Here is a 54,036-nt window from a genome sequence, read left to right as displayed (position 1 = left end):
CTCGGCCTGGCCCACGGAACACGTTGACCCACTGATCCGCACCTGGACGGCGGCCGGCGCCCGCCTCGCGATCACCACCAACAATTCCGCCGAAGCGGCCCGCCGTTACATCGCGAGCCGCGGCCTGTCCGGCTGCTTCGAACCGCACATCTACGGCCGCACCCGGAACCTGGCCCTCCTCAAACCGGACCCGTACTGCCTGACCCGCGCCATGTCGGCGATGGGCGCGGCGCCCGGGACGACCTTGATGATCGGCGACGCGGTGACGGACCTGGACGCCGCACGGCAGGCGGGTGTCGCGTTCCTGGGCTACGCGCGTCGTTCCCGCAAGGAGCGCGCACTGCGGGAGGCGGGGGCCCAGCAGGTGACCGCGACCCTGGAGCCGATCATCGACATTCTGCGGGGCCGCGGCTGACCTGCGGTTCCCTCGCCCGCTACGGCAAACCGGGTGGAGTTGGCAGCCAACTGCCGTAGAGTTGTGCGAACTTGGTCGGGGGGTGAGGGGAGATCGTCGTGGCGAACGCGAGCGCGGAGAACGCCCCCAGACCCACCGCAGAGGAGATCGCCGACACCCTGCGGAAGCGGATCTACGACGGTGAGCTCAGATCGGGCGCACGCCTGCCGACGCAGGCCGCGCTCACCCGTGAGTTCGACGTGGAGCGGGGAACGGTCCGCAACGCGCTGCAACTGCTGCGCTCGGACGGCCTCTTGACGAACACGGGCAAGGGCAGCCCGCCCACGGTGTCCCGCCCCGAGCGGCCGCCCCTGCCGGGCGCGCAGACGGCCCGCAGCATCCTGGGCCCACGCCTGGTGGCGGCCTTCGAGGCCCCGCACGTCTACGTAGACGTGGCCAGCCTCACCGGAGAGACCCTGGTGACGGCCCTCGGGGAGCCGCTGCGGAAGGTGTACGAAGGGGCGCTGCGACCGGAGTCCGTACGGGTCCGGATGGTGGTGCCCAGGCTGGGCGAGGACGTCGACTACCCCGCGCCGTCGGCGGGCTGGGGTCACGACGACAAACTCGACGAGGCGGTCAGGCGCCGCGGCCGCATCCAGTGGACCTCGCAGCGCATGGTGCTGGACAACGCCTTCATGGGCCTGCGCGCCCACGGCATCGACGCGAGCTTCGAGTACCGCTTCGTCTCCGGCGTACCGACCCGGAAGGTGTACCTCCTCAACCGGCAGGAGGTACTGGTCGGCCACTACGTCCCGGACCGCTTCGAGCGGGAGATCGACGACAACGAGGGCGGGGACACGGTGGAACTCGTGGACGTGGAGGGGTTCGAGACGGGGATGCTCGCCTTCTCCCGCACCACCGGCCAGGACCAGGCCGCCTTCGTCGACGGCGAACAGGCGATGTTCGACGGCCTCTGGGAGCACGTGGCGCGACGCCGTCAGACCTGAGTGAGGGCGAGGAATGCCAGCCCGGCCCCGGTCAGTGCCCAGGCCCTCGACCTCCGCTCGGCCGACAGGAACAGGGTGAGGGCGGCGAGGGCCACGAGGCCGGGGCCCCCGTACCTGGACTGGACGAACTGCTCCAGGCCGTAGCCGAGCACGGTCGCGAGCAACTGCGGTATCGGATTCACGGATCCCCACCCTTCAACTGCCATACCAACCAGTCCAATTGGACTGCTGGACTTGGATTGGTCTTCCCCGGCCGGGCAGATCGTTAATCAACCCCGGGAAATAGCAGGGAAGTTGACTGAATCTGGGTTGTCGTTGGGCTGGCGGCGGTACGTTCCTTCCATGGCGAGCGGTTGGACTGGTGGTGTTGGCGGCACAGCGGTGTTCCGTGTCGTGGAGGAGCTGCGCACCCGTATGGCCGGGGGCTTCTATCCGCTCGGTTCCCCGCTGCCGTCCCAGCGGGCGCTGGCCGACGAATTCGAGGTCGCGCGGGACACGGTGCAGCGGGCCCTTGGCCAGTTGCGCGATGAGGGCTGGGTCGAGTCGAAACGGGGCAGTGGCACTCGCGTCGTACGGGCGCAGGAGGCCCAGTCGTACACCGCGCGGGCCGCGATAGAGGGCCGGGTCACGCTGCGTGGATTCTTCGACGAGGCGTTCGCGAATCCCGAGGTCGTGCTCGACGTGTACACGCTGACGTCGGAGTCCCTCGACATGCAGGTGAAAGGCCAGATCGAGCGGATCAGGCTTGGCGAAGTGGAGCCCCGGAGCATCGCCATCCGGATGCTGCTGCCCGACGAGTCGCTGGATCTGCCGTATCCGCGAGCCGTGGACGACCCGGACGGTCAGCTGACCGCCGCATTGAAGGAACGGTTGCTGGGGATCACGCGGCGGCACAGCTCGTCGATGCAGGCGGAGCTGCGGCAGCTGGAGGCCGAGGGGCTCGTGGAGGCCACGAGCATCGAGATCCGGCACGTGATGCTCACGCCGACGTCGAAGCTGTACCTGGTCGGCGGCGAGCAGGCGCTGCACGGCCCGTACGAGGTCATCGAGCGGCCGATCGTCCTCGACGACGAGGTGACGGTCCAGGCGGTCGACGTGCTCGGCCTCGGCGCCCAGCTCACGCACTACGTCAAGGACGGCAACCCTGACTCGCGGGGGTCGGTCTTCATGAAGAGCTGGCAGTCGTGGTTCGACTCGGTGTGGGAGCACTTGGCGTACTGAAGGCGAACTGAGCCAACCGGAGTTCGAACGCCTTACCCCTGTGCGTGTGTGTTTACACCCCTGATACCGCTCAGTCTGCTCACTCCGGTCGTGAGAGTCCCGCGCGGGGTCTACTGTGTGGCCCTGTTACGGCCCGTTGCATGAGTATTCAGGAGCGGCCTGTGGGCGCAGTCTGGCGCCGAGTCGTGGGGCGCGCGCAGCGCAGTGGTGAGCAGATCAGTGGTCACCACAACCTCAACCACGTAGTGCGATTGACCGCCGAGGAAGCCCGGTCCCTCTGCCGGCCGCTCGGCTCCCGAGTGATGGTCCGACAGCGCAGGGACGATGTGGCCCCTGTGGTGATCAGGACCTGGCTCGACGAGCGGGGGGTCCTGGAGGCGTTGAGCGGACACGGCGGGCCCGTGCCGCAGCGCCTGGCACAGTTCGAGGACGTGGCCATCCACAGCTACCTGGAGGGCACGCCGCTCTCCAGCATCTGCCGGAACGGGAAGCCCGTCGACCCGCTGCTGATCCAGGCCTTCGCGGAACTGCTCGCGGGTATGGCGAGCGTGCCCGAGGTCTCCCTGCCGTCCCGCCCCGAGCACTGGCCGAAGGACGGCGACAGCAGGGGATTCCTGCGCATGCTGATGACGCAGGCCGAAGAACAGATCCGCCGGTCCAACTGGCCGGATTTTGGTGGGCTGTTCGTAGCACTCGGCGTGCCGGAGAACGCGCTGAGGCTGCACAAGCTGTGGGCGCCGAAACTGACGCCCCGCCCGTTCCAGCTCCTCCACGGGGACCTGCACCGGGGGAACGTCATCGTCACGCACGACGGCGATCCGCTGTTGCTGTTGGTGGACTGGGAGCTCGCGACGTACGGGGACCCCCTGCACGACCTTGCCGTGCACCTGGTGCGCATGCAGTACCCCGAAGAACAGCGGAACGAGGTGATCGACCAGTGGCACAAGGCGATGTGGTCCGTCCGCCCCGAGGCGGTCGCGGGACTCGAATCCGATCTGAGGGACTACATCGACTTCGAGCACGCCCAGTCCGTGTACCCGGACGTGATCCGGGCGGTCGACTCCCTCGGCGAGAGCTTCAGTCAGAGTGACCTGGAGCGGGCGGTCAGCGAAGTGCACCGCGCGCTGTCCGTGGCCCAACGTCCGCTGAGACTGCGCAATGTGCTGGAGCCGTCCGCGATCGAACCGCTGCTCTACCGGTGGCGGGTGGCGAGGGGCGGACGGCACCGCGGCAAGGTCTTCTCCAAGTCCATCCACTGGGAGCCGGACACACGGCTGACCCTGCCGGACGACTTCGGCGTGGAGGATGTCGAGGAGGCTCTGTGGGCGGAGGGGGTCGCTCCGGCCTCGCACGTCTTCAAGGGGACGGCCCACCTGGGCACGTTCGTCGACGTACGGGGATTCGGCCGGGTCATGGTGCGCCGAAAGGTGGGTGCGGCCACTCCGATCGAGCCCAGGTTCCTCAAGGAGCACGAAGTGCTCCGGGCGATCGAGGAGTCGGGCGCGGAGGTCAGCGTTCCCAGGGTGCTGGCGCTCGGGACGAGCGACTTGAAGGACCAGTTCACGATCCAGTCGTACGCGGGTCACCACCGCGCCCGGGGCGGGCCCCAGCATCCGGAGCACGGTCTGCTGCCCGGCGAGGTGATCGACCTGGTCGACCAGCTGTGCCGGCTCGCGCAGGCCGATCTCCAAGTGCAGAGTCAGGACATGGACGGGCTCAGCTTCTACCCCTGGATGTGCCGTCAACTATGTTGTCTAGTCAGCGAGTTGGCGCCGGAGTCGAAGAAGCTGGCAGCCCTGCTCGGGCTTCCGGGCGAGGACGAGTTGAGTAAGCAGTTGCTGGGGCACCGCGTGGAATGGCGCACATATGGGCTCCTGCACGGCGACCTGAACCCCTGGAACCTGGTCCGGCGCGAGGGGCGGATCGGCCTCACGCTCATCGACTGGGAGATGGCCATGGTGGGGGACCCGCTGTACGACCTGGTGCGGCACATCCACCTGACGCCGACCACGCGAGAGGTCCGGGACCGGATGTACGCGCGCTGGGCCAAGCGACTGCCGGCGAAGTTCACCCAAGGCTGGCAGGACGACGTCCCCGTCTACCAGGGTCTCGAAGTGGTCCGCTCCGCCTACGTCGACCTGGACCGCCTGGTCACCGGCTCCGGTCTCGACGCCCCGAATGTGAAGCGGGCCGTGGGCTCGTACACGACGACGCTCCGCAAGGCCCTGGCCTGGCTGAAAATGCCCTCGGGATCGCCACGTGCGTCCAACCCGTACCTTGCCCTGGCCCTGCCACACGCGGACCATGAGGTGAGGTAGCGGGTCGTCGGGGGAGGACTGCGCATGTCGAGTGGCCGGGGCAGTGGTGCGGGGGACGGCACGGGTGGCAGAGGAGGGGTCGGCCGGGCGCTGCGCAGGTTCCAGCAGCGTGTCGAGCCACCAGTCGTACGGATCCTGCTCCTGGTCGTCTTCGTCACCGGGCTGACCGCTCAGTTCGTCACCCCGCTCGGGGACGCTCTGGAAGGCAAGGCGTACCTCGGCGGCGCCCTGCTCAGCCTCGTCGCCTTCATCCTGTACGACGCGCTCAAGGAGCTCACCGCCGCCAGCAGGCTGCCCGCCCGGATGGAGGCGAACTCCCGGAACCTGGGCAACTTCGTGGCCGACGCCTTCGAGTCCCGGCGCGTGGAGATCAGCTTCTTCGGCTACACGGGAGAGACGCTCTTCAACGAGCTGTACCACCGGCTCGAACGGCTGCAGGACGCACCGGGGCCCACAAGGCAGGTCACGGTGCGCCTGATCGTTCCGGACTTCTCCCAGCCCATGAACGTACCGGCCAGAGTCGGAGCGGACGGGGTGGCGCAGGACGCACCGGAGTTCCGCCGCCGGATCGAGCGCAAGTGTCAGGAGTACGACCAGATACTCGCGGGCCTCGCGGCCGGTCTGACCCGGCTGGGGCACGTCGAGGTGGACTGCGAGTACCGGGTCGTCTCCGGGCCGCCGCTGCACAAGCTCTGCGTCTTCAACCGCAAGCGCGTCCTGCACGGCCTCTACGACCTTTCTTCCCGGATGTCGATCGAGGGGCCCGAGTACTACGACCCGAAGGGGTACGACACCGACCTCACGGTCCTGGCCGCCGAGCGCCGGCCGGAGGACGAACCGGCCGTCGGCCAGTGGGTCAAGCACTTCGACGACCTGTGGGAGCTGGTGGCGCAGGTGCCGGAGTGGCGGCGGCGGGCGGCGGCCTGAGCGGAGGGACGTACCCTCCTCCCCATGACCGCCCGCGCCCCCGGCCTCCGCGAACGCAAGAAGCAGCGCACCCGGCAGACCCTCTCCGAGACCGCTGTCCGGCTCTTCATGGAGAAGGGGTACGACAACGTGTCGGTGGCCGAGGTCGCGGCCGCGGCCGAGGTGTCGAAGCCGACGCTGTTCCGGTACTTCCCTTCCAAAGAGGACCTGGTGCTGCACCAGTTCGCGGACCACGAGGACGAGGCGGCGCGCGTGGTCGCGGGGCGGGGCGAGGGCGAGTCGCCGCTGGCCGCGCTGCGGCGGCATTTCCTGGACGGGCTGCGGCGCCGCGACCCGGTCACCGGCCTGTGCGATCACCCGGCGGTACTCGCGTATCAGCGGCTGCTGTACGGGACGCCGCAGCTGGTGGCGCGGCTTTACGGATACCAGGAGCGGTCCGAGCGGGCGCTCGCACAGGCGCTCGGCGGGACGGCGGTGCAGGCGCGGATCGCGGCCGGGCAGATCGTCGCCACGCAGCGGATCCTCGCGGAGGAGAACGTGCGGAGGATCGTGGCCGGCGAGGCGGCCGACGAGCTGGAGGCGACGGCAGTGAGCACCGCCGAGCTGGGCTTCCAGCAGCTGGGGGAAGGAATCGGGCGGCATTTCGGGTGACAGGCAAGGGCGCCGCCGTACTGTTTCCGTGTCGGGTGGAACACTTTTGCAAGCGGGTGCTTGCAAAAGTTAGCGTGGGTGCGGCACCATGCACGTATGGCATCGCTCAACGTCGGAAGTCTCGGCGAATATCTGCGCGAGCAGCGTCGCAACGCGCAGTTGTCGCTCCGTCAGCTCGCCGACGCCGCCGGAGTGTCCAATCCGTACCTGAGTCAGATCGAGCGCGGGCTGCGCAAGCCGAGCGCGGAGGTTCTGCAGCAGGTGGCCAAGGCACTGCGGATCTCGGCGGAGACGTTGTACGTGCACGCCGGCATTCTCGACGCCGAGCGGGAGCGGACCGAGGTGGAGACGCGCGCCGTCATCCTCGCCGACCCCTCGCTCAATGAGCGTCAGAAGCAGGTGCTGTTGCAGATCTACGACGCCTTCAGGCACGAGAACGGCAGCGGCGCGGACGACGAGCACGGCGGCGACGAGCACGACCAGGGCGATGCCGAGCCCTCAAGCAGCAGTTGATGTGATCCGGGAGGACCACGCCATGGCCATCAAGGACGACCTGCGCAAGACCCTCACCGACCCGACCCCGCTCTACTTCGCCGCCGGCACCGCCGAGTTGGCGTACCAGCAGGCCAAGAAGGTGCCGGGGATCGTCGAGCAGCTGCGGAGCGAGGCGCCCGCCCGCTTCGACTCCGTGCGGCAGACCGACCCGAAGGACGTGCAGGAGAAGGCGACCACCCGCGCCAAGGAGGCCCAGGCCACCCTCACGGCGAAGGTGAACGAGCTGGTCGCGGGCCTCGACACCGACCTGAAGAAGTTCGGCGAGAGCGCCCAGGAGTTCGCGCTGCGCGGCGTCGGCTACGCGGCCGAGGCCGCCGTCAAGGCGCGCGAGACGTACGAGAAGGTCGCCGAGCACGGCGAGGAGGCCGTGAAGTCGTGGCGCGGTGAGGCCGCCGACGAGATCGTCGAGCTCGCCGAGGCCGTCGAGCCCGACCCCGAGCCGGAGGCCAAGGAGGCCGACGTCAAGGAGGCGCCGGGCGCCGACGCGGACAAGCCGGGTCCCGCCAAGAAGACCGCGGCCAAGAAGACCACCGCGACGAAGAAGACGGCCCCCGCGGCCAAGAAGACCGGCTCCGGCTCCACGCCGCCTGCCAAGTAGCGGCTACGCCGACGGGCCGGGCACTTGCTGAGTGTCCGGCCCGTTGTGCGGGTACCGTGGCGGGCAGGTCCTTCAAGAACTGTTCAAGAAGACGATTCTGGTGGTGGCGTTGTGCTGATGCAGGGGTTCGCCAATGTGATGTGGCTGCTGAGCATGGCGTTGATCATCTTCAGTGGCTTCGCGTTCGTCGACGCCGCCATCCGGCGCGAGGACGCCTACCGCGCGGCCGACAAGAAGACCAAGCCGTTCTGGCTGATCATCCTCGGGATCGCGTTCGTCGTGAACCTGCTGTTCCCGATCATGTCGTTCCTGCCGATCATCGGGCTCATCGCGACCATCGTGTACATGGTGGACGTGCGGCCCGCCGTCAAGCAGATCAGCGGTGGCGGCGGGGGCTCCAAGGGCCGCGGCTCCAGCAGCGACGGACCGTACGGTCCGTACAACGGCGGCCGCTGACCGACCCGTTCGGCCCGGCCCCGGCACCCGGCACCAGCACCCGGCCGCCGCACCGCGGCCTCCGCCGGCTCCTCACCGGTCCAGCAGCAGTACCGCCACGTCGTCCGTCAGATCGCCCCCGTTGAGATCGCGCACCTCGTTCATCGCGGCCTCGAGCAGCCCCTCGCCGGTCAGGCCCTGCGCCCGCCGGCGGCGGATCATCTCCACCATCCCGTCCTGGCCGAGCCGCTGCCTGCCCTGGCCGATCCGGCCCTCGATCAGGCCGTCCGTGTAGAGCATCAGGCTCCACGAAGGCCCCAACTCCACCTGCATGCGCGGCCACCGCGCCTTCGGCAGCAGCCCGAGGGCCGGGCCGTTGTTCTCGTACGGGAGCAGGACCGCGGGGCGGCCGGGGGTCGCTATCAGCGGTGCCGGGTGGCCCGCCAGACACAGGCCCGCGCGCCGGCCGTCCGGCGAGATGTCGACCGTGCACAGCGTCGCGAAGATCTCCTCGTCCGCGCGCTCGTGCTCCAGGACCTGCTGGAGGGTGGAGAGCAGTTCGTCGCCGCACAGGCCGGCGAACGTCAACGCCCGCCAGGCGATCCGCAGTTCGACGCCGAGCGCCGCCTCGTCGGGGCCGTGCCCGCAGACGTCGCCGATCATCGCGTGGACGGTGCCGTCGGGCGTGCGCACCGTGTCGTAGAAGTCGCCGCCGAGCAGCGCGCGTGAGCGGCCGGGGCGGTAGCGGGCGGCGAAGCGCAGCGGCGAACCGTCGAGCAGCGGCTTCGGCAGCAGGCCGCGCTCCAGACGGGCGTTCTCCTGCGCGCGGAGCCGGGACTCGGTGAGCCCCTGCTGCGCGATGTCGGCACGCTTGCGCTCGACCGCGTAACGGATGGCCCGGCCGAGCAGCCGGGAGTCCAGCTCGTCGCGGAGCAGGTAGTCCTGCGCGCCCACGCGGACCGCCTCCGCGCCGCGCTCGGCGTCGCCCGACGTGGTCAGGGCGAGCACGGCCCGGCGCGGGGCCAGCCGCAGCAGGTGCCGCAGCGTCCGCAGCTCGTCGTGGTGTTCCGGCTCCGCCCTGTCCGGCTTCGAGACGGGCAGCGCGAGGTCCAGCAGGACACAGCTGACGTCGTCGGTGAGCAGCCGCTCGGCCTCGGTGAGGTTGCGCGCGGTGCGCACCCGGATCGGCTTGCCCGCCGCGTCGGGCACCTCGGGAATGCTGAGGGAGCCCGCCGGGTCGTCCTCGATGACCAGGATCGTCAGGCCGGTGGCGTCACGGTCGGCGGGTGCCGACGCGTGAGCGGCGTCGTCGGACGGCGTCTCCTGGTCGCGCTCGGCGCTCTGCGCGTCGTTCTGTACGGCGTTGGCGTTGGCGTCGGGACGGTCGGTGGTCGGCCGCTCGTCCTGCGGGTCGTACGTGTCGGTCGTGGTGCGCGCGTCCTGAGCCTGACCACTTTCCACGGCCGGGATGGCTCTCTGCCGCGGTACGGGTACGGGCATCGCTTCGGTTTCCTTCCCTCCCCCCGAGGGCACGGCGGGACGAAGGTCCTCGGCCCACCGACGGGGACCTTAGCGTTAGCCGACGCCCGAACGGAATGGTGAGCGGCGAAGGGCCGGAGTCATATGCCGCTCCCCGCACCGGAATTGGGTGGGTTCCGTCCCTGGTCGGGCGGGTCGAAGATGACGAAGGTCACGCCGGGGCGCCGGAACCGCGGTGTCCCGCGTGGGGTAGGTCACGTGGGACACGTCACCCGTCCGGGCCCATGTCCGACATTCGGCCCTCCGGCGATCCGGCCCTCCGGGCTTCAGGCCACCCGGGCCTCAGGCGTCGGGCCTGACCACCCCGAGCATCGCCATGGAGCCCGCGCCCGCGACCGTCACATTCCGCCCCGGACGGGGCGCGTGGATGATCGCGCCCTTGCCTATGTACATCCCGACATGGCTCGCGTCGTCGTGGTAAATGATCAGGTCGCCGGGCCGCATGTCCTTGATGGCGATGTGCTTCAGCTGCTTCCACTGCTCCTGCGACGTGCGCGGAATCGGCTGCTTCGCCGACGCCCACGCCTGCGAGGTCAGGCCCGAGCAGTCGAACGACTTCGGGCCCTCGGCGCCCCACACATACGGCTTGCCCAACTGCTCCGACGCATAGCGCACGGCCTTCTTGCCGGCCGCCGACGCCTTGCCGTCGATCTCCTTCAGGACGCCCGAGGAGAGCCATTCCGTCTGCGCCTTCTGCTCGGCCGCCTCCTCCAGCTGCCGCAGCTGCTCGCGCTCCTTCTTGGCGAGCTTGTCCTCGATCTTCCGCGCCGTCTTGATCTGCTTCTCGATCCGCTGCTTCGCGGCGGCCTTCTTCTTGCGCCCCTCGTCCAGCGCCTTCCACTTGGCCGAGGCGGCGTCCGCGTACGCCTCCAGGTCGTCCTGGGTCCTGGTGAGGCGGGACATCAGGTTCCGCGTGGCCTGCTGCCCCTGGTAGGCGCGCCCCGCGTTGTCGAGGAAGCGGCTCGGGTCGCCGGCGAGCATGAACTGCGTCTCCTGGGAGATCCCGCCGTTGCGGTACTGCTCCCGGGCCGCCGCGCCCGCCCGGCCCTTGAGGCCGTCGAGCTCCTGCTGGCCCGCGGCGATCTTCCGGGCCAGCTTCACGATCTGGTCGGACTGGTCGGCCGCCTTCTCCTCCGCCGCGTTGTACTCGTCGGTGGCGACCGCGGCCTGGTGGTACAGCTTGTCGATCTTCTTGCGGATCGACTCAAGCTCCTTGACTCCGGGGGAATTCGACGGTGATCCGGGGGAACTCGACGGTGATGGGGAGGGGGACGGCTCCGCGTACGCCAGTCCCGCCGGCGTCAGTACGGTCACGGCGCACACGAACGCCAGGGCCGCCACCGTCGTCGTGCTCCGCTTGCTCATCCGCTTCCGCCCCCACAGCCGAGACAAACCTGATGGACCGTCAGTAAGTCGAGCGCTCCGGGGATGGTGCCATGCGCGCCCCGAATCCGACAGACCCCGGCGCGGTACGGCAACTGCCCCGCACCGTTCGACGAACGAGGCCCCGAGATCGTTCCCTCGACTTCCGCCGCGTCTCAGCCGCCCGTCGAAACCCGCCGCGGCGCCAACGCCCCCCACGTCACGGTCACTTCACCCTGCCGCCAGCGCCCCGGCCTGTCCACCACCGGCCAGTCCGCCGAGAGCTCCCGCACCGCCCGGATCCAGCGCTGCCGCGCACCGTACGAGGCGTAGGGCGCGGCCGACGCCCACGCCCGGTCGAAATCGCGCAGGAAGGCGTGCACCGGCTCACCGGGGACATTGCGGTGGATCAACGCCTTGGGCAGGCGTTCGGCCAGGTCGGACGGGGTGTCCAGAGAGCCGAGCCGGGTCGCGAACGTCACGGTGCGCGGGCCTTCGGGGCCGAGCGCGACCCACACGTGCCGGCGCCCGATCTCGTCGCAGGTGCCCTCCACGAGGAGGCCGTCCGGCGCGAGTCGCGCGCACAGCCGCTGCCACACCGCGGCGACCTGCTCCTCGTCGTACTGCCGCAGCACGTTCGCGGCGCGGATCAGGAGCGGGGGAGTGCTCAGCGGCACCTCGAAGCCGCCGTGCCGGAACGTGAGCCCCTCGCGTTCGTACGGCTTCGCGGCGGCGACCCGCGCCGGTTCGATCTCGATGCCCACCACGCGCGCGTGCGGCGCCGCCCCGCGCAGCCGGGTCAGCAGTTCCACCGCGGTCCAGGGCGCCGCGCCGTAGCCGAGGTCGACCGCCACCGGGTCGTCGGCGCGACGCAGCGCGGGGCCGTGCACGGCCGCGATCCAGCGGTCCATGCGGCGCAGCCGATTGGGGTTGGTAGTGCCTCGCGTCACGGTTCCCACGGGGCGGGAGGAGGGGCGCGGGCTCATGCGTAAGAGGGTATGCGCTGCGCCCGGCGCGGCTTTGGTTGAGACCCGCACGGTAATGATTCGGCAAAGTGGAAATGGAGCGGCCGACTCCGGCGTTGCCGCCTTGGAAGGGGGCCTGTGCCCTCCGGTCGTCGTGCCCGCAGTAAGCCCACCAAGGAGGGCCCGCCACGTGAGCCAGTACGTGACCAGGTTCCGCCGCTCCGGGGCTGCTCCGGCCCTGCTGCGGTTCCCCGGTGCGCATCGCCGCCCCCGCCGCGTCGCGATGCTCAGCGTGCACACCTCGCCCCTCCACCAGCCCGGAACGGGCGACGCGGGCGGCATGAACGTCTACATAGTGGAGCTCGCCAAGCGGCTCGCGGCCATCAACATAGAGGTCGAGATCTTCACCCGCGCCACCTCCGGAGGCCTGCCGCCCGAGGTCGAGCTCGCGCCGGGCGTCCTCGTACGACATGTGGACGCGGGCCCCTACGAAGGTCTTGCCAAGGAGGACCTGCCCGCCCAGCTCTGTGCCTTCACACACGGAGTCATGCAGGCGTGGGCGGGCCACCGCCCCGGCTATTACGACCTCGTCCACTCGCACTACTGGCTGTCCGGGCAGGTCGGCTGGCTGGCCGCCGAGCGCTGGGGCGCGCCCCTCGTGCACGCCATGCACACCATGGCCAAGGTCAAGAACGCGTCGCTCGCCGAGGGCGACACCCCCGAGCCGGCCGCCCGCGTCATCGGCGAGACCCAGATCGTGCGCGCCGCCGACCGCCTCATCGCGAACACGGCGGAGGAGGCCGACGAGCTGGTCCGCCACTACGAGGCGGACCCCGGGAACGTCGCCGTGGTGCACCCCGGCGTGAACCTGGACCGCTTCCGCCCCGCCGACGGCAGGGCCGCCGCCCGAGCCCGCCTCGGCCTGCCCCAGGACGCCCTGATCCCCCTCTTCGCAGGCCGCATCCAGCCCCTGAAGGCACCCGACATCCTCCTGAAGGCCGTCGCCGTCCTCCTCGACGAGCGCCCCGAACTCCGCTCCCGCATCGTCGTCCCGGTGGTCGGCGGCCCCAGCGGCAGCGGACTCGCCAAGCCGGCGGCGCTCCAGAAGCTCGCCGCGCGCCTCGGCGTCGCGGACGTGGTCCGCTTCCAGCCGCCGGTCGGCCAGGAGGCGCTCGCGGACTGGTTCCGCGCCGCGTCCGTCCTCGTCATGCCGTCCTACAACGAGTCCTTCGGACTCGTCGCCATAGAGGCCCAGGCCGCGGGTACACCGGTGATCGCCGCGTCCGTGGGCGGCCTCCCCGTAGCCGTGCGCCACGACAAGACCGGCTTCCTGGTCGACGGCCACGAACCCGCCCACTACGCGCGCGTACTCCGCGAGTTCGCCGACCACCCCCACCTGGTCGACACGATGGGCGACGCGGCCGCCCGCCACGCCCTCTCCTTCGGCTGGGACACGGCGGCCTCCGCCACGGCGGACGTCTACACGGCAGCGATGCAGGCGAGGCGCCGTCACGTACCCTCGCACCATGGCTGACCAGCGACAGGCACACGACGTCATCGAGTCCACGCTGAAGGACGCCGAGCTGGAGTGGGAGAGTCCGGAGGCGGGCTCGTACGTCGTGAAGCTGCCCGGCACCCGCAAGCTCTCGACGACGCTGTCCCTGCGCGTCGGCCGGCACAGCCTCTCGCTCAACGCCTTTGTGATCCGGCACCCGGACGAGAACGAGACCGGGGTGCACCGGTGGCTCCTGGAGCGCAATCTCCGCCTGTACGGCGTGAGTTACGCGGTCGATCAGCTCGGCGACATCTACCTCACCGGGAAGCTCCCGCTAGCCGCCGTCACCCCCGACGAACTGGACCGTCTCCTCGGCTCGGTCCTGGAGGCGGCGGACGGTTCCTTCAACACGCTCCTCGAACTCGGCTTCGCGAGCGCGATCCGCAAGGAGTACGAGTGGCGGGTGTCGCGCGGCGAGTCGACGCGCAACCTGGACGCGTTCACGCATCTGACGCGGCGCCCCGCCAAGTAGGCACTCCGGTGGGCCGGTTGAGCGCTGCTTGAGCGCTGCTTGAGTGTTAGTTGAGCGCTAGTTGAGCGCCACCATCCGGACCACCGTCACGGTCAGCACCGAACCGGAGACGTAATAGAGGACTATCGCCCCGCCGACCGTCGCCTCGCGGCGGTCGCGCTCTCCGGAGACCGTGGTGGAGCCGTGGCCGTAGGGGTCGTGGGAGAGGGTGCGGGCCATCTCGTCGCGGAAGGCGTCCGGGTTCGCCATCTTGGCGAGGGTGTCGTCGGCGGGCGGTGCGTAGGCGACGCGGCAGGCGGCGCGCCTGCGTCTGCGGCTCACGCCGGGCCCCGCCTCTCCGCCTCGTCGCGGGCGAGCCTGGCCAGGATCGCGTCGGCCTCGGGGTCCGGAACCGCCTCCAGCATCCAGTGCCGCATGACGGCGTGGATCTCGCCGACGCCCGCCGCGTTGATCGCCTTGTCGAACTCGTGGCGACGGTTCGGGTCGAGCGCGGCGCGGATCGCCGGGATGCTGTTGGGGACGTCGACCTCTACGCCGCCCACCAGCGTTCTGGGCGGTTCGTCAGTTCTGGAGGAGGTCCTTGGGGGTTCGGCCATGTACGGTCACGTACCCGCCGAACTGCCCGGTCAAGCCGGGCTGTTCTCCGCCGCCACGGGAGCCGCCACGGGAGCCGCCGCGACCGGTGCCTCGGCCGGTGCCGAGGGCTCCGTGTCCGACAGTCCCCGCATCAACACCCAGTAGCCGATCGCCGTCACCGTGCCGAGGGCCGCGCACCCCGCCCACAGCCATCCGGCGCCCGCCGAATCGATCACCCAGCCGCCCGCGAGCGGGGCCACGAGGGCCGCCGCCGACCACGACATGGTGTAGACGCCCTGGTAGCGGCCGCGCCCTTCGGCGGGGGAGAGCCGGGCCACGAGCCCCGACTGCGTAGGCGCGTTGATCATCTCGCCGAGCGTCCACACCACGACCGTGAGCGCGTACGCGACGAGCGATCCGGCGATGGCGGTGAGCGCGAAGCCGTACCCGATGAGGAGCGAGGAGACGGTCAACAGCCGCCCGGGATCACGCCGTTCGATGTACCGGGTGAGCGGGATCTGCAGCGCGACGATCACGACACCGTTCACGGCGGCGACGAGCCCGACGTCCGAACTGCTGAGCCCGTTCTCGCCCATGACGATCGGCAGCCCGACCGAACTCTGCGTGAACACGACGGCGACCAGGAACGAAAGCCCCACCATCAGCATGAATCGGCCGTCGCGCAGCACGGTCCCCATGGTGACCACCGGGCTCGACGGCGCGCCGGGCACCACCGTGCTCGTCGGCCGCGACTCCTTCACCTTCACGAAGACGACGCAGGCGCAGGCGAGCGTCATGGCCGCCTCGACGAGAAACCCGAACGTATAGCTCTGCGCGACGAGGAAGCCGGCGTACGCGGAGGAGACCGCGAAGCCCAGGTTGATCGCCCAGTAGTTGAGCGAGAACGCCCGCACCCGGTCCTCCGGGCGCACGATGTCGGCCATCATCGCCTGGATCGCGGGCCGCGAGGCGTTCGACGCGAGGCCGAGGGCGAAGCCGGTGACCGCGATCCACGCCGGGTCGCGTACGAAGGCGAGCGCGGCGACCGTCGCCGAGGTGGCGAGCTGCGCGCCGAGCAGCGTCGGCCGCCGCCCGAGCCGGTCGGCGAGCACCCCGCCGAGTACGGACGCGATGACACCGCCGAGCCCGATCAGCGAGGCGACGAGCCCGGCGTACGCGGCCGAGAACCCGCGCGAGGCGGTCAGGTACAGCGCGAGGAACGTAAGAACGAAGTTCCCGAGCCGGTTGACGAGGGTGCTGGTCCACAGCCACCAGAATTCGCGCGGCAGTCCGGAGACGGACTCCTGGGCGGCACGTCTGAGCGAGGCGACTGACATGGGTGCATCCCCCGAGGCCGATGTAAGTGGTGCTGAAGGTTTACGTAACTTACGCGTCGGGTAGTGGTATCGGCCACTCAATTGACGGGGACCGTCAATCGGCGGGCGCCGGACGGGTCGATTAGGCTCGGCCCCATGGCCGACGCACCGTACAAGCTGATCCTCCTCCGCCACGGCGAGAGCGAGTGGAACGCGAAGAACCTGTTCACCGGTTGGGTGGACGTCAACCTCAACGAGAAGGGCGAGAAGGAGGCGGTCCGCGGCGGTGAGCTGCTCAAGGACGCCGGCCTGCTCCCCGACGTGGTCCACACGTCGCTCCAGAAGCGCGCGATCCGCACGGCCCAGCTCGCGCTGGAGTCCGCGGACCGCCACTGGATCCCGGTCCACCGCAGCTGGCGCCTGAACGAGCGCCACTACGGCGCCCTCCAGGGCAAGGACAAGGCGCAGACCCTCGCCGAGTTCGGCGAGGAGCAGTTCATGCTGTGGCGCCGCTCGTACGACACCCCGCCGCCGCCGCTGGACCGCGACGCGGAGTACTCCCAGTTCGAGGACCCCCGCTACGCGACGCTCCCGCCGGAGCTGCGCCCGCAGACGGAGTGCCTCAAGGACGTCGTCACGCGCATGCTGCCGTACTGGTTCGACGGCATCGTCCCGGACCTGCTCACCGGGAAGACGGTCCTGGTCGCGGCCCACGGCAACTCGCTGCGCGCCCTGGTCAAGCACCTCGACGGCATCTCCGACGCCGACATCGCGGGCCTGAACATCCCGACCGGCATCCCGCTCGCCTACGAGCTGGACGCGGACTTCAAGCCGGTCAAGACGGGCGGCACGTACCTGGACCCCGACGCGGCCAAGGCGGCCATCGAGGCGGTCAAGAACCAGGGCAAGAAGAAGTAGTTTTCGCGATCATGCCTCCCACCTGCGCAAACGGCGCGGATGGGAGGCATTTTTTGGCCGCGGACTGGCCGCCGGGATGCGGCGTCGGTACGCCGACGAGCCGTCCACGCTCAGGACTACCTCGCGCACCTGCGCGACCTGGGCAACGCGAAGCCCGGTTTCCTGCCGCGGTAACGCCTGGTAGCCCACACGCGGTGAGCGGCCAGCGTGCCCCCTCGGACCCCGGAATCCAGTCGATTCCGGGGTCTCGCGTTTGTTGCAGGGAGTGGAGTAGGAGCAGCCTTCGGCCGGCAGCGGGCCACCGAGAGCTACTGCCGACTTTGCCGCCTCAGGAGGCGGGCGGCTCGATCTCCCCCGCGAAGACGATGACCTGGTCGATGAGGCTCCGTCGCAGATGGACGATGTCCGTTCCGGCCAGGCGGGGGCCTCCATCAGGCGTGGTGAACACCCACTGGTACCGGGCCCATTCGTCAGGCATGTCCACCGCCGAGCAGCGCACCATCGTGCCGGCCCCCGCCGGGTGGCGCCGGATGTCCAGCACGAACCGCTCGACCGCCGCGATCCCTTCGCTGCGACCCAACGGCCCCCAGAAGACCACGTCTACGGTCAGGGCCTGGGAGAGCAGGGCAGTCACATACCTGTCGTCCGAGGTGTTGAACGCGGAGATGAACGTGTCAATCGCGGAGCGTGCGGTCTCTTCCTCCATACCCCAGTAATACCAGCCGTTTCGCGTGCACTCGTCCCGCGGGCCGCCTTCCGACCACGGTGAACCATCCCGGTCACAGGACTAGCGTGACTGCTAGAGCCAGAGGGCCCTGGCCCTGGCGCCCTGGGCGCGGATGGCGGGCCTACGCGGGCGGGACGACGTCACTCACGTACCGCACGTCCCTGAGCGGTACGCCGTCGTACGTCTCGACGCGTTCGGCGCCGTCGGGGGTGAACCCGGCGCGTTCGTAGAAGTGTTGGGCTCGGGTGTTGGCCGCGAGGACCCAGAGGTACAGACGGTGGAAGCCGCGGTCGGTGGAACGGGAGCGGACGGCGTCGAGCAGGAGGCGGCCCACGCCGGACCCGGTGCGTTCGGGCAGCAGGTAGAGGGCGTGGAGTTCGCCGGCCGTGGGCTCGGGGAGCGGGCCCAGGGCGGCCCAGCCGATCACGGTGTCGGTGTCGGTGGCGACGAAGTTGTCGGTCCGGTTGCCGGGTGACCGGAAACGGCGGCGGCGCCGGGCCGCGTCCTCCTCGGCGGACATGGCATCGAGGTGGCTCCGCGGAACGATGCCGGCATACGCCGCTCGCCACCCGCTCACCCGCAGCGCGGAAACGGCGTCCGCGTCGCCCAGTTCCATCGCTCGGACCTCGATCATGGGCGGATGGTAGCCGGGCGCCCGGAAATTGGGGGGTGTGCCGGGTCGGTCGCTGGTTATTCTGCTCGTCCGAACAGGCCAGGGAGGCCCGGCATCGTGAGCAGTGTCAGCACGTCCTTTCCCGAGCGGATCGAGCTGTCGGGGGAGGGGCTCGTTCTGCGCGACTGGACCGAGGCGGACCTCGCCGCGATGCCGGAGCTGTTCGACCACCCCGACGTCGCGTACTGGACGCCGATGGCCTCGCCGTTCGACGATGCGGCGGCCCGCACACAGCTGGACCGGAGCAGGAAGCGGCGGGCGGAGGGCGCGTCGATCCTGCTCGCCATCACCGTCGACGGCGGCGCACCGCTCGGCGAGGTGATGCTGCGACCCGCCGCCGAGGGCATGGAGATCGGCTACGCGGTCGGCCCGGCGCACCGCGGCCGGGGGCTCGCGGCGCGGGCGGTGCGAGTGGTGGCCGCGTACGCCTTCGAGGAACTGGGCGCGAGCCGGGCGATCCTGGAACTGGAGGCCGAGAACGCCGCCAGCGTCGCCGTGGCCACCAGGACCGGCTTCCGCCTCCTCGACGACGTGCCGCTGATCATGGGCGAGGAGAAGGGACGGCCGTACGCCCTGCAGACCTGGGGCCTGGACCGCCCCTGACCGGGCCCGGACCAGGAGGGGCGTCCGTGCGGGGGTAGCCTCCGCGTCATGACGACCCGTGACCTCTACAACGTGCGCGTACTCCCCGGCGACGACCGCCCCGTCCCGCTCACCGACGAAGAGGAACGGCGCTACCGGAACCTCCTGTTCAGCGACTTGGGCAACCAGCTCGCCGACCACGGGACGACGACGTACCCCGCCCACACCCCGGAGGACCGCCGCCGCCTCGTCGAAGTGGGGCAGCGGCTGAGCACGCACTGGGGGATGCCGGTGCGGGTGACGGCGGACGACGAGTGCCGGATGCGGTTGAGCGTCGGGCAGGAGTGCGGGCCGGCCAGGAGGACTTGAGGCGTGGCGGCAGCCTACGGAGCAACTGTCGCGCGCGCGTGCGCCGTTGATGCGCCCGTCCCGATGGGCATGCAATGGGGGAAGGGCTCCACCGCGGGGCCCCGTCGAGGAGGGAACACCATGGCCGCCGACTCCCCGAAGCCGACCCGGAGCCCGCAAGCGCCTGTCGAAGTGAGCCGGAGCGTACCGAAGTTGGTGCTGCTCGGAGCCTGTGGATGCGGCTCGGGCTGCGGCTGCGGCTGCCAGTCGGGCGCGCCGTGCAAGTGCGGGGGTTCCTGCTGAGAGCAGGGACCGGAGGACAGGAGGGCCCCGCGCGGTGTGCCTGCGCGGGGCCCTCCTCCTCGTACGGTCAGGCGCGGGGTCAGGCGCTCTCCACCGGCTGGGGCTGCGTCTGCACCTCGTCCGCGTGCTCGCCCGTCACCAGGTAGACGACCCGCTTGGCCACCGACACCGCGTGGTCCGCGAAGCGCTCGTAGTAGCGGCCGAGCAGCGTCACGTCGACCGCCGTCTCGATGCCGTGCTTCCACTTCTCGTCCATCAGGTGCTGGAAGAGCGTGCGGTGCAGCAGGTCCATCTCGTCGTCGTCCTGCTCCAGCTGCATCGCCAGATCGACGTCCTTGGTGATGATGACCTCCGCCGCCTTCGCCATCAGGCGCTGCGCGAGCTGCCCCATCTCCAGGATGGTGGCGTGCAGGTCGTGCGGGACCGCCCGCTCCGGGAAGCGGAGCCGGGCCAGCTTCGCCACGTGCTGGGCGAGGTCGCCGCTCCGCTCCAGGTCCGCGCTCATACGGAGCGAGGTGACGACGATCCGCAGGTCCGTGGCGACCGGCTGCTGGCGGGCCAGCAGGGCTATGGCCCGCGCCTCCAGATCGTGCTGCAGATCGTCCACCTTCTGGTCGGCGGCGATCACGGTCTCGGCGAGCTTCAGGTCGGCGTCGAGCATGGCCGTGGTGGCGCGCCCGATCGCCGACCCGACAAGGCGGGCCATCTCGACCAGGCCCTCGCCGATCGAGTCAAGTTCCTCGTGGTACGCGTCACGCATACGGCGTTCCCTCTCTGTACCTGGCTACGTATGGAACCCGGTTGGCCCCACGCTCCCACGTTCCGTCCTGTACGCGTCCGAATCCGGCACCACAAGTGAATCGACCCCGTACCCAAGGTGAACTCTGGGCGACGAGTGTTCGAGCTGCCACTCGGATGGCTGTGGAGGAGTGCTCGGTGCCGCATAACCTGAAGACATGGACGTGAACGCGGCGGTCGCCGCAGCGGCAGCGATCGCCGGAGTGTGCACCGGTGTCATCGCCATGCTGGCGTTTCGCTGGAGCGAGCGCGACCAGAAACGCCCCACCCGCACCTCCCTGCACACGGACCCGGTCCTTCCGCCCGGCGTCGACACCGTCCTCTCCGTGCTCCGCTCCTCCGCCGTCGTCCTCGACGAGGCGGACAGCGTGGTCAAGGCCAGCTCGGCGGCGTACGCCCTCGGTCTCGTACGCGGCGGGAAGCTCGCGGTCGAACCGATGCTGCAGATGGCCCGCGATACGCGCAGGGACGGGGAGATACGACAGGTCGAGCTGGATCTGCCGCGCCGCGGCACGGGGCGCGGCGACGCCCTCGCCGTGTCCGCCCGCGTCGCCCCGCTCGGCTCCCGGCTCGTGCTGCTGCTCGTCGAGGACCTCACCGAGGCCCGCCGCATCGAGGCCGTGCGGCGCGACTTCGTCGCCAACGTGAGCCATGAGCTCAAGACGCCCGTGGGCGCGCTCTCGCTGCTCTCCGAGGCCGTCATGGACGCCGCCGACGACCCGGAGGCCGTGGAGCGGTTCGCCGGGCGCATGCAGAACGAGGCGACCCGGCTCACCAGCCTCGTACAGGAACTCATCGACCTCTCAAGGGTGCAGAACGACGACCCGCTGGAGGACTCCGAGCCGGTGCGCGTCGACGAACTCGTCGCCGAGGCCATCGACCGCTGCCGCCAGCCCGCCGCGTCGAAGCAGATCACGATGGCCGCCGGGGGCACCGCCGACCTCCGGGTCTGGGGCAACCGGGGGCAGCTCGCGGCCGCCCTCGGCAACCTCGTCGAGAACGCCGTCAACTACTCGCCGGCCCGTACGCGCGTGGGCATAGCCGCCCGCCGCGTCCCGGCGGGCGGCGGCGACCGCATCGAGATAGCCGTCACCGACCAGGGCATCGGCATCTCCGAGAAGGACAAGGAGCGCGTCTTCGAGCGCTTCTACCGCGTCGACCCGGCCCGCTCCCGGGCCACCGGCGGCACGGGCCTCGGCCTCGCCATCGTCAAGCACGTGGCGGCCTCGCACGGCGGGGAGGTGACCGTGTGGAGCTCCGAGGGACAGGGCTCCACCTTCACGCTGCGGCTGCCGGAGGCGGCCTCGACCCGCACCTCACGTTCGACACAGACCAAGACATCCCGCACCAGTGGCCCCGGAGACGTACGCGACGAAGACGACGCACACGGGCCCGACGACACAACCGCATACGAATCCATTCCTGCCACTCCTGCCGCCCCGGAGGTCCTTCCGTGACCCGAGTGCTTGTCGTAGAGGACGAGGAGTCCTTTTCCGACGCCCTGTCCTACATGCTCCGCAAGGAGGGTTTCGAGGTCGCCATCGCGGCCACCGGGCCCGACGGTCTCGACGAGTTCGAGCGCAACGGCGCCGACCTCGTCCTGCTCGACCTGATGCTGCCGGGCCTGCCCGGCACCGAGGTCTGCCGACAGCTGCGCGGCCGTTCCAACGTCCCGGTCATCATGGTGACCGCCAAGGACAGCGAGATCGACAAGGTCGTCGGGCTGGAAATAGGAGCCGATGACTACGTCACCAAGCCGTTCTCCTCGCGTGAGCTGGTCGCCCGGATCCGGGCCGTCCTGCGCCGCCACGGGGAGCCGGAGGAGGTCGCGCCGCAGGCCCTGGAGGCCGGGCCCGTCCGCATGGACGTCGACCGTCACGTGGTGACGGTGGGCGGCGGCAAGGTCGACCTGCCGCTCAAGGAGTTCGACCTCCTGGAGATGCTGCTGCGCAACGCGGGGCGTGTGCTGACCCGTATGCAGCTCATCGACCGGGTCTGGGGCGCGGACTACGTGGGCGACACGAAGACGCTCGACGTCCACGTGAAGCGCCTCCGCGCCAAGATCGAGCCGGATCCGGGGGCGCCGAGGTATCTGGTCACGGTGCGTGGGCTCGGTTACAAGTTCGAGCCGTAAACCGAGTTCAAGCCCCGCCGGCGTTTGAGGCGCGGGGTGCGGGGGGGGGGCCCCGGGGGGGGGCCCCGGGGGGGGGGCCGCGGGGGGGGGGGGGCGCCCCCCGGGGGGGCCCCCCCCCCCCCGCGCCCGCCCTGCCCGTACGTCAAAGCTAGGGCCCTTCTGACGGATCCTGCTGGAGTCGCGGGGGGGGGGGGGCCCCCCCGGCGGGGGGGGGGGGGGGGGGGCCCCCCCCCCGGGGCCCCCCCCCCCCCCCCCCCCCCCCCGGGGCCCCCCCCCCGCACCCCGCTGCTCAAACGCCGCAGGGGCTTGATCGGTCAGTGGCCCGCGGGGCTCTCCGACTCGGAGGCCGAGGCATGGCCACCCGGCGTCGCGGAGGTCGACGCCTGGTCGCCCGGCGTCGCCGGCGTGGACGGGTTCGCGGAGGCGCCCGGCGCGGCCGGAACCTCGCTCGGGCCCCACTTCTTGAAGTAGCTCTCCGCCGGCACCACGAACGTCTTCAGCTTCACGTCTCCGGCCTTGCTGAAGGAGAACGTGATCGGCTGCGCGTTGCCGTCGAGGACGGCGGTGCGGCTGTTGGGCAGCTCGGCGGAGGCGTTGCCCTTGCCGCCGAGGATGACGGAGCCGCCGGCCGGGACGGTGATCTTCGAGCCGCCCTTGGCGCCCGACAGCTTCGCGGTCTTGCCGACGCCGTCGACGGTGATCGCGTCGAGCGTCTGGGCGGCGGTCCCGTTGTTGAAGATCGTGCCGGTGACGACGGCCGGGCCCTTGGACTCGAGGTCCGGCTGGGTGATGACGGTGGCGTTCTGGATCTTGATGTCACCGACCGAGGTCTCGGCGTTGTCCGGCTTGACCTCAAGTGTCTGCGCGTTGTTACCGGCGCCGCACGCGGCGAGCGAGGCGATCGAGAACGCGATGGCGGCGGCGGCGAGGGAGCCGCGTCGAAGACTGCTGCTCACGGCGGCGGCAACTCCTTGAACGTGGGCGGGCAAGGGCGGCGGGGTGTAAAGCCGTCCTAAGGGTCTGTCAGCGGCCTTAGATTACCGAGCCGTTCCCGCGCCGCCGCACCCGACCCGCCCCTCGCGCCCGGACGCCGTCCCCGGCTCCTCCCTCTGCGCCTCGATCACCCCACGTTCCCCACGGTCACCAATGGGTCGCGGATGCCTCTCGTTCACCATTCACATAAGGCCTGTCCAGGTCCCGGTACGGATATCCGGTAAGGAATGCGCGAGAGTCCGGAAAGACGATCACGCCGGACGGCGATTCTCGAAGATCAATTCCGGATTCGGTTCGAACGTGCCTCCGGGTCCCTGAACGGAGTAGCGAAAGTTCATCGCTTCGAAGCACGCAAAACGGGACTTTCGACCCCTGGAGGGCCCGCCGCGGCCGCGGTAGCGTACCTGTTTCGGCTTGCTCGAAGAACGGCTCCGACCTGCGAATACCCTCCTCCACCGCCCCTCCGCAGCACGTTCCCGATGGAGTTGTCAAGCCCCGAGATATGCCCTGACCTGCGAAAACGCCATTCAGAACCCGCAGTTTCCGTGTTAGACTGGATAGCCACGGAAGGGGTACCTGTCACATGACGTTCAAGGTTGGCGACACCGTGGTCTATCCCCATCACGGGGCCGCGCTGATCGAGGCTATCGAAACTCGCCAGATCAAAGGCGTGGACAAGACCTACTTGGTGCTGAAGGTCGCCCAGGGCGACTTGACGGTACGTGTGCCAGCGGACAATGCGGAGTTCGTCGGCGTGCGTGATGTGGTCGGTCAGGACGGGCTCGACCGGGTCTTCGAGGTGCTGCGCGCGTCGTACGCCGAGGAGCCCACGAACTGGTCGCGCCGGTACAAGGCAAACCTGGAGAAGCTCGCCTCCGGTGATGTCATCAAGGTAGCGGAGGTAGTCCGTGACCTGTGGCGTCGGGAGCGTGAGCGCGGACTGTCCGCGGGTGAGAAGCGCATGCTCGCCAAGGCTCGCCAGATTCTGGTGAGCGAGCTCGCACTCGCGGAGAACACGAACGAGGACAAGGCCGAGGCCCTTCTCGACGAGGTTCTCGCGTCCTGACGCGCGCATAACGACTGCTGCCGCGTAAAGAACAATGCCGTGGTGCCCGATGACCCTGATGGTGTCGCCGGGCGCTGCGGCATGTTCGTACCCTCACACGCTGCGCACATACACGCTTCGCGTGATCCCCAAGTGGTGTGCCGGGCCCGGACAGCTGGCTCGACCAGTGTCACGGAAGGGTCCGGTCAAGGCGTCGCGCCCGGCACGCTGTGGCCATACCCACCTCCCCCGAGCGCACAAACCTGAACGGAACCGATGTCTGACGAAACGCGTCCCGTAGGCAGCGCAGTACGCACGGCGGCCGTGATTCCGGCCGCTGGACGGGGCGTGCGCCTCGGTCCGGGCGCCCCCAAGGCGCTGCGTGCGCTGAGCGGCACTCCGATGCTGATCCATGCCGTCCGGGCGATGGCGGCGTCCCGTGCTGTGTCCCTCGTCGTGGTGGTCGCGCCGCCCGACGGCGCCGCCGAAGTGAAGTCCCTGCTGGCCGATCACGCCCTGCCCGAGCGCACCGACTTCGTCGTCGTGCCCGGTGGGGAGAGCCGACAGGAGTCGGTTCGGCTCGGGCTCGAGGCCCTGCCGGCCGGCATCGAGATCGTGCTCGTGCACGACGCGGCCCGCCCGCTCGTGCCGGTCGACACGGTCGACGCGGTCATCGAGGCCGTACGGGACGGGGCTCCGGCCGTCGTTCCCGCGCTGCCGCTCGCGGACACGGTCAAGGAGGTCGTGCCGAGCACCGACGGTTCGCCGGAGCCGGTCGTCGCGACGCCCTCGCGGGCCAGGCTGCGGGCCGTGCAGACGCCGCAGGGGTTCGACCGGGAGACGCTCGTGCGTGCGCACGAGACCGTGACCGAGGATGTGACGGACGATGCCGGAATGGTCGAGCACCTCGGCCACCAGGTGGTGCTCGTGCCCGGGCACGAGGAGGCGTTCAAGGTGACGCGGCCGTTGGACCTGGTGCTCGCCGAGGCCGTGCTTGCCCGGAGGAGGGCCAACGATGGGTTCTGAGGGTTCCGGGATCCCGGGCGTCGTGCTGCCGCAGGTCGGTATCGGGACGGACATCCACGCGTTCGAGGACGGGCGTGAGCTGTGGTGTGCCGGGCTGAAGTGGGAGGACTCCGGGGCCGGGCTCGCGGGGCACTCCGATGCGGATGTCGTGGCGCACGCCGCCTGCAACGCGCTGTTCTCGGCCGCCGGGCTCGGTGACCTCGGGCAGCACTTCGGGACGGGGCGGCCGGAGTGGGCCGGGGCGAGTGGGGTGGCGTTGCTCGCCGAGGCGGCCCGGATCGTGCGGGCGGCCGGGTTCGTGATCGGGAACGTGGCCGTGCAGGTCGTCGGGCCGCGGCCGAAGATCGGGAAGCGGCGGGACGAGGCGCAGAAGGTGTTGTCGGAGGCGGTCGGGGCGGTGGTGTCCGTGTCGGGGGCGACGACGGATGGGCTCGGGTTCCCGGGGCGCGGCGAGGGGTTGATGGCGGTGGCGACGGCGTTGGTCGCCCGAGCCTGAGTAATCCGCCGGTCACCCCCGGGGCTCTGCCCCGGACCCCGCTGCTCAAGCGCCGCAGGGGCTTAAGAGATGCTGCTCAAGCGCCGCAGGGGCTTTAAAGATGCTGCTCAAGCGCCGCAGGGGCTTTAAAGATCGCCTCAATCGTCGGCGGGGCTTGATAGATCAAGCCCAGCCGACGATTGGTCTTTCCAGCCCCGCCGGCGATTGAGGCGCGGGGTCCGGGGCGGAGCCCCGAGGCCGGGGCTCCGGTTCGGCGGAGGGGGCCCGGGGCTTATTGCCAGGCTGTTGCAGTTAGCATGGATGGGCAATGGGCGTTCGGTCGGGCTGAGGCGGCGATGGGTGAATATGTGATCCGCGTGGCCGGGGACGGCGACGTGGACGAGGCCCGGGCCGTCATGCTGGACACTGTGTACCGCGACCTGCGCTCCGGGTACGTGCCGCGCTGGCACGCCGACATCATCGATCCGGCCGCTCATTACCTGCGTCCCGAGCGGTGCGTCCTGCTCGTGGCCGAGGACCAGGGCAGCGGTGAGATCGTCGCGACCGGTGCCGTCCGTGACCGCGGGCCCGCCGCGCCGCCCAACCCGCAGTGGGTCGCCGACCGCTTTCCCTCCGGGTCCACCGCCCAGCTGTGCCGGATCTACGTACGCCCCGAGCACCGCAGGAACGGACTCGCGCGGGGCCTCGTGCGGGAGCTCATCGGCTTCGTGGCCGGGGTCGGCGGGTACGAAGCCGTCTATCTGCACACCGACCCCGCCGTGCCGGGCGCCGAGCCCTTCTGGCGCTCGATCGCCCAAGAGGTGTGCGACGAGCGGGAGTTGCCGGGCGGCGGCCAGGGCATCGTGCACTTCGAGCTGCCGATGCCCGCGCCTGTTCCCGCGTACGCGCCCGTCGGCTGATGCGGCGCCGCGGCTTTCTGCTGGCGGCGGCCGGGATCGGGCTGACGTCGGCCTGCGGGTCCTTCACCGGGACCGCGCGGCGCGGCCGGATCGCCGTCGACCTCGCCTTCGCGCCCACCCAGGGCCTCTCCCCGTACAGCGACGACGGGCTGCTGCTCAGCCGGCTCGCCGTCGTCGACGGGCTCACCCGCATGGACACCGCCGGTGTCGTGCACCCCGCGCTCGCCGAGAAGTGGACTCGTACATCCGCCACCACCTGGGAGTTCACGCTGCGCGACGCCCGGTTCCAGGACGGCGGGCGGGTCACCGCCGAGGCCGTCGAGGGGGCGCTGACGCGGGCCGGGCGGGCGAAGACGCAGCCGCGCGTGCTCAGCGACATGCGGCTCACCGCGCGCGCCGCGGGGGAGCGGACCGTACGGATCACGACCGGCACCGCCGACCCGCTGCTGCCCGCACGGCTCGCGAACCCGTCGCTCGCGATCTTCTCCCCGGCCGCGTACGGCAAGGGCGGGAAGGGCGGGAAGGGCGACGGAGTCGATCCCGTCGGGACCGCCACCGGGCCTTTCGCGCTGGCGAAGGTGAACGGGGCCGTGTCCGCGACGCTCGACCGGTTCGACGGGCACTGGCGCGGGAAAGCCGCGGCGCGCGGCCTCGACGTGACCTTCGTCGCCGACAACAACGCCCGTGCCAACGCGTTGCGTTCGGGCCAGATCGAGATCGCCGAGTTCGTGCCCGCCGCGCAGGCGCTCGTCCTCGGCGACCGCGCGCGGGAGGTCGCCACCGTGCGCACCACGACCCTGTACCTGAACACGCGGACCGGTCCGCTCGCGGACGCCGGGCTGCGGGCCGCCGTGCGGGAGTCCGTCAACACCTCCGCGCTCGCGCGCAGCGTGTACGAGGGGTACGCCACGCGCGGCACGGGCCTGCTGGGCCCCGGTTTCGCCTGGGCCGACGGGAAGGAGCTCCCCGTCACGGGCCGGGCGAAGGCGGCGAAGCCGCACGGGCAGACGCTCACCCTCGCCACGTACACCAACCGGGCCGAGCTGCCCGAGGTCGCCGCGGCGCTCCAGCAGCAGCTGCGGCGCGCCGGGTTCGCGGTGCGGCTCGTCGTGAAGGACTACGCGCGCCTCGAATCGGGCGCGCTGGACGGGGAGTACGACGCGTTCCTGATGTCCCGGTCCACCGCGCTCGACACCGGCGACCCGGTCTCGTACTTCGCCTCCGACTTCACCAGCGGGGGCAGCTTCAACATCTCGCAGCTGAGCGACCGCGGTGTGGACGCCGTCGTGCGCGAGGCCGCCGGGCTCGAAGGGGCGGCGCGGCACCGGGCCATGCTGCGCGCCGAGGCCGCGATCCTCGGCACCGACGCGGCCGTGCCGATCGTCCACGAACAGCATTTGCAGGGCGTCGGGGCCGGGGTGCGCGGGGTCGTCCTCGACCCCTATGAACGACAGTTCGTCGGCTTGGAGACCCGCGCCTGATGCCCCGTGCCCGCAACAACCGGATGAACGTCTCCGTGGCCGTGGGGCGGGTCGGCGCCGCCGCCGGCCTGCTCGTGCTCACCGCGCTGCTTCCCTGGCTCACGCGCACCGACCCCGCGCTCACCGTGCTGCACGCGCGCTACGGCGACGCGCCGACGACGCCGAAGCAGCTCGCCGAGGTGCGCGGTCAACTCGGCCTGGACCAGGGCCCGTTCACGTTCCTCGGGCAGTGGGTTCGGGGGCTCGCGCACGGGGACCTCGGCACGTCCTGGGTGACCGGCGCCGATGTCGCCTCCGACGTGGGCTCCGCGTTCTGGGTGTCCATGTCCCTCATGGCGTACGCGATGGTGGTCGCGGTCGTCCTCGCGGTGGCGCTCTGCGTGCCGACGCTCCGGCGCGCGCGGCCCGAACCGGCGCACGAGGTGGGCGCGGGGGTCCTCGCGGCGCTCCCCGAGTTCCTGCTGGCTTCCGTCCTCGCGACGCTGTTCGCCGTGCACCTCGGCTGGTTCCCGGCGCAGGGCTGGGCCTCGCCCGCCTCCGCCGTACTGCCCGCGCTCGCCCTCGGCATCCCGGCGGGGGCCGTGCTCGGGCGGCTCGGCCAGGACGCGCTGCCCGCCGCGTTCGCCGAACCGTGGGTGCGTACGGCGCGGGCGAACGGTCTGCCGCGTGCGCGGATCGCCCGGCACGTGGCGCGGCGCGCGCTGCCCGCGGTGCTGCCGCAGGCGGGGCTCACGGTGGTCGGGCTCACCGGGGCCGCGGCCGCGGTGGAGGCGGTCTTCGCGATTCCGGGGCTCGGCGGCACGGCCGTCGCGGCCGCGCTCGACCTCGATCTGCCGCTCCTCCAGGGCTGCCTGCTGGTGCTGCTCGCGCTGGGCGTGGTGGCGGCGGTGCTCGTCGGTTTCGGGCGGCGCCGACTGCTCGGACCCGCGCTCGAAGCGGGCGCGCTCCCGGGGCTCGCGATGGTGCCGGGGGTCGGGCGGGGGCGGTTGTACGCCGCCGGGGCGCTGGCCGCCGGGCTGCTCGCCGTCATCGTGTGGGGCCTGACCCGCGACCCGCTCCAGGTCGACCTGGCCGCCAGGCTGTCGGAACCGTCCGGCGCCCACCCCTTCGGCACGGACGCGCTCGGCCGCGACGTCCTCGCCCGGCTCGGCCACGGGGCGCTGCGCACGCTCGCCGTGGCGGCGGCCGTCTGCGCGGTGTGCTTCGTGGTGGGCGTCGGGCTCGGCCTCATGCGGTGGACGGCGGGGCTCACGGAGGTGGCGAACGCGATGCCCGCGATCCTGGCGGGGTTGCTGGTCACCGGCCTTTTCGGGGCCGGGGTCGAGGGGGCGGCGGTCGCCGTCGCCGCGGTCGGGTGGGCGCCGCTCGCCGCGCACACGGCGGCGGTCGCCGAGGCGGAGCGGGGGGCCGGGTACGTCGAGGCGGCGGTCGCCTCCGGCGCGGGGCGGTGGCAGGTGTTGCGGTGGCACGTGTTGAGCGCGGTCGTTCCCACGGTGGGGCGGCATGCGCTGTTGCGGCTCGCTCCGACGACCTTGGCGCTTGCGTCCCTCGGTTTTCTCGGGCTCGGTACGCAGCCGCCCACGCCGGAGTGGGGGCGGCTGCTGATGGAGAACCTGCCGTACGCGGAGCGGGCGCCGTGGTCGGTCCTCGCCCCCGCGGTGGGCCTGGCCGGCGTGGGGGCGATCGTGGTGCTGGCCTCGGCCGCCGGTGGACTCGGGCGGCGACGGTGACCGGCCACGGGGCTCCGCCCCGGACCCCGCGCCTCAAACGCCGGCGGGGCTGGATTTTGCCGCACCGGGCCTCGACCGGTCCGCATCGAGATTCAGCGGCGGGCGGGCAAAATCAAGCCGCTGCGGCGGGTGGGCAAAATCAAGCCCCTGCGGCGATTGAGCAGCGGGGTCCGGGGCGGAGCCCCGCGGGCGCAACGACGGTGCTGCGGGGGCTACCCGGATACCTCCGGTTGCTCGCGGGCACGCAACTCGCCTTCAACATCGGCTTCTACGCCGTCCTCCCCTACCTCGCCACCCACCTCGCCGACACCATCGGCCTCGCCGGCTGGGCGGTGGGCCTCGTCCTCGGGCTACGGACGTTCAGCCAGCAGGGCCTCTTCGTGGTCGGCGGCGCGCTCACCGACCGCTTCGGCCCGCGCCCGGTCGTGCTGGCCGGATGTCTGCTGCGGATCGCCGGATTCGTGTGGCTCGCCTTCGCGGACAGCACGGCCACCGTCGTCGCCGCGGTCGTACTCGTCGGATTCGCCGCCGCGCTGTTCTCGCCCGCCGTCGAGTCGGAGGCGGCCCGCGAGGCCGTCCGCCACGAGCGCGCCACCGGCGTCCCGCGCGCCCAGGTGCTCGGCGTCTTCTCGGCGGCCGGGCAGGCCGGCGCGTTCCTCGGGCCGCTGCTCGGCACCGCGCTGCTGTACGCCGGGTTCCGCGCCGCCTGCCTGGCGGGCGCGCTCGTCTTCGTGGGGGTGTTCGCCGGGCACGCGCGCCTGATGCCGCGCCGTGAGCGCGCACCGGGCACGCACCGCGTCAAGGGCGGCCGCGCCGTCTTCGCGAACCCCCGCTTCCTCGCGCTCTGCCTCGCGTACAGCGGCTACCTCATCTCCTACAACCAGCTCTATCTCGCGCTGCCCGTGGAGCTCACCCGCGCCACCGGCTCGCAGGACGCGGTGGGCCTCCTCTTCGCGCTGTCCTCGCTGCTCGTCGTCGGCGCCCAGCTGCCCGTCACCCGCTGGTCCGCGGCCCGGATCGCGCCGAGGGCCGCGCTGACCGGGGGACTGCTGCTCGTGGCGGCGGGCTTCGCGACGGTCGCGGCCACGGCCCCGTACCTCCCGGGCCGCACCCCGTACGCGCTGCTGCCCGCCTGCGCGCTGGTCGTACTGCTCACCCTCGGCCAGATGCTGCTCGTCCCGGCGGCGCGCGGGCTCGTCCCCGACCTGGTGGACGAGCGGCACCTGGGCCTCGCGACGGGGGCGCTGTCCTCCGTGTCGGGGCTCGCCGTGCTGGCCGGGAGCGCCGGAACGGGGGCGCTGCTCGGTCTGCCCGCGCCCGCCCTGTGGTCGGCGCTCGCGGTGGTACCGCTGGTGGCGGCGGGGCTCGCCCGCTTCGTGACACCCGTGCGAACGGAGTGCCGAAATGCCGGCGCGTCCGGGTGCGTTGCTGGAGGATCGGGTACGCGTCAACCGTCCCCCGAGAAGGAGTGAGGCCATGTCAGCCCAGCTGTCCGACGAGCTCAAGGCACTGCTCGACAGCAAGGTGTTCATCGCTGTCGCCACCATCCAGCCCGACGGGAGCCCGCAGGTCTCCCCGGTGTGGGCGAAGCGCGACGGTGACGACGTTCTGTTCTCCACGACCGTCGACCGCCGCAAGACGAAGAACCTGCAGGCGGACCCGCGTGTGACGGTGCTGGTGCAGCCGGCCGACAACCCGTACGCGTACGCCGAGATCCGCGGCACCGCCGAGATCACGACGGAGGGTGGCCAGGAACTCATCGACGAGCTGTCGCTGAAGTACACCGGCAAGAAGTACGCCGAGTTCAACCCGACGAGCGGCCAGGACGCCGAACGCGTGGTCGTCCGCATCAGCCCCCGCAAAACCGTCGGCCGAGTCTGACCAAATCCAGCCCCGCCGGCGATTGAGGCGCGGGGTCCGGGGCGGAGCCCCGCAACCGCACCCCCGGTGGGGCCCGATGGCTCCAGCGGGCTCATCCGGGGGCGCGGCCTCGGGGCTCCGCCCCAAACCCCGCTGCTCAATCGCCGCAGGGGCTTGAAGACGGCCGGAGGCCATGGCACGGCTCCGGGCCTACTACCCTGGAGGGGTGACTATTCGCCTGTACGACACCAGCGCCCGGCAGATCCGTGACTTCGCCCCCCTCACACCGGGCTGTGTCTCGATCTACCTCTGTGGCGCCACCGTCCAGGCGGCCCCGCACATCGGGCACATCCGGTCGGGGCTCAATTTCGACATCATGCGCCGCTGGTTCGCGTACCGCGGCTACGACGTCACGTTCGTCCGCAATGTGACGGACATCGACGACAAGATCATCAAGAAGGCCGGCGAGCAGAACCGGCCCTGGTGGTCCATCGGGTACGAGAACGAGCGGGCGTTCAACGACGCGTACACCGCGCTCGGTTGCCTGCCCCCGACCTACGAGCCGCGTGCCACCGGGCACGTGACCGAAATGGTCGAGATGATGCGCGGGCTCATCGAGCGCGGGCACGCGTACGAGGCCGACGGGAACGTCTACTTCGACGTGCGGTCCTTCCCCGGCTACCTGGAGCTGTCCAACCAGGAGCTCGACAATCTGCAGCAGCCGCCGGAGGCGGGCGTCACCGGCAAGCGGGACCCCCGCGACTTCGCCATGTGGAAGGCCGTCAAGCCCGGCGAGCCCAGCTGGGAGACGCCGTGGGGCCGGGGCCGCCCCGGCTGGCACCTGGAGTGCTCGGCCATGGCCCACAAGTACCTGGGGTCGGCCTTCGACATCCACGGCGGCGGGATCGACCTGATCTTCCCGCACCACGAGAACGAGATCGCGCAGGCCAAGGCCTTCGGCGACGACTTCGCGACGTACTGGGTGCACAACTCCTGGGTCACGATGTCCGGCGAGAAGATGTCGAAGTCGCTGGGGAACTCGGTCCTCGTCTCCGAGATGGTCAAGCACTGGCGCCCCATCGTGCTCCGCTACTACCTCGGCACCCCGCACTACCGCTCCACCATCGAGTACAGCGAGGACGCGCTGCGCGAGGCCGAGTCGGCGTTCGCGCGGATCGAGGGCTTCGTGCAGCGGGTGACCGAGCTGGCGGGCGGCACGGTCGCGCCCGCCGCCGAGGTACCCCCGGCGTTCGCCGACGCCATGGACGACGACCTGGGCGTCCCGCAGGCCCTCGCCATCGTGCACACCGCCGTGCGGCAGGGGAACTCCGCCCTCGCCGCCGACGACAAGGAAGCCGCCGTCGCCCGCCTCGCCGAGGTGCGCGCCATGCTCGGCGTCCTCGGCCTCGACCCGCTCGACGAGCAGTGGACGGGCGCGGACAGCGGTTCCGGCGAGGACCTGCACGGCGTCGTCGACCACCTCGTCCGGCTCCTGCTGGAGCAGCGCGAGGCGGCCCGCGCCCGCAAGGACTGGGCCACCGCCGACGCCATCCGCGACCGCCTCAAGCAGTCCGGTCTGACCATCGAGGACAGCCCTTCGGGGCCGCGCTGGACGCTCGGCTGACCACGGCCGAGCAGCCAAATGTGCCGCCCGGCGTTCAGGGCTGCACACTTCATAGACGTACGCATCCAGAGATTCACGTAAGAGACAGGTAGGTCATGGCCGCCAACAGCAACCGCCGCATGTCCGGCAAGAAGGGCGCGCAGGTAGGCAGCGGTGGCAATCGGCGCCGCGGCCTCGAGGGCAAGGGCCCCACGCCGCCCGCAGAGATGCGCAAGGGTCACGCGAAGCAGAACGCCGCGAAGATCAAGGCCAAGCGCGCCCAGTCCGCCCGCCCCACGAACCGCACCGGCGGTCCGCGCGGCAAGGCCGCCTCCGAGATGGTCGTCGGCCGCAACCCGGTCGTCGAGGCGCTGCGCGGCGGCGTGCCCGCCACGACCCTGTACGTGCAGCAGTTCATCGACAACGACGAGCGGGTCCGCGAGGCCCTGCAGGTCGCCGGTGAGCGCGGCGGGATCCACCTCATGGAGGCCCCGCGCCCCGAGCTGGACCGCATGACCAACGGGCTCAACCACCAGGGCCTCGTCCTCCAGGTCCCGCCGTACGAGTACGCGTTCCCGGAGGACCTCGCCGCCGCCGCGTACGACGAGGGCGCCGACCCGCTGATCGTCGCGCTCGACGGGGTCACCGACCCGCGCAACCTCGGCGCCGTCGTCCGTTCCGTCTCCGCCTTCGGCGGCCACGGCGTCGTCGTGCCCGAGCGGCGCGCGGCCGGGATGACGGCGGGTGCGTGGAAGACGTCCGCCGGTACCGCGGCGCGCACGCCGGTCGCGCGCGCCACGAACCTGACCCGCGCCCTGGAGCAGTACAAGAAGGCGGGCATCGCCGTGGTCGGCCTCGCCGCCGACGGTGAGCACACCGTGGGTGACCTGGAGGCCCTCGGCGGCCCCGTCGTCATCGTCGTCGGCAGTGAGGGCAAGGGCCTGTCCCGCCTGGTCGGCGAGACCTGCGACTACCGCGTCCGCATCCCGATGCCGGGCGGCGCCGAATCGCTGAACGCCGGCGTCGCCGCGGGCGTCGTGCTGTACGAGGCGGCCCGCCGCCGCGCCTGACCGCGCCCCCTGTCCGGGCCCCACGATCCTTGACGGGATCTTTGACGGGGCCCGGACATTTCGGTGGTGCCGAGGCAGTGTCCTAAACACACATCACTCGGTTAGATGAGTGTGGACACCAGAACGCCCCGCACACCCTCGGGTGACCGCACGTCGGGATTCGACGAAGGTCCAGCGCTGAGCATGGTGAAGGTTCCGTGCGATCCGGCGCAGGTCATCGTCAACCACGCGAGTTTCCGCGTGCGGCTCCCCACGGCGCAGCAGTCGCAACTCCCGCGCATCTCACGGCACTTGAGCGCCACGGGCGTGGCCGGAGCCGACGCGGCGACCACCCGCATTCCCGTCATCACCGCCGCAGGGACGCCCGGCGCCAGGCGGCGCCCCGTCGTCAGAGCCGGCGGAGGCCTCGACACCAGCGGGCTCCTGCAGGGCGCGCGCCGCTCCGGCGAACCGGACGACGGCACCGCCACGCAGGTCATCCCGCGCGTGGACGAGCGCGACTTCGCCGACGACCTCGGCCTCTACCGCGATTCACCCACGGACGAGCCCACGCAGGAGACGCCCGCCGTCGGCCCCTGGCCGGGCGAGGCGGACGAGCCGACCCGGATCCTGCCGCGCATGCGGCAGTCCGGCAGCGCCTTCGAGGAGTCCGGCGAGTTCGAGCAAGTCCCGTACGGGGACGGCGAGTTCGACGTGCGGATCGGTTCGCCGGACGGCGGCAAGGGCGGCGGTGCCGACGGCGAGAGCACCGCCGCCCGCCGCTACGGACCCGTCCGGCACGCCTACTACCCCGGCCGCCGGATGAACCTCGGCGTCGTGCTGCTCCCGCTGCGCGTCTTCCTCGGCTTCATCTCCATCTACGCCGGCATGGGCAAGCTCTGCGACCCCGTCTACTTTGACGGCGGAGAGCGCGGCTCGATGGTCAAGTGGCTGCACTCGCTGCACCCCTGGGCCCTCGCCGAACCGCTCCGCGACTGGGCGCTCCAGCACCCCGTCGGCGCGGGCCTCGTGATCGCCTTCCTCCAGGTCATCGTCGGCGTCCTCACGGTCCTCGGGCTGTGGCAGCGGATCGCCGCCAGTGTCGGCGCGCTGCTCTCCGCGGCGCTGCTCGTCACCGTCAGCTGGAAGACCCTCCCCGCCTACGACGCGCCCGACATCATCTACCTCGCCGCCTGGTCCCCGCTGATCATCGCGGGTGCCCCCGTCTACTCCATCGACGGACGGCTCGCGGGCGGCGCCTGGCGGCGGCTCGGACCGCGCGCCGCGCTGTGGGACCTGCGCGGCTACGTCCTGCGCCGCGGCACCGTCGTCGCGACCCTCGTCATCGGCGGCACGCTGCTCATCGGCTCGGTGCTCGGCGGCGCCGTCCGCGACGCCGACCGGGTCACCGCCCCGGGCCCCGGCGACGCGCCCCGCAACGAGGTGCCCGGCTCCCCGCTCCCCTCCGAGCCCGGCAGCAGCGCCCCGCAGCGCCAGCACAGCAAGAGCCCGTCGGCCTCGTCCTCCAGGGCACCGTCGCAGGGCACCACGTCGAGCCCGTCCGGGTCCCCCAGCTCCGCCGGCGCGACCGCGGGCACGGGCGCCACGAGCGGCACCACGACGACGCCGACCCAGGGCACCACCGCGGGCCAGGCCCCGCCGCAGCAGTCGGCGCCGCAGCAGCAGGAGCCGCCTGCGAGCACCGGCGGCTCTCCGAGCTCGGGCGGCACCTCGTCCGGCGGCCAGGACAGCAAGAAGCCGGGCCTGGTGGGCGGACTGCTGGGCGAGTAACGCGCTCTTCCTCCCCGTACGACGATGGGGCCCCGCACGATTCACGTGCGGGGCCCCATTGACGTACGTACGAAGAGAAGCGGGCTCAACGGCCCTGTGCGGCGAGCTCCTTCGCGGCTTCCGTGAGGTCCTTCGCCGTGTCGATCGCCCGCCAGTACGCGCCCTGCGGGAGCTGGAAGCCGGCCAGCCGCTTGGCGCGGGCCAGGCGCGGGAACGTGGCGCGCTCGTGGTCCCCGAGGTCCGGCAGCAGGGCGGCGAACCCGGCGGAGAAGACGTACACGCCCGCGTTGATCAGATACGGGGACGGCGGCGCCTCGATGAAGTCGGTGATGTGGCCGAACGCGTCCGTCTCCACGGCGCCCCACGGGATGCGCGGGCGGGCCAGTGCGAGGGTCGCGGTGGCCTCCCGCTCATGGTGGAAGTCGGCCATCTCGCGCAGCGAGAACCGCGTCCAGATGTCGCCGTTCGTGGCGTACCAGGGCTGTTCCTGGTGGGGCAGGTGGGAGGCCGCGAACTTCAGGCCGCCGCCGCGGCCGAGCGGCTCCTTCTCGACGACCGTGGTGACCCGCAGCGGCAACTCCGCCTGGTCGAGCCACTCCTGGAGCACCTCGGCGAGATGGCCGCAGGAGATGACGGCGTCGGTGACGCCCTCCTCGGCGAGCCAGGTCAGCTGATGGCCGATGATCGGCGTGCCCGTGCCGGGGATCTCCACCATCGGCTTGGGCCGGTCGTCGGTGTAGGGGCGCAGCCGCGAGCCCTGGCCGCCCGCCAGGACCACGGCCTGGGTGGGGCGGTGGGGGTACGGATGCGGGCCGTGCGCGGACGGTTCAGCGGTCGTCATGACCGGAACTGTACGTGCGCACGACCCGCGGGGATGCCGACGGCTCGACGGTCGAGCGCCGCTCGGGACCGGTTCGCGGCTCGGGGCCGGTCCGGTGCTCAGGCCCGGAAGCCGGCCACACCCGAGGCGAACGAGGTGTCACAGACAGGGCGGGCGAAGGCCTGCGCGCGCGCCGGGCCGTAGGTCTCCACGGCGGCACGGCCGAGGGCCTTGGCGATCGCCATGCAGTGCCGGGCGAGCGACGGGCGGCGGTCGATCTCCTGCTGGAGGTGAGTGAGTGCAACACCGGGGTTCTCCTCCTGGAGTTCGAGGAGGAGGCGGTCGCGCAGCACGTCCTGGGGGGCGCGCGACTTGGCGCGCTTGGAGACGTCCTGTGAGGAGGCCGTGAGAACCGATTCCGAGGAGTTCCCGGACCAGTCGACTCGGGTGACCGCGAGCGTCCCGGAGAGCACCAGCATCACCGGCAGGACGAAGGCGAGGGTACGGGCGGCGCGGCGGGCGGGGCCCCGGCCCCGAGCTCGGCGCGACTTCTGGGTGTAGTTGGCAGAGTGCGTCACGCGAGTGAGCGTAGCGCTCGGTGATGATTTGGCGACATTTGGTCACTCTGATGAGGGACGAGCAAAGAGGTTTTGTTGCATACGTGTTGACGTTGCTGAGCCAAATGCCCGAGTTGCCGGGGTATTTGTCGACAATGATGCGGGAACGCGCGAGGGCCCCGCACCGAAGTGCGGGGCCCTCGCGGCCGGTTGCGCGGCGTGTGCGGCCGTCAGTCGGAGAGACGCTCGCCCGTGGAGGCCGAGAACACGTGGGTCTCACCGGCGCGCGGCACGACGTGCAGCTGGGAGCCCTTCTCCGGCACCTGGCGGCCGTTCACGCGGACGACCAGGTCCTTGTGCTCGCCGTTGACCTCGGCGGCGCCGTAGACGTAGCCGTCGGCGCCGAGCTCCTCGACCACGTTCACGGAGACCGCGAGGCCGGCCGGGGCGTCCGAGACGTCCTTGGCGAGGGACTTCGCGGCCTCGCCGTTCGTCTCGACGATGTCGAAGTGCTCCGGGCGGACGCCGACGTGGACCGTGCGGTCGCCCTTGTCGGAGGCGGCCTTCAGCGCCTCGCGGCTGACCGGGACGACCGAGTTGCCGAACTTCACGCCGCCGTCGGTGATCGGGACCTCGACCAGGTTCATGGCCGGGGAGCCGATGAAGCCGGCGACGAACAGGTTCTTCGGGCGGTCGTACATGTTGCGCGGGGAGTCGACCTGCTGCAGCAGACCGTCCTTGAGGACCGCCACACGGTCGCCCATCGTCATGGCCTCGACCTGGTCGTGGGTGACGTAGACGGTGGTGATGCCGAGCCGGCGCTGGAGCGAGGCGATCTGCGTACGGGTGCTGACACGGAGCTTGGCGTCGAGGTTCGACAGCGGCTCGTCCATGAGGAACACCTGCGGCTCACGCACGATCGCGCGGCCCATCGCCACACGCTGGCGCTGACCGCCGGAGAGCGCCTTCGGCTTGCGGTCCAGGTACTCGGTGAGGTCGAGGATCTTCGCGGCCTCTTCGACCTTCGTGCGGATCTCCGTCTTGTTCACGCCGGCGATCTTGAGCGCGAAGCCCATGTTGTCGGCGACGGACATGTGCGGGTACAGCGCGTAGTTCTGGAACACCATGGCGATGTCCCGGTCCTTCGGCGGCAGGTGCGTGACGTCGCGGTCACCGATGCGGATCGCACCGCCGTTGACGTCCTCGAGACCCGCGAGCATCCGCAGGGAGGTCGACTTGCCGCAGCCGGACGGGCCGACGAGGACGAGGAACTCGCCGTCCTCGACCTCGATCTCCAGGCCGTCGACCGCGGGCTTGGTGGACCCGGGATACACACGGGTCGCCTTGTCGAACGTGACAGAAGCCATGGCTGTGAAGCCCCCTTCACCGGCAGGAACGTGCCGGACGATCCGTTGTAAAGAAGGTGAGCCGCCATGGCGGTGCCACGGCGGTGTAGCACTGGTGTAGTCCACGCGAGTGAACTGCTCGGACCTTAAGCGGCGGGCAGTGTGTTTGTCAGTACCCGGGAGCACGTGACCTTCGAGGAAATTTTCGATGGGCGCACGGTCGGGGTTGGTTACACTGCTCGGGCTGCCTCCTTAGCTCAGATGGCCAGAGCAACGCACTTGTAATGCGTAGGTCGTCGGTTCGAATCCGACAGGGGGCTCGGCAAGGCCCAGGTCACCGCGTGTGACCTGGGCCTTTTTGGTGCGTGCCGCGGTCAGTGGCGGCCGGCGATGCGGTCCGCCCAGGTCGCCAGGCGGGAGGAGTCCGCCGTGTGGGTGGTCAGTTCGCGGCGGTCCGCCGCGTAGTACGTGGCGTACATGCCGTGGACGCCGAGCCAGCGGAAGGGCTCCGGCTCCCACTTGCGGACCTTGTGGTTGGCCCAGGGGAGGGTGGTGAGGTCGGTGGGGCCTGACTGGCCGGAGTCCTGTTGGACGAGGTCGCGGAGGGTGCGGGCGGCCAGGTTCGTCGTGGCCACGCCCGAGCCGACGTAGCCGCCCGCCCAGCCGAGGCCCGTCGAGCGGTCCAGGGTGACGGTGGCGCACCAGTCGCGGGGGACGCCGAGGACGCCGGACCAGGCGTGGTCGACCCGGACGCCGGCGAGCTGGGGGAAGAAGCGGGTCAGGATCTCGTACAGCGCCTCGATGGCCTTGGGCTGAGTGCGGCCGTCGTTGTCCGTGCGGGAGGCGTAGCGGTAGGGGACGCCGCGGCCGCCGAGGGCGATCCGGTCGTCCGCCGTGCGCTGGGCGTACATGTAGGCGTGGGCCATGTCGCCGAGGGTTTCGCGGCCCTCCCAGCCGATCGACTCCCACTGGGCGGCGGTCAGGGGCTCCGTAGCGATCATGGAGGAGTTCATGGGGAGCCAGGTGCGGCGCTGGCCCTTGAGGGAGGCGGTGAAGCCCTCCGTGCAGCGCAGGATGTAGGGGGCGCGGACGGTTCCGTACGGGGTGATCGCGTGCTTGGGCTTGATCTCCGTGACGGGCGTCGACTCGTGGATCGTGACGCCGAGCTCCTCCACCGCCGACGCCAGGCCCTTGAGGAGTTTCACCGGGTGCAGGCGGGCGCCGTGCGGGGTCCAGGTCGAGCCGACGGCGCCCGCGACGCGGATGCGGTCGGCGGTCTCGCGGGCGCCGTGCAGGGTGCGGTCCTTCTCACCGTAGGTGAGTTCTGTTTCGTGGAAGGACTTCAGGCGCGCCAACTGGGCGGGGGTGTAGGCGACTTCGAGTACGCCGCCGTGGTGGATGTCCGCGTCGATGGACTCGGTGCGGGCCACGTCGATGACCTCGGTGACCGTCTCGTTCATGGCCTGCTGGAGGCGGACCGCTCCGTCGTGGCCGTGGAGCTTGGCGTAGCGGTCGCGGCCCGCGATGCCGTTGTAGAGCCAGCCGCCGTTGCGGCCCGACGCTCCGTAGCCGCAGAACTTCTGTTCAAGGACCGTGATCCGCAGGAACGGGGCGGCCCTCTTCAGGTAGTACGCCGTCCACAGGCCCGTGTAGCCGCCGCCGACGATGACGACGTCCGCGCTCGCGTCGCCGGGCAGGGGGTCGCGGGTGAGCGGGATGCCGTCGTCCGCGTACCAGAACGATATGCCGCCGTTGACCGTGCCGGTGGTTTCGCGGGGGCCACCGGGGCCGCTGATGCCGTTGCTCATGGCGCGGGACGTTACTGGGCGGCGAGGGAATGCGGGAGGGGGGAGGTGAAGGTTTCGCGGCATATGTCGCCTGTGGGGCGATCGCTGGACGAGGGTGCGGTGAGTGGGAGCCGGATCGTGAGGACGGCGAGAGGTGACCCCGGGGAAGGCGATGTACGGCGAGGGCGCGTTCGAGGAGGTGCTCAATGGCACGGGTTGTTCCCGGTAATTGACGGGCCCCGACGGTGGGGCGGGAGCTAGGGTCGCGGGCGTGATCGACGTACCGGTGGGCCTTGTTGAGTCGCAGTACGCGTACGCGGGTGAGGCGGGCCGCGCGTTCGTCGCGGCGCTCCCCGCGCGCGTGGCGGAGTTTCTGGAGCGCTGGGAGCTGACGGTCGACGGGCCGCTGATGCACGGGATGGCCGCGCTCGTCGTGCCCGTGGTGCGTGACGGGCGGCAGGCGGCGCTCAAGTTCCAGGTGCTCGACGAGGAGACCGAGGGCGAGCCCGTCGCGCTGCGGACGTGGGACGGCGACGGCGCCGTGCGGCTCCTCGCGTACGACGACGGGACGGGCACGATGCTGCTCGAACGCCTCGACTCCGGCCGGATGCTGAGCGACGTGGAGGACTCGCGCGAGGCAATCCTGGTGATCGCCGAGCTGCTCGCGCGGCTGACGGCGGGGCCCGCCCCGGAGGGCATGCGGCGGCTCTCAGACATCGCCGCGCGGATGCTCGCGGACGCCCCGGACGCGTTGCGCCGGGTGGTCGACCCGGCCGAGCGCGCCCTGCTGGCCGACTGCGCGGCCGCGGTGCGGGAGGTCGCGGACGAGCCGGGGGACCGGCTGCTGCACTGGGACCTGCACTTCGAGAACGTGCTGGCCGCCGAGCGTGAACCGTGGCTCGCGATCGACCCGAAGCCGCTGGCCGGTGACCCGGGCTTCGATCTGTGGCCCGCGCTGGACAACCGTTACGAGCCGCAGGAGTTGGTGTGGCGGTTCGACGCGATCAGCGGGGTCCTCGGGCTCGACCGGGAGCGGGCGCGCGCGTGGACGCTCGGCCGGGTGCTCCAGAACGCGCTGTGGGACATCGAGGACGGGCGGGAACTCGGCGCGGTGGACCTGGACATCGCGCGGCGGCTGCGCGCGCGCCCTGGGAGTTAGTCCCGAGCGGTCGGGTGTCAGTGGGGCGGATTAGTCTGCCGCCATGATTCGTACCGCCACTCCCGACGACGTCCCCGTCATCCACGCCATGATCCGCGAGCTCGCCGACTACGAGAAGGCGCTGCACGAGGCGCGGGCGAGCGAGGAGCAGCTGCGCGAGGCGCTGTTCGGCGAGCGCCCGGCGGCGTACGCGCACATCGCCGAGGCCGACGAGGGGGAGGCGAGCGGCGAGCCGGTCGGTTTCGCGCTGTGGTTCCTGAACTTCTCGACGTGGCGCGGGGTGCACGGCATCTACCTGGAGGACCTGTACGTACGCCCCTCCGCGCGCGGCGGCGGCCACGGCAAGGCGCTGCTCACGGAGCTGGCGCGGCTCTGCGTGGAGCGGGAGTACGAGCGCCTGGAGTGGTCGGTGCTGAACTGGAACACCCCGTCCATCGAGTTCTACGAGGCGATGGGCGCGCGGCCGCAGGACGAGTGGACGGTGTACCGGCTGACGGACGAGGCGCTGAAGGTGGTGGGTGCTGCCTAGGGTGGCGCGAGGACGCATTCTCTGACTAGAGTCAGAGAATGCGTGAGAGTGAGGACAGCGGCGTCGGCGACGTCGCGCGGGTACGGCGGTTCAACCGCGTCGTCAGTGAGCGCGTCGGCGTGCTCCAGGAGCGGTTCCACGGCACCGAGCGGCCCTACGGGCAGGCCCGGCTGCTCTGGGAGATCGGGGAGGCCGAAGCGCCGCTCGATGTACGGAAGCTGCGGGAGCGGCTCGGGCTCGACTCCGGGTACGTCAGCCGGTTGCTGCGCGCCCTGGAGGCGGACGGGGTCGTGGTGGTGGAGCCGCTGGAGCGGGACCGGCGGGTGCGTACCGCGCGGCTCACGGAGCGGGGGCGCGACGAGTGGGCCGTGCTCGACCGGCGCAGCGACGAGGCGGCGGGCTCGCTGCTCGCCCCGCTGAGCCCCGCCCAGCGTGGGCGGCTGGTCGCCGCCATGGCCGAGGTGGACCGGCTGCTGACGGCCGGCACGGTCACGCTGGACGACGTCGCGCCGGACCACCCCGACGCGGAGCTGTGCCTGCGCGGCTACTTCGCCGAGCTCCAGGAACGGTTCGACACGGGCTTCGACCCGGCGCGCAGCCTCCTGCCCGACGCCGGTGAACTCCGGGCGCCGCACGGTCGGTTCGTCGTGGCACGGCTGCACGGGGAGCCGGTCGGCTGCGTCGGCCTGAAGCTTCCGCCGGGTGGTGCGGCCGAGGTGAAGCGGATGTGGGTGGCGCCGCGGGTGCGGGGTCTCGGGCTTGCGCGTCGGTTCCTGGCGGAGATGGAGGCGCGGGCCGTGGGACACGGTGCGGAGGTGTTGCGGCTGGACACCAACAAGGCGCTCGGTGAGGCGATTGGGCTGTACCGGGCGTTCGGGTTCGAGGAGGTCGCGGCGTTCAACGATGAGCCGTACGCGCATCATTGGTTCGAGAAGCGGCTGGGCTGAGGCGGGGGCGAGGTCACGGGGCTCTGCCCCGGGCCCCGCTGGCTCTCGTCACAAGAGCGGGGCTTGAAAGGCCTGCTCAAGCGCCGCAGGGGCTCAACTGGGGTCCAGGATTACCTTGCCCGTTGTGGCGCGGGTTTCCAGGGCGTGGTGGGCCGTTGCGGCGTCGGCGAGGGGGAAGCGGTGGACGGCGGGGGTGAGGGTGCCGCGGGCCGCGTGGTCGAGTGCGGCGAGTTCGAGGGTGCGCATGGGGTTGTCGCCGCCGACCTTGCGCATCATCGGGGGGCCGAGGACCTGTTCCTGGGTGAGGGCGCGGCGGGTGAGTTCGGCTTCGTCGAGGAGGTGCGGGCCCTCGTCGGGGCCGATGCCCTGGGCGGACCAGCCGAAGATGAGGTGCTGCCCGCCGGGTCCGAGGAGGTCGAGGGCGTGGGCGGTCGTCGGGCCGCCGACGCCGTCGAAGAGGACGGTGGCCGCTCCCGGTCCACGTTCGTCGAGGAACTTCCGTGCCAGCGACGGCCAGTTGGGGTCGTTGTAGTCGAGGGCGAGGTCGGCGCCGTTCGTTTCGACCGCGGCTGTCTTCGCCGGGCCGCCCGCCAGGCCGATCACGGTGCCGCCCGCGTGCTTCACGTACTGCACGAGGAGCGTGCCGATGCCGCCCGCCGCGGCGGGGACGAGCGCGACCGTGTCGGGGGTGACGGTGGTGAAGTTCAGGATCCCGAGCGCCGTGCGGCCCGTGCCGATCATGGCGACGGCGTGTGCCGGGTCCAGATGGGCTGGGATCTCGTGGAGCCGGTCCGCGTCCGTGACGGCGAGCTCGGCGTAGCCCCCGGGGGCCATGCCGAGGTGGGCGACGACCTTCTTGCCGAGCCACGCGGGGTCGGTGTCCGGGCCGAGCGCCTCGACGGTGCCGGCGACCTCGCGGCCGGGGATCGTGGGCAGCTCGGGGAGGGCGGGCAGCGGCCCCGGCACGCCGGAGCGGATCGCGGCGTCCAGCAGGTGCACGCCCGCGGCCTCGACCGCGATCCGTACCTGTCCGGGGCCCGGCTCGGGGTCCTCGGTCTTCTCGTACGTGAGGTTCTCGGCGGGGCCGAAGGCGTGCAGGCGGACGGCGTGCATGACAGCTCCTGGTGGGCGGAGGGCGGTAAGCGTTGGTCTGTGCCAGTCTTTGACCTCAAGTTCGGTTGAGGTCAAGGCCGCGGGTGAGGGCGGGGCGCCGCAGCGCCAGCGTCGTCGCCTCGATGGCGCTGGTGAAGGAGACCTCGGAGAGCACGCCGGGCGCCGCCACCATGTCGCCCGCCAGGTAGACGCCCTCGCCGCGGTCGATCGCGGGGCGGTCGCGCCAGGTCGTGCCGGGGCGGTCGAGCGCTCCTGTGCGCCCCTGGGCGAGGGCGTCGCGCCGCCAGGTCGTGCGTTCGCGCCAGCCGGGGAACGCGAGGTCGAACAGGCCGTTGGCGCGCGCGGAACCGTCCGCCTTGGACTCGTCGGGCGCGATCGGGACCTGGCCCTGGATCAGGCTCTCGCCGTGCGGGGCGAGGGACTTGTCCTGTGCGGTGAACCGTTCGATCCAGGCCGGGAAGTCGAGGCCCGACACGGCGAAGGCGTCGCCGCGGCGGGTGCGGACGGCCAGGTCGATCAGTGTCGTACGGCCGCTGTCCCAGGTCAGGGAGTCGTCCTTGAGGAGGCGGCGGGCCGCGTCGAGCGAGGTCGCGACGACGACGGGGGTGTCGGTGGGAACGGCGTCGATCCGGCTCAAGGTCTCCATGCGCACGCCGAGGTTCCAGGCGCGGGACGCCATCCGGTCGACGACCGAGGACCAGCCGCCGACCGGGTACTGGGCCTCGGGCGGCACCTTGGCGGTGCGGCGCAGGCGCTCCTGGACGAAGCGGGCCGAGAGTGATCCGGGGTCGTGGTGGAACAGGGCGACGGCCGTGTAGTGGGCGGCGGCGCGGGCGGCGTCCTGGCCCGCGACGCGGGTGGCCCAGGTGGTGAAGCCCTCGTCCACGGGGGCGCGTTCGGGCTTGTGGCGCAGGAGGCGGAGCAGGGCGGCGGGCGGGGTGCGGTGCAGCGCGCCGGCGCGGTGGAAGCGCAGCCGGGCGCCTTCGAGCGGCGGGATCGGGGCGAGCGGCCCGAGCAGCTCGCGCTGCCGCAGCCAGGTCCAGTGCGGGCCGCCGTTGTAGAGGGCGTGCGGGCCTTCGTGGGTGAGGTACGGGCCCTCGGCGGTGCGGGCCCGGCCGCCGAGGGTGTGGTGCGCTTCGTGCAGCGTGACGCGCGCGCCCGCCTCCGCCGCGGTGATCGCGGCGGTGAGCCCGGCGAGACCGCCGCCGATGACGGTGAGGGCGGGGGTGGGGTGGCGCATGGGTACTCCGTACGTCGTCGGGTGGCTCTGGGTCGCTCTGGGTGGCCTTCAGGGATACGACGTTCGGGGCGGGCGCGGATGTGACATCGCGCCGTTTGCGCAGGTCATTTGGGGGTGGGGCGGGATTGTCAGTGGGGGCGGGCAGCATGGGGTCATGAGCGACAGGCGTGGTGGTGCGGGGCGGGCCGCGGGATCGGCCCCGGCGAAGGTGAAGAAGGCGCGGCGGCCCCAGGTGCGGCTGCCTCCGTTGGCGCCGTGGCAGGGACGCGGCCTCGAACCCGACGGGGATTACGACGGGGTGGAGTTCCGCGACGTCGACTTCGTGGGGCAGGAGGGGGTCGGGGCGCGGTTCATGGACTGCGCGCTGGCGGCGTGCGCGCTCGACGAGACGGGCCTCGCGCGGGCCAGATTCATCGACTCCGTGCTGAGGGAGGTGCGGGGCGTGGGCACGGACCTGGCGGGGGCGACGCTGCGGGACGTGGAGGTGGTCGACGCCCGGCTCGGCGGGGTGCAGCTGCACGGGGCGGCCCTGGAGCGGGTGGTGATCAGGGGCGGGAAGATCGACTACCTGAACCTGCGGAAGGCACGCCTCAAGGACGTCGTGTTCGACGGATGTGTGCTGGTGGAGCCGGACTTCGGGGGCGCACGCCTTGAGCGGGTGGAGTTCGCGGGCTGCGTGCTGAAGGGCGTCGACTTCTCGGCGGCGACCCTGACGGACGTCGACCTGCGGGACGCGGCGGAGCTGGGGATCGCGCGGGGTGTGGACAGGCTGGGCGGCGCGGTGATCTCGCCGGCCCAACTCATGGATCTGGCCGGGGTGTTCGCGGCGGAGCTGGGGGTGCGGGTGGAGTAGGCGCGCCTTGGCCGGTACGGGGGCCGGTTACGGGAGGCGGGGGAAGCGGGCCTGAAGGTCCCACAGGGCCGGGTTGTCGGCCAGGCCCTCGTGCATGTCCGTGAGGTCGGCGAGCAGGTCGTGCAGGAAGTCCCGGGCCTCGCGGCGCAGTGCGGAGTGGGAGAAGTTCAGCGGGGGCTCCTCGGTCGGCATCCAGTCGGCCGCGATGTCCACCCAGCCGAAGCGGCGCTCGAAGAACATGCAGTCGCTGGACTCGGTGAAGTCCAGTTCCGCGTGTTGCGGGGTCGCGGAGCGGCTGCCGCGCGGGTCCCTGTCCAACTGCTCGACGATGTCGCACAGCGCCCACGCGAAGTCGAGCACCGGCACCCATCCCCAGGCTGTGGACAGTTCCCGGTCGGCCTTGGTGTCGGCCAGGTACACGTCGCCGCAGAACAGGTCGTGGCGCAGCGCGTGGACGTCCGCGCGCCGGTAGTCCGTCTGCGGCGGGTCCGGGAAGCGGCGGGAGAGGGCGTAACCGATGTCGAGCACGTAGAGATGGTGTCACGGGCGGGAGCGGCGGACTGACGGGAGCAGGGGCCCGCTCTTCGCGGCAGCGGCCCTGCTCCTCGCGGCAGCGGCCCTGCTCTTCGCGGCAGCGGCGCCGCTCTTCGCGGTAGCGGCTCTGCTCGTCGCGGGAGCGGACGCCGCCTCTCGCGGTAGCGGCTCTGCTCGTCGCGGGAGCGGACGCCGCCTCTCGCGGTAGCGGCTCTGCTCGTCGCGGGAGCGGACCTCGCCTCTCGCGGTAGCGGCTCTGCTCGTCGCGGGAGCGGACCCCGCCCCTCACGGGAGCAGGCGCTGCTCCTTGGCCACCGCGACGGCGCCGGCCCGGGTGTCGACGGCGAGCTTGTCGTAGATCCGGCCCAGGTGGGTCTTGACCGTGGCCTCGCTGATGAACAGGGCCTTGGCGATCTCCCGGTTGCCGAGGCCGTGCGCCAGCTGGGCGAGGATGTCGCGCTCGCGGTCCGTGAGGGTGGGCCGTGGCTTGCGCATATTGGCCATGACGCGGCTGGCCACCGGGGCGGAGAGGGCGGTGCGGCCCTCCGCGGCCGCGTGGATCGCGGCGAACAGCTCCTCGGGCCGCTCCGCCTTGAGCAGATAGCCCGTCGCGCCCGCCTCGATGGCGCGGGTGATGTCGGCGTCGGTGTCGTAGGTGGTCAGGACCAGGACATGCGGGGTGGGCGCCGGTCCTGACGTGAGGCGGCGGGTCGTCTCCACGCCGTCCATGCCCTCGCCCAGCTGGAGGTCCATGAGGACCACGTCGGGCCGGACCTTCGCGACCAGCGCGATCGCCTCGTCTCCGGTCCCGGCCTCACCGACGACCTCGATGTCCGGGGTGCTGTCGAGCAGCGCGAGCAACCCGGCACGCACGACGACGTGATCGTCACAGAGGAGGATGCGGATGGGCGTGGTCATGACGGCTCCGTCTCGCCGGCCGGGCGCCGATGGCCGGCCCCGGTGCCGGGTGAGTGATCTTGGACCTGGGGGCGGGTGGGCACATCAAGCCCCTGCGGCGATTGAGCAGCGGGGTCCGGGGCGGAGCCCCGTGACCTCGACCCCGGCGCCGGTGACAGGGGAATCGAGGCCGAGACCACCGTTCCCTCCCCCGGCGCCGACTCAAGCGTCAACGCCCCGCCCAACTGCCGCACCCGCGCCCGGATCGCCGGAATCCCGTGCCCCCGCACACCGGAGGCCCCCACAGGCAGCCCCGCCGGATCGAACCCCCGCCCATCGTCGGCGACATCCAGCACGACCTGGTCGTCGAGCAACGTCAACGTGAGCGCGGCACTACGCGCCCCGGAGTGCTCCCGCACGTTGGCCAGCGCGCCCTGCGCGATCCGCAACAGGGCCGACTGCACCCGGTCGGGCAGCCGGTCCGCCCGCCCGTCGTCGTCGACACGGACCTGGACGTCGAGCCGGTCGCCCGACTCCCGCGCCGCCACCGCCTGCAGCGCCTCCGTCAGCCCGTGCGCGAGATCGGCGGGGGCCAGATCGTGCACGAAGCGGCGCGCCTCGGTGAGGTTGTGCTCGGCGATCGACGCGGCCGTGCCGACATGGGCGCGGGCCTTGCCGGGGTCGGCCTCCCACACCCGCTCCGCCGCCTGCAAGAGCATCTGCTGGCTGGACAGGCCCTGCGCCAGGGTGTCGTGGATCTCCATGGAGAGCCGCTGCCGCTCGGCGAGCGTGCCCTCGCGGCGTTCGGAAGCGGCCAGTTCGCGGCGGGTGCGGATCAGATCGTCGATGAGCCTGCGCTGCCGCGCGGCCTGCCGCTTCATCTGCAGGAACACGGCGGTGGCGATCACGACGACGGCCGGCGGGCCGAGCAGCAGGTCCGGGTCGAGGCGGCCGGCGAGCCGCAGCTGGGCGAAGATGACGAGCACCGCCAGGAGCCCCACCAGGACGAGCGCTGGGCGGGTCGGCAGCGTGCGCAGGCCCGTGTAGAAGAGCGGCACCGCGCACCACGCGAAGCTCGGCGCGAGCACCACGAGCACCACCCACACCACGACCACCAGCGTCAGCCACACCCTCCCCCAAGCTCTCGATGAACTCGGGCAGGGGGGACCCCCTTCGACCGTGGTCCGCTCCGCGACGCCCCGGACGAGCCCGGCCCCGTACACGAGTGCCAGGACCGCGGAGAGCGCGACGATCCACGGGGTGCGCCCGTCGTGCGAGTGGCGCAGCAGGAAGCGCGCCAGGGCCACCGCAAGGAGCAGGAAGAACGAGGCGTGCATGACCGCGGTGAGGCGGCGGGTGTCGGTGTCGTAGCCGTCGCTGTGGTGGACGCCGTTGTCGGCGCGCTCCGGCCGGTTCCGGGCCATGGCCCCTGCACCTCCTCACGGCGTCGACCTGGGCAAACAATCCCATTCTCACCGGGTTGTACGCCCCTGGGGTCAACCGATCGGATGACCCCGCCGTCGACCGCCCGGCGCGCTGCCTCCAGCCGGTCCGTCGACGGGTGGGGGCCGGTTCCGGACCCAGGATTGAAGGCAGAGCGGGACGGCAGAACGGCAGCCGCCCTCCCGGTCGATCTCTCCTCCCTCTCCTCCCTCTACTCGCACCCTCCCCCTTCATCCAGGCATCCAGGAGTCGTTCCCATGCAGCACGCCAAGAAGATCTCGAAGCGCACCCGCGTCGTCACCGGCACCACCCTCGCCGCCGCCATCGCCCTCGGCGGGTTCGGCGCGTACTCGGCGAGCGCCGCGGACTCGGAGCCGGCCGCGCAGGCCGCCGCCGCCAAGCCCGCCGCCGCGAAGGCCGGCAACACCTTCGAGTCCAAGCACCTCACCGTGGACGCCGCCACCGACGCCGCCCAGGCCGTCCTGAAGGCCGCGAAGAAGGAGAACCAGAAGGTCTCCGTCGCCGTCGTCGACCGCAACGGCAACACGATCGTCGAGCTGCGCGGTGACGGTGCGGGGCCGCAGTCGCCGGAGTCCGCCGTGAAGAAGGCGTACACCGCGGTGTCCTGGAACGCGCCGACGTCCGAGCTGACGAAGCGGCTCGGGTCCACGCCGAATCTGAAGGACATTCCCGGCACGCTGTTCCTCGCGGGTGGGGCGCCGGTTGTCGCCGACGGTGGGCCCATCGCGGGGGTCGGTGTCGCCGGTGCGCCCTCGGGGGACCTGGATGAGAAGTTCGCCCAGGCGGGTGTGGCGACGCTCAACTAGTAGTGCGTGGGCGGGCCCCGAGGACCGTGTCACCGGCAACGGCGTTGCGGCCTCGGGGCTCTGCCCCGGACCCCGCGCCTCAATCGCCGGCGGGGCTGAAAGATCGGGGCTCCGCCCCGGACCCCGCGCCTCAATCGCCGGCGGGGCTGGAAAGGCCTGCTCAATCGCCGGCGGGGCTGGATCGCCTCAAACGTCGGCGGGGCTTGGAATGTGCGGCTCCGTCCGCCCCGTCGCCTTGGGCAATCTGCCGCCTGGGGCGGCAGGGTGGGCAAGGCGGCACCCCGGTGCCGCGCAACGAAAACGATGGGCGCCGACCCCGGCACCGGCCCAGAACCCCGGCGCCGCGAGCCGATGATTGGGAACCGCACCATGCAGCACACCGAGAACAACCGCACGCTCCTCGCCGCCGCCGCGCACGGCGACGCCGACGCCGTACGGGCCGCCCTCGCGGCAGGCGCCGACGTCGAGGCCCGCGACGCGCACCGTCGTACGGCGCTCCTCCTGGCCTCCCTCAACGATCACGTCGCCGCCGCGGAGGCACTCGTCGCGGCCGGTGCCGACCCGAACGCCCAGGACGAGCGGGACGACAGCGCGTGGCTCGCCACCGGTGTCACCGGCTCCGTGGAGATGATGCGCGCCCTGCTGCCCGCCCGGCCCGACCTGAAGGTCACCAACCGGTTCGGCGGCATCTCCGTCATCCCGGCCTCCGAACGCGGCCACGTCGACTACGTACGGGCTGTCCTCCGCGAGACCGACATCGACGTCGACCACGTCAACCGCCTTGGCTGGACCGCCCTGTTGGAGGCCGTGATCCTCGGCGACGGCGGCCGCGCGCACCAGGAGATCGTCGAGCTGCTCATCACGGCGGGCGCGAGCCCCGAGCTGCCCGACGGCGACGGCGTGACGCCCCTCGAGCACGCCGAGCGCCGCGGCTTCGCCGAGATCGCAGGCCTGTTGCGGGCCGTACGGTGAGGCGCACGGTCCTCGCGGCGATCGCCGTCGCGGTCCTCGCGACCGGGTGCGGCGCGACGCGGACCGACACCAACTCCTCGCAGCGGAAGGGGACTTCCTCCGCCAAGGAGACTCCCGAAACCCCGAGGTCCGCCAAGACCCCCGACGGCACCCTCCTCGTCGCCGACTTCGGCGCCGACACGGTCTCCTTCGTCGACCCGGCCCCCGGCAAGGGCGCCTTCGACTCGGTGAAGGTCGGACACGCCCCGTACGGGCTCGTCGTCGGTGACGACGGCCGGGCCTGGGTCGCCACCGCGGAGGGCGTCGCGGTCGTCGACACGGACAGCCGTGAGCGCGAGGCCCTCATCCCGTACGAGACCGAGGGCCTCGGCCCGGTCACCGACGGCGAGTACCGCGGCGGCGGCATGGGCATCACCCTCGCCCCCGACGGCAGGCACGCGTACGTAGGCGTCAATGTCCCTGACGGGAACGGGACGTTGGAGACCATCGACACCCGGACCGGGAAGGTCACCGACAGCGCCTCCGTCGGCCGGCGGCCCTTCGACGTCGACGTGTCGAGCGACGGGCGCCAGGTGTACGCCACCGATCACGACTCCTTCGACGTCACCGTCCTCGACACCCGCGGCGGCGACACCCGCCGCATCGAGGTCGCCCCGTACGGCACCGAAGGCGGCCTCGGCTCGTGGCTGAAGCCGCACTACGCCGCCGTCCGCCCCTCCGACGGCAAGCTGCTCTTCCCCTTCGAGGGCGAGAGGCTCGTCGTGGTCGACCCGGACACCGGCCGCTCGGCCGTCGAGCGGATGACCGCCAACACGCATCAGCACGGCGTCACGATCACCCCCGACGGAACGCTCCTCGCCGTCGGCACGGGCCCCATCGACCCGTCCAAGGACGAGGGCCCCTCGCTCACCGTCCGTGCCCCCGACGGCAAGGAGAAGGTGATCCCGCTCGACGGTCCGCACGAGGACGTCGCCGTCTCCGAGGACGGCGGGACCGCGTACGTCACCGGCGGCTTCACCCGCGACGGCTACTGGAACGGCATCACGGTCGTCGACATCGACAGCGGCGACACCCGCCGGCTGGCAGCGGGGGAGCGGCCGTTGGGAATCGCGGTTCTGTAGGCGCCACAGCGGGAGACAGCACTGAGCCCCGGCCGTGGCCGGGGCTCAGTGGCGTCCACCGCTCAGCGGTGACTCAGACGCGGACTCAGACGTTGACGCCGAAGTCCTGCGCGATGCCGACCAGGCCCGAGGCGTAGCCCTGGCCCACAGCGCGGAACTTCCACTCCGCGCCGTTGCGGTACAGCTCGCCGAAGACCATCGCGGTCTCGGTCGCCGCGTCCTCGGAGAGGTCGTAGCGGGCGATCTCCGTGCCGCCGGCCTGGTTCACGATGCGGATGTACGCGTTGCGGACCTGGCCGAAGTTCTGCGTGCGGGTCTCGGCGTCGTAGATCGAGACAGGGAACACGATCTTGTCGACGTCGGCCGGCAGGGCCGCCAGGTTGACGTTGATCGCCTCGTCGTCGCCCTCGCCCTCACCGGAGCGGTTGTCGCCGGTGTGGACGATGGACTGGTCCGGCGTCTGCTTGTTGTTGAAGAAGACGAAGTGACCGTCCGAGTAGACCTTGCCCTCGGTGTTGACCGCGATCGCCGAGGCGTCGAGGTCGAAGTCGGTACCCGTGGTGGTGCGGACGTCCCAGCCGAGGCCCACGGTGACAGCGGTCAGGCCCGGAGCCTCCTTGGTGAGCGAGACGTTGCCACCCTTGGACAGGCTTACAGCCATGGTTCGGGAGTCCTTCCCTCGTTAAATACGGACGTACATGGTTGTACGTGTGCAGCCGAAGCTACTCGTACCCCTAGGAACGCCGTGAGGGGTGGGGAAGGTTCCAGGTCTCTTTACTTTCTTTACCCGGCTGCCACGGGACGCCCGTGGGACCGGTAAATGCGGGTGACGCGGACCGTACGAACGCGCGACCATGGACGCATGTCCGGTCCTTATCCCATCCGCGGTTCGGTCGTCCTCCCGGAGGCCGAGCTCCTTTGGCGTTTCTCGCGGTCGTCCGGGCCGGGCGGGCAGCACGTGAACGCGTCCGATTCGGCGGCGGAGCTGCGCTTCGACCTCGCGGCGACGCAGGCGCTGCCGCCGGTGTGGAAGGAGCGGGCCCTGGAGCGGCTCGCGTCCCGCCTGGTGGATGGCGTGATCTCCGTACGGGCCTCGGAGCATCGGTCGCAGTGGCGTAATCGGGAGACGGCGGCGGTTCGCCTCGCGGCGCTGTTGGCGGAGGCCACGGCGCCGCCGCCGAAGCCGCGGCGGCCCACGCGTGTCTCGCGTGGCGTCAACGAACGCCGCCTCCGCCAGAAGAAGGCCCGCTCCGACACGAAACGCGGGCGCTCCGGGCGGGACTGGTAAGCACCATCGGCCCATCAAGCCCTCTGGCGCTTACAGCCGCGGGGGTCGGTCAACTCAAGCCCCTGCGGCGATTGAGCAGCGGGGTCCGGGGCGGAGCCCCGGGGCGTTCGCCGGGTAGCCGTGGCTGGGCTTGGGGGGGGGGCCCCCACCCCCCCCCCCCCCCCCCCGCGGGGGGGGTGTGTAGCCGCCACAAAAACCCGCCGGGGGGGGTTTGGTCAACCCCCCGGGTGGCCCACAGCGGACACCTTTTGGGGGC

Annotated in this window: 56 protein-coding genes and 1 tRNA gene (1 of these 57 only partly in view); 36 read left to right on the top strand and 21 right to left on the bottom strand. The window is 71.5% G+C overall.

The annotated features are described in order from the left end of the window. Positions 1-415 carry the end of an HAD family hydrolase gene (locus ACIRHA_RS40610; RefSeq protein ID WP_403856456.1) on the top strand. Its footprint begins 440 nt before the window's first position, so only the last 415 of its 855 coding nucleotides appear in the window; its start codon lies off the left edge, out of view; its stop codon occupies positions 413-415. A 98-nt stretch (positions 416-513) separates the two neighbouring features. Continuing rightward, the gene (locus ACIRHA_RS40605; protein WP_403856455.1) at positions 514-1,401 is read left to right on the top strand and encodes a winged helix-turn-helix domain-containing protein; all 888 of its coding nucleotides are present in this window, start codon (positions 514-516) and stop codon (positions 1,399-1,401) included. Here ACIRHA_RS40605 and ACIRHA_RS40600 read toward each other — a convergent pair. Beyond that, positions 1,392-1,583 (bottom strand): hypothetical protein, encoded by a 192-nt coding sequence (locus ACIRHA_RS40600; protein WP_403856453.1) that lies wholly within the window; start codon positions 1,581-1,583, stop codon positions 1,392-1,394. The two genes, ACIRHA_RS40605 and ACIRHA_RS40600, sit on opposite strands and share 10 nt — an antisense overlap. Positions 1,584-1,743: 160 nt before the next feature. Between ACIRHA_RS40600 and ACIRHA_RS40595 the strand changes: the two genes are divergently transcribed. The 7 genes from ACIRHA_RS40595 (at position 1,744) to ACIRHA_RS40565 (ending at position 8,127) form a co-directional block, all read left to right on the top strand. After that, on the top strand, positions 1,744-2,622 hold the full coding sequence (locus ACIRHA_RS40595; RefSeq protein WP_403856451.1) for a GntR family transcriptional regulator: 879 nt from the start codon (positions 1,744-1,746) through the stop codon (positions 2,620-2,622). A gap of 161 nt (positions 2,623-2,783) precedes the next feature. Beyond that, complete coding sequence (locus ACIRHA_RS40590) at positions 2,784-4,940, top strand: phosphotransferase (RefSeq protein ID WP_403856449.1); 2,157 nt, start codon at positions 2,784-2,786, stop codon at positions 4,938-4,940. A gap of 24 nt (positions 4,941-4,964) precedes the next feature. After that, positions 4,965-5,867 (top strand): hypothetical protein, encoded by a 903-nt coding sequence (locus tag ACIRHA_RS40585; RefSeq protein WP_403856447.1) that lies wholly within the window; start codon positions 4,965-4,967, stop codon positions 5,865-5,867. 24 nt (positions 5,868-5,891) lie between these two features. Beyond that, complete coding sequence (locus ACIRHA_RS40580; RefSeq protein WP_403856445.1) at positions 5,892-6,518, top strand: TetR/AcrR family transcriptional regulator; 627 nt, start codon at positions 5,892-5,894, stop codon at positions 6,516-6,518. A gap of 96 nt (positions 6,519-6,614) precedes the next feature. Next, complete coding sequence (locus tag ACIRHA_RS40575; RefSeq protein ID WP_403856443.1) at positions 6,615-7,031, top strand: helix-turn-helix domain-containing protein; 417 nt, start codon at positions 6,615-6,617, stop codon at positions 7,029-7,031. Positions 7,032-7,053: 22 nt separating this feature from the next. Further along, the gene (locus ACIRHA_RS40570) at positions 7,054-7,671 is read left to right on the top strand and encodes a hypothetical protein (RefSeq protein WP_403856441.1); all 618 of its coding nucleotides are present in this window, start codon (positions 7,054-7,056) and stop codon (positions 7,669-7,671) included. Between the two features lie 117 nt (positions 7,672-7,788). After that, positions 7,789-8,127, top strand: coding sequence for a DUF2516 family protein (locus ACIRHA_RS40565; protein ID WP_403856556.1), 339 nt, complete (start codon positions 7,789-7,791; stop codon positions 8,125-8,127). A 72-nt stretch (positions 8,128-8,199) separates the two neighbouring features. Here ACIRHA_RS40565 and ACIRHA_RS40560 read toward each other — a convergent pair whose 3' ends face one another. From ACIRHA_RS40560 to ACIRHA_RS40550, 3 genes are all read right to left on the bottom strand, one after another. Then, positions 8,200-9,606 carry a PP2C family protein-serine/threonine phosphatase gene (locus ACIRHA_RS40560; protein WP_403856439.1) on the bottom strand — a complete coding sequence of 469 codons (1,407 nt, stop codon included), beginning with the start codon at positions 9,604-9,606 and terminating at the stop codon, positions 8,200-8,202. Between the two features lie 321 nt (positions 9,607-9,927). Continuing rightward, entirely contained in the window at positions 9,928-11,010 is a 1,083-nt protein-coding gene (locus tag ACIRHA_RS40555; RefSeq protein WP_403856437.1) for an NlpC/P60 family protein, read from the bottom strand. Between the two features lie 173 nt (positions 11,011-11,183). After that, on the bottom strand, positions 11,184-11,993 hold the full coding sequence (locus ACIRHA_RS40550; RefSeq protein WP_403856435.1) for a class I SAM-dependent methyltransferase: 810 nt from the start codon (positions 11,991-11,993) through the stop codon (positions 11,184-11,186). Between the two features lie 169 nt (positions 11,994-12,162). Here ACIRHA_RS40550 and mshA point away from each other — a divergent pair, with 169 nt between their 5' ends. Further along, positions 12,163-13,506: a D-inositol-3-phosphate glycosyltransferase gene (gene mshA, locus ACIRHA_RS40545; protein WP_403856433.1), complete on the top strand. Its 1,344-nt coding sequence runs from the start codon at positions 12,163-12,165 to the stop codon at positions 13,504-13,506. After that, positions 13,499-13,999, top strand: a complete 501-nt coding sequence (locus ACIRHA_RS40540; protein WP_403856432.1) for a YbjN domain-containing protein — start codon at positions 13,499-13,501, stop codon at positions 13,997-13,999. Before mshA ends, ACIRHA_RS40540 begins: the two co-directional genes overlap by 8 nt. A 57-nt stretch (positions 14,000-14,056) precedes the next feature. Here the strand turns inward: ACIRHA_RS40540 and ACIRHA_RS40535 are convergent, their stop codons facing one another. The 3 genes from ACIRHA_RS40535 to ACIRHA_RS40525 form a co-directional block, all read right to left on the bottom strand. Next, a complete protein-coding gene (locus ACIRHA_RS40535; RefSeq protein ID WP_351337851.1) occupies positions 14,057-14,248 on the bottom strand; it encodes a hypothetical protein in 192 nt (63 codons plus the stop codon). A gap of 68 nt (positions 14,249-14,316) precedes the next feature. Beyond that, a complete protein-coding gene (locus ACIRHA_RS40530; RefSeq protein WP_403856430.1) occupies positions 14,317-14,595 on the bottom strand; it encodes a hypothetical protein in 279 nt (92 codons plus the stop codon). A gap of 30 nt (positions 14,596-14,625) precedes the next feature. Next, positions 14,626-15,912, bottom strand: a complete 1,287-nt coding sequence (locus tag ACIRHA_RS40525; RefSeq protein WP_403856428.1) for an MDR family MFS transporter — start codon at positions 15,910-15,912, stop codon at positions 14,626-14,628. Between the two features lie 135 nt (positions 15,913-16,047). Between ACIRHA_RS40525 and ACIRHA_RS40520 the strand changes: the two genes are divergently transcribed. Further along, a complete protein-coding gene (locus ACIRHA_RS40520) occupies positions 16,048-16,809 on the top strand; it encodes a phosphoglyceromutase (RefSeq protein ID WP_403856426.1) in 762 nt (253 codons plus the stop codon). 328 nt (positions 16,810-17,137) lie between these two features. On the opposite strand, the gene ACIRHA_RS40515 is transcribed toward ACIRHA_RS40520, so the two are convergent. Continuing rightward, positions 17,138-17,515 (bottom strand): nuclear transport factor 2 family protein, encoded by a 378-nt coding sequence (locus ACIRHA_RS40515; protein ID WP_403856424.1) that lies wholly within the window; start codon positions 17,513-17,515, stop codon positions 17,138-17,140. Between the two features lie 142 nt (positions 17,516-17,657). After that, a complete protein-coding gene (locus ACIRHA_RS40510) occupies positions 17,658-18,170 on the bottom strand; it encodes a GNAT family N-acetyltransferase (RefSeq protein ID WP_403856422.1) in 513 nt (170 codons plus the stop codon). Between the two features lie 96 nt (positions 18,171-18,266). On the opposite strand from ACIRHA_RS40510, the gene ACIRHA_RS40505 reads away from it, so the two are divergent. Together ACIRHA_RS40505 and ACIRHA_RS40500 are read left to right on the top strand one after the other, a co-directional pair. Next, the gene (locus ACIRHA_RS40505) at positions 18,267-18,812 is read left to right on the top strand and encodes a GNAT family N-acetyltransferase (RefSeq protein ID WP_403856420.1); all 546 of its coding nucleotides are present in this window, start codon (positions 18,267-18,269) and stop codon (positions 18,810-18,812) included. A 48-nt stretch (positions 18,813-18,860) separates the two neighbouring features. Beyond that, the gene (locus tag ACIRHA_RS40500; protein ID WP_403856418.1) at positions 18,861-19,160 is read left to right on the top strand and encodes a hypothetical protein; all 300 of its coding nucleotides are present in this window, start codon (positions 18,861-18,863) and stop codon (positions 19,158-19,160) included. 361 nt (positions 19,161-19,521) lie between these two features. Here the strand turns inward: ACIRHA_RS40500 and phoU are convergent, their stop codons facing one another. Further along, positions 19,522-20,202: a phosphate signaling complex protein PhoU gene (gene phoU / locus ACIRHA_RS40495; protein WP_403856416.1), complete on the bottom strand. Its 681-nt coding sequence runs from the start codon at positions 20,200-20,202 to the stop codon at positions 19,522-19,524. 196 nt (positions 20,203-20,398) lie between these two features. Between phoU and ACIRHA_RS40490 the strand changes: the two genes are divergently transcribed. Then, positions 20,399-21,697 (top strand): sensor histidine kinase, encoded by a 1,299-nt coding sequence (locus ACIRHA_RS40490; protein ID WP_403856414.1) that lies wholly within the window; start codon positions 20,399-20,401, stop codon positions 21,695-21,697. After that, complete coding sequence (locus ACIRHA_RS40485) at positions 21,694-22,374, top strand: response regulator transcription factor (protein ID WP_306321454.1); 681 nt, start codon at positions 21,694-21,696, stop codon at positions 22,372-22,374. The genes ACIRHA_RS40490 and ACIRHA_RS40485 overlap by 4 nt, the downstream gene beginning before the upstream one ends. 314 nt (positions 22,375-22,688) lie before the next feature. On the opposite strand, the gene ACIRHA_RS40480 is transcribed toward ACIRHA_RS40485, so the two are convergent. Beyond that, complete coding sequence (locus ACIRHA_RS40480; protein WP_403856412.1) at positions 22,689-23,330, bottom strand: DUF461 domain-containing protein; 642 nt, start codon at positions 23,328-23,330, stop codon at positions 22,689-22,691. A 620-nt stretch (positions 23,331-23,950) separates the two neighbouring features. On the opposite strand from ACIRHA_RS40480, the gene ACIRHA_RS40475 reads away from it, so the two are divergent. From ACIRHA_RS40475 to ACIRHA_RS40425, 11 genes are all read left to right on the top strand, one after another. Continuing rightward, positions 23,951-24,433 carry a CarD family transcriptional regulator gene (locus ACIRHA_RS40475; RefSeq protein ID WP_266712542.1) on the top strand — a complete coding sequence of 161 codons (483 nt, stop codon included), beginning with the start codon at positions 23,951-23,953 and terminating at the stop codon, positions 24,431-24,433. 255 nt (positions 24,434-24,688) lie between these two features. After that, positions 24,689-25,438, top strand: a complete 750-nt coding sequence (gene ispD, locus ACIRHA_RS40470; protein ID WP_403856410.1) for a 2-C-methyl-D-erythritol 4-phosphate cytidylyltransferase — start codon at positions 24,689-24,691, stop codon at positions 25,436-25,438. After that, entirely contained in the window at positions 25,428-25,934 is a 507-nt protein-coding gene (gene ispF / locus ACIRHA_RS40465; protein WP_403856408.1) for a 2-C-methyl-D-erythritol 2,4-cyclodiphosphate synthase, read from the top strand. The genes ispD and ispF overlap by 11 nt, the downstream gene beginning before the upstream one ends. A gap of 335 nt (positions 25,935-26,269) precedes the next feature. Beyond that, positions 26,270-26,833, top strand: a complete 564-nt coding sequence (locus tag ACIRHA_RS40460) for a GNAT family N-acetyltransferase (RefSeq protein ID WP_403856406.1) — start codon at positions 26,270-26,272, stop codon at positions 26,831-26,833. After that, complete coding sequence (locus ACIRHA_RS40455; RefSeq protein WP_403856404.1) at positions 26,833-28,314, top strand: ABC transporter substrate-binding protein; 1,482 nt, start codon at positions 26,833-26,835, stop codon at positions 28,312-28,314. The genes ACIRHA_RS40460 and ACIRHA_RS40455 overlap by 1 nt, the downstream gene beginning before the upstream one ends. After that, positions 28,314-30,044, top strand: coding sequence for an ABC transporter permease subunit (locus tag ACIRHA_RS40450; protein ID WP_403856402.1), 1,731 nt, complete (start codon positions 28,314-28,316; stop codon positions 30,042-30,044). Before ACIRHA_RS40455 ends, ACIRHA_RS40450 begins: the two co-directional genes overlap by 1 nt. Positions 30,045-30,199: 155 nt before the next feature. Next, on the top strand, positions 30,200-31,516 hold the full coding sequence (locus ACIRHA_RS40445) for an MDR family MFS transporter (RefSeq protein WP_403856554.1): 1,317 nt from the start codon (positions 30,200-30,202) through the stop codon (positions 31,514-31,516). Positions 31,517-31,520: 4 nt separating this feature from the next. Continuing rightward, complete coding sequence (locus ACIRHA_RS40440; RefSeq protein WP_403856400.1) at positions 31,521-31,925, top strand: PPOX class F420-dependent oxidoreductase; 405 nt, start codon at positions 31,521-31,523, stop codon at positions 31,923-31,925. A 205-nt stretch (positions 31,926-32,130) separates the two neighbouring features. Next, positions 32,131-33,528 carry a cysteine--tRNA ligase gene (gene cysS / locus ACIRHA_RS40435; RefSeq protein WP_403856398.1) on the top strand — a complete coding sequence of 466 codons (1,398 nt, stop codon included), beginning with the start codon at positions 32,131-32,133 and terminating at the stop codon, positions 33,526-33,528. 95 nt (positions 33,529-33,623) lie between these two features. Continuing rightward, positions 33,624-34,577: a 23S rRNA (guanosine(2251)-2'-O)-methyltransferase RlmB gene (rlmB, locus tag ACIRHA_RS40430; protein WP_403856396.1), complete on the top strand. Its 954-nt coding sequence runs from the start codon at positions 33,624-33,626 to the stop codon at positions 34,575-34,577. A 111-nt stretch (positions 34,578-34,688) separates the two neighbouring features. Beyond that, positions 34,689-36,347, top strand: coding sequence for a DoxX family protein (locus tag ACIRHA_RS40425; RefSeq protein WP_403856552.1), 1,659 nt, complete (start codon positions 34,689-34,691; stop codon positions 36,345-36,347). Positions 36,348-36,432: 85 nt separating this feature from the next. On the opposite strand, the gene ACIRHA_RS40420 is transcribed toward ACIRHA_RS40425, so the two are convergent. The 3 genes from ACIRHA_RS40420 to ACIRHA_RS40410 all read right to left on the bottom strand — a co-directional run bounded on the left by ACIRHA_RS40420 (position 36,433) and on the right by ACIRHA_RS40410 (position 39,091). Next, on the bottom strand, positions 36,433-37,188 hold the full coding sequence (locus ACIRHA_RS40420; protein ID WP_403856394.1) for an NDP-sugar synthase: 756 nt from the start codon (positions 37,186-37,188) through the stop codon (positions 36,433-36,435). Positions 37,189-37,286: 98 nt separating this feature from the next. Then, on the bottom strand, positions 37,287-37,745 hold the full coding sequence (locus ACIRHA_RS40415) for a hypothetical protein (protein WP_403856392.1): 459 nt from the start codon (positions 37,743-37,745) through the stop codon (positions 37,287-37,289). 209 nt (positions 37,746-37,954) lie between these two features. Continuing rightward, positions 37,955-39,091 (bottom strand): ABC transporter ATP-binding protein, encoded by a 1,137-nt coding sequence (locus ACIRHA_RS40410; protein WP_403856390.1) that lies wholly within the window; start codon positions 39,089-39,091, stop codon positions 37,955-37,957. Between the two features lie 225 nt (positions 39,092-39,316). Between ACIRHA_RS40410 and ACIRHA_RS40405 the strand changes: the two genes are divergently transcribed. Next, a tRNA-Thr gene (locus ACIRHA_RS40405) sits at positions 39,317-39,390 on the top strand. 54 nt (positions 39,391-39,444) lie between these two features. On the opposite strand, the gene ACIRHA_RS40400 is transcribed toward ACIRHA_RS40405, so the two are convergent. Further along, positions 39,445-40,878, bottom strand: coding sequence for an NAD(P)/FAD-dependent oxidoreductase (locus ACIRHA_RS40400; RefSeq protein ID WP_403856388.1), 1,434 nt, complete (start codon positions 40,876-40,878; stop codon positions 39,445-39,447). A gap of 250 nt (positions 40,879-41,128) precedes the next feature. On the opposite strand from ACIRHA_RS40400, the gene ACIRHA_RS40395 reads away from it, so the two are divergent. Genes ACIRHA_RS40395 through ACIRHA_RS40385 form a run of 3 tightly spaced genes read left to right on the top strand, consistent with a single transcriptional unit; the run spans position 41,129 to position 43,492 of the window. Continuing rightward, entirely contained in the window at positions 41,129-42,016 is an 888-nt protein-coding gene (locus ACIRHA_RS40395; RefSeq protein WP_403856386.1) for an aminoglycoside phosphotransferase family protein, read from the top strand. Between the two features lie 43 nt (positions 42,017-42,059). After that, the gene (locus ACIRHA_RS40390) at positions 42,060-42,545 is read left to right on the top strand and encodes a GNAT family N-acetyltransferase (RefSeq protein WP_403856384.1); all 486 of its coding nucleotides are present in this window, start codon (positions 42,060-42,062) and stop codon (positions 42,543-42,545) included. Between the two features lie 38 nt (positions 42,546-42,583). Next, positions 42,584-43,492 carry a GNAT family N-acetyltransferase gene (locus tag ACIRHA_RS40385; RefSeq protein ID WP_403856382.1) on the top strand — a complete coding sequence of 303 codons (909 nt, stop codon included), beginning with the start codon at positions 42,584-42,586 and terminating at the stop codon, positions 43,490-43,492. A gap of 93 nt (positions 43,493-43,585) precedes the next feature. On the opposite strand, the gene ACIRHA_RS40380 is transcribed toward ACIRHA_RS40385, so the two are convergent. Together ACIRHA_RS40380 and ACIRHA_RS40375 are read right to left on the bottom strand one after the other, a co-directional pair. Next, positions 43,586-44,605: a zinc-binding dehydrogenase gene (locus tag ACIRHA_RS40380; RefSeq protein ID WP_403856380.1), complete on the bottom strand. Its 1,020-nt coding sequence runs from the start codon at positions 44,603-44,605 to the stop codon at positions 43,586-43,588. Positions 44,606-44,660: 55 nt separating this feature from the next. Continuing rightward, on the bottom strand, positions 44,661-45,845 hold the full coding sequence (locus tag ACIRHA_RS40375; RefSeq protein ID WP_403856378.1) for an NAD(P)-binding protein: 1,185 nt from the start codon (positions 45,843-45,845) through the stop codon (positions 44,661-44,663). A gap of 154 nt (positions 45,846-45,999) precedes the next feature. On the opposite strand from ACIRHA_RS40375, the gene ACIRHA_RS40370 reads away from it, so the two are divergent. Then, positions 46,000-46,698, top strand: a complete 699-nt coding sequence (locus ACIRHA_RS40370) for a pentapeptide repeat-containing protein (protein WP_403856376.1) — start codon at positions 46,000-46,002, stop codon at positions 46,696-46,698. Between the two features lie 27 nt (positions 46,699-46,725). Here ACIRHA_RS40370 and ACIRHA_RS40365 read toward each other — a convergent pair whose 3' ends face one another. The 3 genes from ACIRHA_RS40365 to ACIRHA_RS40355 all read right to left on the bottom strand — a co-directional run bounded on the left by ACIRHA_RS40365 (position 46,726) and on the right by ACIRHA_RS40355 (position 49,553). After that, positions 46,726-47,226 carry a hypothetical protein gene (locus tag ACIRHA_RS40365; RefSeq protein ID WP_403856374.1) on the bottom strand — a complete coding sequence of 167 codons (501 nt, stop codon included), beginning with the start codon at positions 47,224-47,226 and terminating at the stop codon, positions 46,726-46,728. Positions 47,227-47,517: 291 nt separating this feature from the next. After that, on the bottom strand, positions 47,518-48,150 hold the full coding sequence (locus tag ACIRHA_RS40360; RefSeq protein WP_403856372.1) for a response regulator: 633 nt from the start codon (positions 48,148-48,150) through the stop codon (positions 47,518-47,520). Then, positions 48,147-49,553 carry a sensor histidine kinase gene (locus tag ACIRHA_RS40355; protein WP_403856370.1) on the bottom strand — a complete coding sequence of 469 codons (1,407 nt, stop codon included), beginning with the start codon at positions 49,551-49,553 and terminating at the stop codon, positions 48,147-48,149. The genes ACIRHA_RS40360 and ACIRHA_RS40355 overlap by 4 nt, the downstream gene beginning before the upstream one ends. A 276-nt stretch (positions 49,554-49,829) precedes the next feature. Between ACIRHA_RS40355 and ACIRHA_RS40350 the strand changes: the two genes are divergently transcribed. The 3 genes from ACIRHA_RS40350 to ACIRHA_RS40340 all read left to right on the top strand — a co-directional run bounded on the left by ACIRHA_RS40350 (position 49,830) and on the right by ACIRHA_RS40340 (position 52,492). Continuing rightward, complete coding sequence (locus tag ACIRHA_RS40350) at positions 49,830-50,399, top strand: heme-binding protein (protein WP_403856368.1); 570 nt, start codon at positions 49,830-49,832, stop codon at positions 50,397-50,399. Positions 50,400-50,768: 369 nt separating this feature from the next. Next, positions 50,769-51,371: an ankyrin repeat domain-containing protein gene (locus ACIRHA_RS40345; protein ID WP_403856366.1), complete on the top strand. Its 603-nt coding sequence runs from the start codon at positions 50,769-50,771 to the stop codon at positions 51,369-51,371. Then, positions 51,368-52,492, top strand: coding sequence for a hypothetical protein (locus tag ACIRHA_RS40340; RefSeq protein ID WP_403856364.1), 1,125 nt, complete (start codon positions 51,368-51,370; stop codon positions 52,490-52,492). The genes ACIRHA_RS40345 and ACIRHA_RS40340 overlap by 4 nt, the downstream gene beginning before the upstream one ends. An 85-nt stretch (positions 52,493-52,577) precedes the next feature. Here the strand turns inward: ACIRHA_RS40340 and ACIRHA_RS40335 are convergent, their stop codons facing one another. Continuing rightward, the gene (locus ACIRHA_RS40335; protein ID WP_403856362.1) at positions 52,578-53,153 is read right to left on the bottom strand and encodes a TerD family protein; all 576 of its coding nucleotides are present in this window, start codon (positions 53,151-53,153) and stop codon (positions 52,578-52,580) included. 201 nt (positions 53,154-53,354) lie between these two features. Between ACIRHA_RS40335 and arfB the strand changes: the two genes are divergently transcribed. Continuing rightward, a complete protein-coding gene (arfB, locus tag ACIRHA_RS40330) occupies positions 53,355-53,780 on the top strand; it encodes an alternative ribosome rescue aminoacyl-tRNA hydrolase ArfB (protein WP_403856360.1) in 426 nt (141 codons plus the stop codon). Positions 53,781-54,036 lie beyond the last annotated feature (256 nt).

Origin of the sequence: Streptomyces sp. NPDC102360, from assembly GCF_044766085.1 — a bacterium.
Classification (GTDB): Bacteria; Actinomycetota; Actinomycetes; order Streptomycetales; family Streptomycetaceae; genus Streptomyces.
Note: the sequence above shows the minus strand (reverse complement) of the source record. Positions and strands in the feature narration are given on the sequence as shown.

Coding starts and splice junctions, on each gene's coding strand:
- phoU (WP_403856416.1), bottom strand. CDS start 20,202: ATGCGTGACGCGTACCACGAGGAACTTGACTCGATCGGCGAGGGCCTG.
- ACIRHA_RS40355 (WP_403856370.1), bottom strand. CDS start 49,553: ATGGCCCGGAACCGGCCGGAGCGCGCCGACAACGGCGTCCACCACAGC.
- ACIRHA_RS40385 (WP_403856382.1), top strand. CDS start 42,584: ATGCGTGAGAGTGAGGACAGCGGCGTCGGCGACGTCGCGCGGGTACGG.
- ACIRHA_RS40335 (WP_403856362.1), bottom strand. CDS start 53,153: ATGGCTGTAAGCCTGTCCAAGGGTGGCAACGTCTCGCTCACCAAGGAG.
- ACIRHA_RS40520 (WP_403856426.1), top strand. CDS start 16,048: ATGGCCGACGCACCGTACAAGCTGATCCTCCTCCGCCACGGCGAGAGC.
- ACIRHA_RS40390 (WP_403856384.1), top strand. CDS start 42,060: ATGATTCGTACCGCCACTCCCGACGACGTCCCCGTCATCCACGCCATG.
- ACIRHA_RS40410 (WP_403856390.1), bottom strand. CDS start 39,091: ATGGCTTCTGTCACGTTCGACAAGGCGACCCGTGTGTATCCCGGGTCC.
- ACIRHA_RS40585 (WP_403856447.1), top strand. CDS start 4,965: ATGTCGAGTGGCCGGGGCAGTGGTGCGGGGGACGGCACGGGTGGCAGA.
- ACIRHA_RS40360 (WP_403856372.1), bottom strand. CDS start 48,150: ATGACCACGCCCATCCGCATCCTCCTCTGTGACGATCACGTCGTCGTG.
- ACIRHA_RS40345 (WP_403856366.1), top strand. CDS start 50,769: ATGCAGCACACCGAGAACAACCGCACGCTCCTCGCCGCCGCCGCGCAC.
- ACIRHA_RS40510 (WP_403856422.1), bottom strand. CDS start 18,170: ATGATCGAGGTCCGAGCGATGGAACTGGGCGACGCGGACGCCGTTTCC.
- ACIRHA_RS40580 (WP_403856445.1), top strand. CDS start 5,892: ATGACCGCCCGCGCCCCCGGCCTCCGCGAACGCAAGAAGCAGCGCACC.
- rlmB (WP_403856396.1), top strand. CDS start 33,624: ATGGCCGCCAACAGCAACCGCCGCATGTCCGGCAAGAAGGGCGCGCAG.
- ACIRHA_RS40455 (WP_403856404.1), top strand. CDS start 26,833: ATGCGGCGCCGCGGCTTTCTGCTGGCGGCGGCCGGGATCGGGCTGACG.
- ispD (WP_403856410.1), top strand. CDS start 24,689: ATGTCTGACGAAACGCGTCCCGTAGGCAGCGCAGTACGCACGGCGGCC.
- ACIRHA_RS40555 (WP_403856437.1), bottom strand. CDS start 11,010: ATGAGCAAGCGGAGCACGACGACGGTGGCGGCCCTGGCGTTCGTGTGC.
- ACIRHA_RS40380 (WP_403856380.1), bottom strand. CDS start 44,605: ATGCACGCCGTCCGCCTGCACGCCTTCGGCCCCGCCGAGAACCTCACG.
- ACIRHA_RS40560 (WP_403856439.1), bottom strand. CDS start 9,606: ATGCCCGTACCCGTACCGCGGCAGAGAGCCATCCCGGCCGTGGAAAGT.
- ACIRHA_RS40500 (WP_403856418.1), top strand. CDS start 18,861: ATGACGACCCGTGACCTCTACAACGTGCGCGTACTCCCCGGCGACGAC.
- ACIRHA_RS40490 (WP_403856414.1), top strand. CDS start 20,399: ATGGACGTGAACGCGGCGGTCGCCGCAGCGGCAGCGATCGCCGGAGTG.
- ACIRHA_RS40350 (WP_403856368.1), top strand. CDS start 49,830: ATGCAGCACGCCAAGAAGATCTCGAAGCGCACCCGCGTCGTCACCGGC.
- ACIRHA_RS40515 (WP_403856424.1), bottom strand. CDS start 17,515: ATGGAGGAAGAGACCGCACGCTCCGCGATTGACACGTTCATCTCCGCG.
- ACIRHA_RS40420 (WP_403856394.1), bottom strand. CDS start 37,188: ATGACGACCGCTGAACCGTCCGCGCACGGCCCGCATCCGTACCCCCAC.
- ACIRHA_RS40530 (WP_403856430.1), bottom strand. CDS start 14,595: ATGGCCGAACCCCCAAGGACCTCCTCCAGAACTGACGAACCGCCCAGA.
- ACIRHA_RS40400 (WP_403856388.1), bottom strand. CDS start 40,878: ATGAGCAACGGCATCAGCGGCCCCGGTGGCCCCCGCGAAACCACCGGC.
- ACIRHA_RS40595 (WP_403856451.1), top strand. CDS start 1,744: ATGGCGAGCGGTTGGACTGGTGGTGTTGGCGGCACAGCGGTGTTCCGT.
- ACIRHA_RS40550 (WP_403856435.1), bottom strand. CDS start 11,993: ATGAGCCCGCGCCCCTCCTCCCGCCCCGTGGGAACCGTGACGCGAGGC.
- ACIRHA_RS40475 (WP_266712542.1), top strand. CDS start 23,951: ATGACGTTCAAGGTTGGCGACACCGTGGTCTATCCCCATCACGGGGCC.
- ispF (WP_403856408.1), top strand. CDS start 25,428: ATGGGTTCTGAGGGTTCCGGGATCCCGGGCGTCGTGCTGCCGCAGGTC.
- ACIRHA_RS40450 (WP_403856402.1), top strand. CDS start 28,314: ATGCCCCGTGCCCGCAACAACCGGATGAACGTCTCCGTGGCCGTGGGG.
- ACIRHA_RS40440 (WP_403856400.1), top strand. CDS start 31,521: ATGTCAGCCCAGCTGTCCGACGAGCTCAAGGCACTGCTCGACAGCAAG.
- ACIRHA_RS40540 (WP_403856432.1), top strand. CDS start 13,499: ATGGCTGACCAGCGACAGGCACACGACGTCATCGAGTCCACGCTGAAG.
- arfB (WP_403856360.1), top strand. CDS start 53,355: ATGTCCGGTCCTTATCCCATCCGCGGTTCGGTCGTCCTCCCGGAGGCC.
- ACIRHA_RS40575 (WP_403856443.1), top strand. CDS start 6,615: ATGGCATCGCTCAACGTCGGAAGTCTCGGCGAATATCTGCGCGAGCAG.
- ACIRHA_RS40565 (WP_403856556.1), top strand. CDS start 7,789: ATGCAGGGGTTCGCCAATGTGATGTGGCTGCTGAGCATGGCGTTGATC.
- ACIRHA_RS40375 (WP_403856378.1), bottom strand. CDS start 45,845: ATGCGCCACCCCACCCCCGCCCTCACCGTCATCGGCGGCGGTCTCGCC.
- ACIRHA_RS40525 (WP_403856428.1), bottom strand. CDS start 15,912: ATGTCAGTCGCCTCGCTCAGACGTGCCGCCCAGGAGTCCGTCTCCGGA.
- ACIRHA_RS40535 (WP_351337851.1), bottom strand. CDS start 14,248: ATGGCGAACCCGGACGCCTTCCGCGACGAGATGGCCCGCACCCTCTCC.
- ACIRHA_RS40460 (WP_403856406.1), top strand. CDS start 26,270: ATGGGTGAATATGTGATCCGCGTGGCCGGGGACGGCGACGTGGACGAG.
- ACIRHA_RS40570 (WP_403856441.1), top strand. CDS start 7,054: ATGGCCATCAAGGACGACCTGCGCAAGACCCTCACCGACCCGACCCCG.
- ACIRHA_RS40370 (WP_403856376.1), top strand. CDS start 46,000: ATGAGCGACAGGCGTGGTGGTGCGGGGCGGGCCGCGGGATCGGCCCCG.